The organism is Aquimarina ulvae (assembly GCF_053613295.3).
On record NZ_JBSIBP030000016.1, the window covers coordinates 57,672 to 112,587 of the forward strand.

The window sequence follows — 54,916 nt, forward strand, 5'->3', positions numbered from 1 at the left end:
TACGGCCTTTTTTAAAAGCAGCTCTGAACCTGTTGAACTTATCTGGGTAGAGTAACGTACCTATCATAATGACGGTATAGAGATATAAGCTCGTTTTTCCATTACCCAGAAGATAGTATTGCATTGAGATTTCGTGAGGTACCGTAATTCCTGTTTTGGTTAAGACATGGAATACGTCATGATTTTCGAGTTTGGGCTGTGGTGTAAAATTATGTTGTAATAAGAAACTACCCAGATGAAACCCTAGACTATCTTGGGGATACATCAATAGTTGTGATATAGATAAGTCCCAAGGAGTTTCTTTTTTAAACCATTTTTGATATGGAATCTTACTCCATTCATATAAAATTTCTAATAAAACAGATCTCATCTTGCTTATTTAAAAGTACTTTGAAATTCAAAGTTAATTAGTAAAAAAAATGTTACATAACATTCAGTCTTTCTACATGAATACGGAACATTTAGTTAATATGTTACTGTTTGAGTAACTTTTCAATAGCTTCTACGTGTTTTTTGAATGCTTCCCGACCTTTTTTTGTGGTACTATACCGTGTGTTAGGTTTTCTTCCAATAAAAGATTTTTCGACTAAAATATACGCTTCTTTTTCCAAAGCTTTGGTATGACTTGCCAAGTTGCCATCTGTAGCTCCAAGCAATTCTTTTAGCATTTTAAAATCGGCAAACTCATTAACCATTAGTACAGACATAATACCTAATCGTATCCGATGATCAAATGCTTTGTTTATGTTATCGATTATGTTTTTCATTATATTTCTGCTCCACAGAAATTAGTTAAATCTTTAAATGAATGCTCTTTATCTTCAATTTGATTTAATACAAACTTTTGTTAAACTTACTAATGATAGTGTCATTTTGAATTGTTAAAATTATACCATCATCAGAGGCTTTGCCATTCGAATAGTATCCATATTTTCTAGATTCTTTAACTCCATTGTTTCTAGTTAATTCTAAGGTATAAGATCCATCTTGATTGTTGCTTTTCATAGACAAAAAACCTGTAACACTCTTGTTTGCTTCGATTTTTTCAAACTCCTTTATGTATAAGTGTTCAGATGTGGATATTTTGATATTTTCGATAGTAAAGTCCGAGTTATTTTTTATTATAAATTGAATTCCTTTGGGTTTAAAAATAAAATATGCTATTACTACTAGTAAGACAATAAGCGTTGTTATTTTTAATTTACTCATGTCCTATCGTGTTTAAAATAAATCAAACTACCATATATAATATGCATTACTCCAAATCCCAGTACCCAAAACCAAAATCCAAACCCTGGATATATGGCACAGATCAAACCTAAGACAATTTCGACATATCCCAAATATTTTACATTACCAATCGTGTATTTTGAAGCATTGACCAATGCTAGGCCATAAAAAATAAGCATTAATGAGCCTGTTAACCCATAGTGGTTGCTAAAGATTTTGATTACAATATAAATTCCACCAGTAACAAGCGGAACCAGAAAAGCAGTGAGTAATCGTTTAGAGGCGCCATTCCACAAGGTTTCATTATTCTTTTTCGCTTTTCTACTGCTTAGTAAAGCTGCAGTGACGATGCTTAAAAATGCAATAGCAGCTAGATCAACTAAGATGTAATTAAAAATTTTTCCATCCAGTATTAAATATTCTCTGCCACTAATACTGACAAGGTAGTAAGCAACTGCTGCACCAATAATTGCGTAAATTCCTGCCAGTATTCCAGACAATCCACTGAGAGAAAAAAACCGCGATGATTTATTCATCATATCTTTGATCTCGGTGATATCTTTTAAATAATCTTCTGTGCTCATATTAAAAGTACTTTGAAACACAAAGTAAAATTAAAATATTGAATTGTGCAAATGATTTTTTAGATTTAATAAAAAACTATAGTAGCCTTAGCTCATGAAACCTGCAGAACAGTATATCCTAAGTCAATCAGAACCGTATAGATCCATGTTACTTCAGCTACAGGTAATTATCAAAGCTACATTGCCAGATGTGGAGTTGTTGTTTAAATGGAAAGTGCCTTTCTATTATGTTGGTAAAAGTCCAATCTGTTACCTAAACGTAACCAAAGGATATGTAGATGTTGGTTTTTGGTCTGCCCAATATTTTACAGATTATCTAGATAAGCTGGAGACGGATAATAGAAAGTATGTCAAGTCCTTACGCTACTATAAACAAGAAGAAATTGAAGAACAAGTACTTACGGTTCTTCTTCAACAAGCGTATACGCACAAAAATGAAAAATTTATAACGAATTAACCGTTTGTCTGATGGCTACCAAATTACTCAATAACTTTTCTAAATATTGAAGGTCTAGCATATTGGCTCCGTCACTTTTTGCATTTGCAGGATCAAAATGTGTCTCTATAAATAATCCATCTACTCCAGTAACCACACCTGCTCGTGCAATGGTTTCTATCATATCGGGCCTGCCGCCAGTTACGCCGCTGGATTGATTAGGCTGTTGCAAGGAATGAGTTACATCCAGCACCGTTGTCGCATACTGTTTCATTGTAGGTATTCCTCTAAAATCTACAATCATATCCTGATATCCAAACATAGTACCCCTGTCAGTAATCATAGCCAGATCACTACCACTATCTTTTACTTTTTGTACAGCATGCTGCATGGCTTCCGGACTCATAAATTGTCCTTTTTTAAGGTTTACCGTTTTTCCGGTTTTTGCAGCCGCCACAACCAAATCTGTCTGGCGGACTAAAAATGCAGGGATCTGTAAGACATCTACATATGCTGCAGCTATTGCTGCATCCTCATTTTCGTGGATATCGGTTACCGTTGGAATTTCAAAAGTCTCTCCAACTTTTCTTAAAATTCGTAAAGCTTTTTCATTGCCAATACCGGTAAAACTATCAATACGGCTACGATTCGCTTTCTTAAAAGAGCCTTTAAAAACATATGGAATTTTAAGTTTGGAAGTGATTTCAACCACTTTTTCAGCAATTCTCAAAGCCATTTCTTCTCCTTCAATAGCACAAGGTCCTGCAAGAAGGAAAAAGTTGTTGGTATCAAGGTTTTTTAGATTTTTGATCTTAGAAAGTTCCATATCGATATTTTAAGAAAGCAAAGATATGTGTTTTACTAATTGAATGAAAAGATTATTTATAAGATCGAGATCAGTTTTTTGAGTTGAATTATTAGCACACCATCTTTCAGATACTTCATTACTACGCTAAATATAAACTAGTTCAAAAAAAAGTTTTAAGTATCTGGTTTTGAGGCTTTTTTAATATTAGTGATTTAACATACAACATATTGAAATATAACGTACATTTGCAGCCTTAAATTCAGGCGTATATGACTGCTATAAAAAACATTGCTATAATTGCTCACGTTGATCACGGTAAAACTACCTTGGTAGACAAGATTATGTATCACTGTCAATTGTTTCGTGAAAATGAAAATACAGGAGACTTAATTTTGGACAACAACGACCTAGAGCGCGAAAGAGGGATTACAATTACTTCTAAGAATGTTTCTGTTACCTATAAGGGAACAAAAATAAACATTATTGATACACCAGGTCACGCCGATTTCGGTGGAGAAGTGGAGCGTGTATTAAATATGGCTGATGGAGTATTATTGTTGGTAGATGCTTTTGAAGGGCCAATGCCACAAACACGTTTTGTGTTACAAAAAGCGATTGACCTTGGATTAAAACCCTGTGTGGTTATTAATAAGGTTGACAAAGAAAATTGTACTCCTGATGAAGTACACGAAAAAGTATTCGATCTGATGTTCGAATTAGGGGCAGAAGAATGGCAGCTGGATTTCCCTACAGTGTATGGTTCTGCTAAGAATAATTGGATGAGTGAAGATTGGCAGAAAGAAACAGATAATATCGAACCATTATTAGATATGGTTATGGAACATATTCCTTCTCCTAAAGTTGAAGAGGGAACCGTACAAATGTTAATAACATCATTGGATTTTTCATCATTTACAGGGCGTATTGCTATTGGACGTCTGCAGAGAGGAACATTGACCGAAGGAATGCAGGTTTCTCTAGTAAAACGTGATGGAACTATAAAGAAATCTAAAATAAAAGAGCTTCATACTTTTGAAGGTTTAGGAAGAATGAAAGTTGATAAAGTAGCAGCTGGAGATATATGTGCATTAGTAGGTTTAGAAGGATTCGAAATTGGTGATACTGTTGCTGATATTGAAAACCCAGAAGGGTTAAAGACAATCGCCATTGATGAACCTACAATGAGTATGCTGTTTACAATAAATGATTCTCCGTTTTTTGGTAAAGATGGAAAGTTTGTTACTTCCAGACACATAAAAGAAAGATTAGAAAAAGAATTAGAGAAAAATCTGGCACTTAGAGTGAATGAGACGGATAGTGCGGATAAATTCTTAGTGTTTGGTAGAGGTGTACTCCATTTATCTGTATTGATAGAGACCATGCGTCGTGAAGGATACGAATTACAGATTGGACAACCACAGGTAATTATTAAAGAGATTGATGGTGTTAAGTGTGAACCGATTGAAGAATTAAAAATCGACTTGCCAGAAACTGTTTCGGGTAAAGCGGTAGAGATGGTAACGATGCGTAAAGGAGAAATGCTAAGCATGGAAGCCAAAGGCGAACGTATGGTGTGTGAATTTTTAATCCCATCAAGGGGGATTATTGGATTGCGTAACCAATTACTTACCGCAACTGCCGGTGAAGCTATTATGGCACACCGATTCAAGGAATACCAGCCTCTTAAAGGTGATATTCCGGGTCGTATTAACGGATCGTTGGTTTCTATGGAGAAAGGTTCTGCTATTCCTTACTCAATAGATAAATTACAGGATAGAGGAAAGTTTTTTGTAGATCCTGGAGAAGATATCTATGAAGGACAGGTAATTGGAGAGAATTCTCGAGGTGATGATATGTCTGTAAATATTACTAAAACCAAGAAATTAAGTAATGTACGTTCTTCTGGTGCAGATGACAAGGCTAAGATTGTTCCTGCAATTAAGTTTTCTTTAGAAGAAGCATTAGAATATATTCAGAAAGATGAATATGTAGAAGTAACACCTAATCATTTAAGATTAAGAAAAGTATTTCTAACAGAAGTAGAACGTAAAAGGAATAAGATCGTATAGGTACATTTTTTGATGTATATATAAATGAAAAATCCCGAGGAAACTCGGGATTTTTTGTCAAAATTTTGGGGTAATTATGGTTTTGGGGTCAATTCGTTTTTTGAGAGAAAAAAATCTCGTTTTATATCATTTTTACGTTGGTAAAGATAATTTATTCAACCAACCATTAACTTGTAAAAACTATTAAAATAAAGGTAAAATACATTTTTTATCGATAAAACACATATTTTTATGTTTTTAGACCAAAATCTCATCGTAGAATTAGTTGGATATTTCGCATCGTTTATGGTGCTCATATCCTTCCTAATGCGCGACATTAAAAAACTTCGTTTAATAAATATTGTGGGGTGTGTGGCTTTTGTAATTTATGGGGTACTACTCAATTGGTCGTTACCAATAATAATTACTAACACGGCAATTGCAGGTATAAATTTTTATTACCTTTTTTTCAGAAAACAAGAGTAACCTATAACTGAAAAATAAAAGTAAGATTTATATTCCGTATACTCAAACAAATTAACTATTTTCACTTCTATAAATAATTATTTTGTTGCAATATAGAATTAAGAAATATCAAAAAACAGATTGTCTTTTATGGAATAGTTTTATAGATAATTCTAAGAATGGTACGTTTCTTTTCCACAGAGATTTTATGGAATATCATTCAGATAGATTTCTTGATTTTTCGTTATTGATCTACGATCAGTCCAAATTAATTGCTGTTTTTCCTGCAAACATTAAAGATACGAAGGTATACTCTCATCAAGGATTAACCTATGGAGGTTTGATATTAAATAAGAGTATAGGTGGAGAGAAAATAAGAAATATACTTTCTGAGATGATAGTGTTTCTTCGTTCACATAGCATCAGCGATCTATATATTAAGTCTATACCTGCTTTTTATCATCAAAAGCCATCGAATGAACTTATGTTTTTCTTATTTGAATTTGGTGCAACACTTTATCGTAGGGATCTTAATTTGGCAATAGACTATAGTTTACCAGCTAGTATTCATAAAAATAAAGTAAAGCACTACAAAAAAAGAGAAAATATAGGTCTTGCAGTAGAAGAAGTAGATGATTTCTCTGAATTTTGGAATAAGGTATTACTTCCAAGATTAAGAGAAAAGCATCACACAAAACCAGTTCATACACTAGAAGAGATCCGTATGCTTAAAAAAAACTTTCCTGAAAACATAAAGCAATTCGTTATAAGGATTGATAGTGAAATCTTAGGAGGAGTTACTATTTTTAAGACCAAAGAGGTAGTAAAATCGCAGTATGGAGCCATTACCGATAGAGGAGAAAAATACAGAGCACTTGATTTTCTTTTTATCTTCTTAATCAACCAATATAGAAAAGAGGGGTATAAATTCTTTGATATGGGTACAGTAACGGACAACAATTTTGGATTGTTAAAGCAAAAAGAAGAATTGGGTTGTGAGATTTATACACAGGATTTTTATTCATTACATTTAACTTAAATACCCTTATGGAAGTTCCATTTTTAGACCTTAAAAGAGTTAATCAGTCATACCAAAAGGCTTTTAAGAAATCTTTCTCTGATGTTTTGAATTCTGGACAATACATATTAGGTAACAATTTAGAGATTTTCGAAAAACAATTTGCTGAATATTGTGGAGTTCAGTATGGTGTGGGTGTGGGTAATGGGCTAGATGCCTTGACTTTACTGTTGAGAGGATACATTAGCTTAGGTAAGTTGAATAAGGGCGATAATATAGTTGTGGCATCGAATACTTTTATTGCGACCATTTTGTCTATTATATATGCAGGATTAGAACCAATATTGGTAGAACCTGAAGAACATACTTATAACTTAAACCCAAAGAAGATTACAGCGGCAATAACCAAAGATACTAGAGCAATCGTGGTAACCCACCTTTACGGTAAAATTGCTGATATGGAAGCCATAAGTAGTATAGTTAATAAATATAATTTACTTTTTATTGACGATGCTGCTCAAGCGCACGGTGCTCAAGATGGTAATGGAAAGAGAACTGGAAATCTTTGTGACGCTACAGCATTTAGTTTTTATCCAACAAAAAATCTGGGTGCTCTAGGCGATGGAGGAGCTATTACGACTAACGATTTTGATTTAGCTTGTATTACTCAACGATTAAGAAATTATGGAAAAGTAAATAGCTATGAATTTGATGCACTAGGATATAATTCGAGATTAGATGAACTACAAGCAGGATTTTTAAGTCAAAAATTACCATTTTTAGATCAGGATAATGAATTACGCAGAAAAATAGCAAGAAGGTATATAGAAAGTATTAAAAACCCAGAAATTGTACTTCCCCATTGGGATGGTTCAAATTCTCATGTTTTTCACTTATTTGTAGTAAGAGTGAAGGAAAGAGATCAATTTTGTGAATATCTCCAGAAACATCATATTGGATATCATTTACATTATCCAATTCCGCCTCATTTACAAAAAGTTGATATTGTTAAGTACGATAAGCATTTTTTGCTTACAGAAATTATTCATAATGAAGTTGTCTCATTACCATTATTCCCAGGGATGACAGATAGAGAAATTGATTATGTAATTGAAAAAGTTAATCAATGGAAATATTAATTAAATCCTTTAATCGGCCATATTATTTAGATAGATGTATCTACAGTATTAAAAAATATAGTACTACAAAAAAATACACTATAAAAATTTTAGATGATGGTACACCCAAAAAATATCTGGATCTTATCCAAAAAAAATATCATGATATTAGTATTGCATACTCTCCAGGTTATAATGAAAAAGCGCTTTTTTGTGAACATAAAAATCCAATATCAGATTGGAAAATTCCAATAAATTTTTGGCAGACAGAAGCGGCAAAAACTTCTGACTATTTCTTGCTTTTAGAAGATGATAATTGGTTCGTTGAATCTTTTAATATTGAAGCTATAGAGACTACCATACGAACGGAGAACACAATTTTTTTAAAGCTTCTATGGCTTGGTAATCCAAAGTTAATTGCTGCCGATTATTATAAAAAAGATCCAAGTATGCATATTTACCAACCTAATTTACTAATTAAAAATCCTAAGCTCTACAAATTAATTTTTCAAAGATTCAATAGAAAGGTTTTTAAAATACTTTTTAACCTTATAGGTATCGATAGGTTTGCATATCACCTAAAATATTATACAATATACACTGTAGCTGGTGCTGTTTTTAACAGAGATTATTTTTGTGCTTTATGGGAAAATCATAACCAAATGGTAAATGAGAGGTTACAAATATATAATGCATTACAATATTTAAAGAAAGAAAAACAGGATCGTAAAATAACTTTTGGGAATACATCTGCGGAGATTCTTAAGACTGGTTTTGTTTCTTCAGCAACAAATGAATTTGAAAAACACACCAAATCTGACATGGACATGTTTTCTTTCAACAAAATTATTAATGAGGCTTGGTATCATGGAAGGTTAGATACAACTAATGATCTTTCAAAAGATATAAGCTCCTCTGAAATAAAACGTATTTTAGCATCCTCTGACGTTTCTTTTGAGACCTGGCAGCAATGGACTCAAGATTTTAAAAATCACTATGCCTCATTTGGGTGTCAAATAGCATAAATAAAGGTTATGTCTAAAAAAGGTATAGATACCTCTCATCAAACTATTTTAAAGGCTATCTCTATTTTTGGTAGTACACACGTAATTAGAATTTTGATCAATCTAGTTGCTAATAAATTTATTACCATTTTTTTGGGACCATCGGGATTAGGAATTTTAAGTTTGATAAAAAGTACCGTAGAGATTATAAAGTCTATATCCGATTTTGGACTAAACTTGGTCGCGGTCAGAGAAGTCTCCTTGATTGATCAGGATAAAGACATTGAAAAAGCAGAGACCTTTTTTATTTTAAAAAGAATAGCAATTTATACCGGTGTATTTGGAGGAGTTCTTATGATTTTGTTTAGTGGTATACTAAGTAATTGGACTTTTGGCACATCCGATAAATTTCATTGGTATATTGGTCTTTCAGGTTATTTTATCATTAGTAATTTGGTGACCTACAAGGAATCTATCTTGCAAGGGTTTAGACTTTTAAAAAAAATAGCTTTGGTAAGTTTATTTTCTGCTTTATTTACAGCCATTATCGCAGTTGTTCTTTATTATTTTTTTGGTAGTAATGGTATTGTTCCAGTACTATTATTAGGAAGCCTTGTGAAGTTATTAGTGATCACTTTTTATACAAAATCGTATCGATATCCTTCTTTTAAGCTTGATTTTAAAGCATTATTGAAAAAATTAAAGCCATTGTTATCTTTGGGATTTTTACTATCCATCAATGTTATCTTTGGTAAAGTCTGTGTATATTTAATAAAAATGTACTTGAATCATACGGATCCTAATTCTGAAAACCTAGGATATTATGAAGCCGCAATGATCATTCTTGTTTCATATTTAGGAATGATTTTTTCAGCAATGGTAATCGATTTTTATCCCAGATTAACTGCCATTCAAAATGATAACGTTGCAGTAAGGAAGTTCGTTAACAATCAAATTGAAATTGCTATACTGATTATTACTCCTTCTATATTAATTTTTTATTCGTTAGATGAATGGATTATAAAGATGTTGTATAATGAAGGCTTTATACCTACAGTCGAGATATTGACGATTGGGTTACTTTCATTGATGGTAAGAGCTGTGATCTGGCCACTTGGTTTTGTATTACTTGCAAAAGGAGATAAAAGACCTTATTTTTTTACAGAAATAGTAGGTGATTTTTTACAGGTCGTGCTAACTATCGTATTATATAATTATTTTGGTCTGATAGGGATCGGAGCAGGAATTTTAATAAGTTTTATAATCTATGGAATTATTGTAGGGGTTTTTATCAAAGTTAAATATAATTTTAATCTCGCTGCTTCATTAAAAACACTCATAGTTTGCTTTGTATTTGGTGTTTTAGGTTGTGTTTTTAAAACAGTTCTTGACTTTTCGTTTATAGGTTTGATAACTGTTTGTTTGCTTTCTGTTATGTATTCTTTATACCTATTAAATAAAAAAATTGGTTTTCTAAGTATATTTAAATAGTACAGCTATGGGATAACTGAATCCTAATTGAAATCAGTAATATTTGAAAACTCTTCGAGATGTAATTTTGAAAAATAGTGAGATATATTTCAAGGAGAGTATGAAGTCACCATTTTTCAGAGCAAGTTTTAATTCATAGGTACACCTTACCCATAATGCTTTGTCTTCTACATTACTTATGTTAAGCCTGTAGGCTTTATGGCATATTTTATAGGTAGAACTAGCCATACGTTTTTGTAGTTTCCCTCCTCTTTTAAAATAAGTACTTAATGATGTTTTTAAGACTCTTTTTTTGGCTAAGACATTATCCTGATATATATAATTGTAAAGTCTTGATGATCTTATCCAAAAATCAACATCTTCATAGGTGAGATTTTCATCATAGCCAGAAAGTTTTGTCAGCACCTCTCTCTTAATAAAAATTCCAATAGGATTTAGATAATAAGAATGTAGTAATTCCTTGTAGATATCACCCTCTTTTGGTTTATATAAAGTGTTACCATTTTTGTCAATATCAAAATGATTTTTGATAAATTTTCCATCTTCGTCAACCAACGCTACATTACAATAGGATACACCAGGATTAAATATTTCTGTAGTTTCAAAATTCTGTAAATGTTTTTCTATAAAATCGGGACACAGCATATCATCTGTAGCAAAATCAACTATATAAGCTCCCTTTGAGAGATTGAATCCTTTATTAAAAGATTTGGTATTTCCCAGATTAACCGGGTTAGAGATAAATTCACCTATATTGTTTCTCTTTACCCACTCTTTGATTATTTTTGACGAATTATCCGTGCTTTTATCATCAATGATAATAATCTCAATATTCTTATAACTTTGATTCAATAGAGAATCTAAGGATTCTTCTACATGTGATTCGTGATTATAACAAAGACAAATGATAGAGACTAATGGGTTGTTTTTCATCTTTACTAGGATAAAGATGCAAATTAAATAGATTAATTTTAATCCATATTAAAAAAGATAAAAAGTTATAAATCACTTTATGTATTCTTCAGCTATTAAAATTAATAACAGCAAAGTAGATTTAGAAATTCTCATTGCTACTACGTTTAAAAGTGATTTAGCTTTTTTAAACACTCTTTTTCATAAAGATGATGGATTTGAGAATTATCATTTATTGATAGTTAATCAAACGGATGATAAAAATTTATTGTCATCAGATAGTCCTAATGTTAGAATTATCAATTCTTTTGATAGCGGAACAACGCGCAGTAGAAACGTAGCGATTCAAAATGCTATAGGAAAAGTATGTTTAATATGCGATGATGATACGAAATATGTAAAAGGGTTAAAGGCAATAGTCTTAAGTGCTCATAATAAACATAGAGAAGCAGACCTTGTAACTTTCAGAGCAGTTGATGATAAGGATAATCTTTATACTACTTATCCAAAAGCAGGTAGGCATTCGCTACAGTCATTACGCTCTATTTACTCGTGGGTAATAAGTTTTAAAAGAGAAAGACTACAACAGAATGGGTTATATTTTGATGAAAATTTTGGGATTAATAGTCTCTTTCATCCAGGAGAAGAGTATGTTTTTCTGAGAGATTGTTTTAAAAAAAGAATTAAAATGTATCACCAACCTGAAGTTATTGTGATGCACCCATTTAAAACATCAGGTAAGGAACAAGATAAAGATCATGTTGTTTTTTCCAGAGCAGCGATACAATATAAGTACAACGGCTCATTTGCGTACCTTTGGCTTTTTAAGTACGTGGTGTTTTTATGGAAGAATGATTATATATCATATAATAAAATTATAAGTAAAATAAGCCATGGTTTAAGAGGTATTAAGGCGTATCAAAAAGTTGGTGTAGAGCATGATAAATAAGATTGAATTACTAGAAGTTTCTAAAATTAAAGACCCAAGAGGAAATTTGGGTATCATCGAAGAAGACAATATTCCATTTAACATTAGACGGGTTTATTACCTATATGATGTCCCTTCTGATTCTAAACGTGGAGGACATGCACATAAAAAATTATATCAGCTAATGATTGCACTAAGTGGTAGTTTTGATGTGATTTTACACGACGGGGAAGAACAACAAAAAGTGACATTGAATAAACCAGATAAAGGGCTTTTTATCAAGCCGGGAGTTTGGAGAGAATTAGAAAACTTTTCATCTGGAGCAGTTTGTCTAGTACTGGCTTCAGAAATTTATCAAGAAGATGATTATATAAGGGACTTTGATCAATTTGTCCTATTTAAAACTAGATAAATGGATTCCAAAAAATTTAATTATAGCTATTTGAATCTTTTTTAAGATCCGTAAAGTGATTTTTGATTGTTTAATAAGGAGCCGATGTTTCCAATGAAGGTTTTTGTAATTAATGGCGCTTGTGTATTTTTTAGCAGAGCGATAATTTCCGGAAGCTCTATATTGTAACGCAATTGAATATCGGTTAGAGTCAAGATATTTTTTTAAGGATGGATTGGTTAATTCTTCTTTCTCAAACTTAGAAAAGTTTAAAAATTTTTTTTTCGTAATATTTATTTGTTTTGATCTATTACTAGCATTAAGGTTATGTGTAGCGGTAATGTAGGTGGCAAAAGCAACTTTATATTGTAGCGCAATACGAATCCACAAATCAGTATCTTCTCCGTGTGTAATTGCAGGATCAAACCCGTTCAATATAGTAAGAATATCCTTGGGTACAGCTGCGACAGAAGAAGAGGCTATAGAATCAATACTACTAGATTCAAAAAAATCATCAAGATTCATAAACGTTTTATTGGTAACTTTAATTTCCTTAAAAGTAGCAGGAACAACAGAGCTAGAGTTGAATCTTTTTTCATAAGCAGTGCTGTACAATCCGGCATCCGGAAATTTAGTATACAGTCGAAATAGTATATCAAGATGATTAGGGTACCAATAATCATCTGCATCCAGAAAAGCTATTAACTTTCCATTTGCTTTTTCTATTCCCAGGTTTCGTGCATTAGAAACACCACGGTTCTCAGTATAAAAATGTTGTATCCTTTTATCAGTATACCGGTTTACAATTTCTTCACTGCCATCGGTTGATCCGTCATTGATTATTATTAATTCATAATCAATATAGTTCTGATCGAGTACGGACCGTATAGTGTTGCCGATATGCTTTTCTTTATTGTATAGTGGTATTACGATGGAAAAGAAGGGCATAAAACTACTTTTGAATTTTAATAAAATAGTATAACCGATATAAATCAAACAGAAATATTTTAGGTTTACCGGATTTTATATTTTTAACGATAGCGTTTTCAAATTTTTTTATTAATAAAAAAAACAGACCAGCGGTATGGGTTTTTTTAAGAATTAGGTAAGCTCTCTGTATTGGGCGATAGTTTTTAGGAATTTTCGATTGTTTTTCCAGATATAATGTGGTTTCTGTAGAAAGCATTGATTTTTTTAAAAAAGAAGAGTTTTTTTCAAGTCCAAGATGCACCGTGGGGTTATCAATGTGTAAAACCCGAGCTCTCTTTTGTTCTAGTTGATAAGAAAAATAAATATCTAAACCATATCTGTTTAAATCAATTGCTTCTAAGACTTCTAAGCAAATTCTTTTTTGAATAAGAAAGTTTTGAGAAATAATAGAAGTATATGTGTTTTTATTTCTTGTACGTACACTTTTCATTTCTTTTTTTCTACCATACAACCATCTAAGTATGATGTTAGTATTGGGCACATTGGTTTGATAATCCACACCTCCAAAAATAATATCAATATTGCGATGAATACTTTTAAGGATAGTGCTTATGAAGTCTTTTCGCTTTGGCATAATATCAGCATCTAAGAATAGTAACCAATTATAAGCAGCCATTTTTGCTAAATTCAGTCTGGTAGCTGTTCTCCCAAGGTTGTTTGATTGAATAATGTAGGAACAGTTAGAAATCTCATTTAGTATTTTACTATTAACCAATCCGGGTTTTGTAGAACAATCATCAAGAATAATGATTTCATAGATGCAATCTAGTGTATTTAGTTGATTGGTGAGTTCATCAACTAGTGGAACTACATCGTAATTATAAACCGGAATTAAAATTGATAACATTTATAGGTGCTTTACTAGAGGTTTATAATTATTTCTAAAACAATTTTATAAGTAGTTAGATACGCCATTTAGGCAGCTATAAAACCTCTTTTCTTTTTTTTTAAAACTCAAAGATAGCGAAGAAGTTTTAAAGGAACCCTTAACCATACATAAGTAACTATCAGTTTTGTGGAATGTCGCTATCTACATCAGTAGATAAACTTCTTCAAAAGTTTGATATTGGCAAAAATAAAATTGTGAGTATATACACCGCTACCCTAAAAAAAAAATAGTATTTCCGGGTTTTATTAAAATTCTTCAGATTTTCTTTCTTTATTAGGAATCAATCATAAATTAGGAAAAGCTTGATTATTTTGACCATTAAAAAATGATCTTAGTTGGTTTGATATAACTTAAGCCAGGTTTGGATACAATAAATTACAACCCACGTTGTCTAACCTTGGTAAACATTTCGATGATATCATCAAGAGTTATTAAACGCCATGGTATTATTTCTTTGAGAATTATCCTTTTCGTTGTACTACTTCAAAAACCTTATTTCCTTCGCATTTTAATGTTTTAGAAGGATATTTCAAGAGTAATGCATAATCGTGGGTAGCCATTAAAATGGTGTTACCATTCTTGTTAATATCCTGTAATACTTCCATCACTTCTACAGAAGTTTGCGGATCCAGATTTCCGGTAGGCTCGTCGGCAAGAATCAATTCTGGATCATTCAACAATGCTCTGGCAATGGCTATCCTTTGTTGCTCTCCACCTGATAATTGATACGGAAATTTAAAATCTTTAGTTTTCATACCAACTTTATCCAGTACATTTTCAATCTTACTGTCCATTGCTTTTTGATCTGTCCAACCAGTTGCTTTTAGAACAAATGATAGATTGTCTTTTACAGTTCTGTCATTTAACAATTTAAAATCCTGAAATACAATTCCTAATTTTCTTCTTAGAAAAGGAATTTGATTTTCTTTTAATATAGCCAGATCAAAATCCACAATACTACCTTCTCCTTCTATCAAAGGAATGTCGCCATAAAGTGTTTTCATAAAACTACTTTTTCCAGTTCCGGTTTTTCCTATGAGATATACAAAATCTCCTTTATTAACTTCTACATTAACATCCGACAGAATTAAATTTTCACGTTGGTAAATTGACGCATTTTTAAGACTTAGAACCGTTTCCGACATAGTATGATATTCTGAGTTTATTAATTTTAGTAAAAGTAAAAAGATTAAGGAACAATGTATTTATTAAAAATGTTTTTTTATCCACGTTGATTTTAAGTATTTTTCGACAGAATTCATAGTACCATACATCTTGCAATTTAATACTGTTGATTTTGCGTTATTTTTTCCAATCATCTTTGTGTTGTATTGGTTTGTATTTAATTATTCTATAAAAGTTCAAAATGTTTTTCTTCTCATCGTTAGTTATTTATTCTACTCTTTTTGGGATTGGCGTTTTTTATCATTAATTTTTTTGAGTTCATGTGTTGATTTTTTGGTAGCCAGACAATTAAAGTACTCTTTGGGTGTTACTAGAAAATTACTTTTAGGGGTAAGTTTGTTCTTTAATTTGGGGCTGCTATTTCTTTTTAAATATTTCAATTTTTTTATTGAAACGTTTACAGAGGTCTTTTTGTTATTTGGAAAGCCAATAACTTATAATTCAGTTCAACTCATCCTTCCTGTAGGTATAAGTTTTTACACCTTTCAGACATTAAGTTACACTATTGACGTTTATCGAAAAAGAATACATCCCACAAATGATATGATTTCATTTTTTGCATTTGTTTCGTTTTTTCCTCAATTGGTTGCAGGACCAATAGAAAGAGCTTCAAATCTTTTACCACAGTTTCAGAAAAGTAGAACTTTTAATTACACCAAAAGCGCAGATGGATTGCGATTGATTCTAGGAGGTTTATTTAAAAAAATGGTAATTGCAGATAATTGTGCTTTGATTGTCAATAATCTTTTTGAAAATTATACGGAGTATTCTGGTAGTACCCTATTTTGTGGAGCTATATTTTTTGGTTTTCAGATTTATGGTGATTTTTCTGGTTACTCTGATATTGCTATTGGTTCTGCAAGATTATTAGGTTTTGATCTGATGAAGAATTTTAATTTTCCTTACTTATCTGTAAATTTAATTGAATTTTGGAGGCGTTGGCATATCTCTCTTTCTACGTGGTTTAGAGATTATGTCTATATTCCTTTGGGTGGAAACCAAGTATCTAATCCCAGATGGCTTTTTAATATTTTGCTAGTTTTCTTACTAAGTGGTTTATGGCATGGAGCCAATTTAACGTTCTTATTTTGGGGGCTAATGCATGCTATGGGTTTGATATGTACAGTCTTTATTGGTAAATATACAAGGTGGGATTTAATTTTTGAAAATCGAAAATCAATCATTATTGATTTGCTAAGAATTGGATTTACATTTTTTATTGTCACCATCGCTTGGGTGTTTTTTAGGGCGGAGACAATTTCTAATGCTTTTGATTATTATAGTATTGTTTTCAGTGATTCTTTATTTACAATACCGTTAGGAAACAAAAAATTTTTATTGTTTCTGGTTTTATACATGTTTATCGAGTGGATTCAAATAGATAGAAATCATCTTTTGGATATATCATATATAAAATTCAAACCAATAAAATATTTTATTTATTATCTTACTGTATTTATCATTTTTAGTTTTGGAGCAGAGCTACAAACATTTATTTATTTTCAATTTTGATGCAAAAGTTTTTAAAAAAAATAGTATTGTTTTTGATGCCAGTACTGTTTGTTTGGGGTGCACTAGAATATTTTTATCGACACGTGGAGTCTAACTATACTTATAAGCATAGAATGGTTACCACGCATTATGATACAATAGAAACGCTGGTACTAGGGGACTCTCACGCTTTCTTTGGTATTAATCCAGAATTTATAACTTCAGAAACCTTTAATTTATCCCTCGTAAGTCAATCTTTACATTTTGATGAATTACTTTTTAATAAACATCAGGACAGCATAAAAAATCTCAAAAATGTGATTCTAACTGTTGGATATTACACATTGAGTCAACCAGAAAATGTGAAAGGTGATATTTGGCGGAAATATTTTTATTATAACCAAATGGATATACACACTCCCATTGTCTCTGACTTTGATGTCAGAAAATACAGCTTGGCGCTTTCCAAAAGATTTAGTTGGTCTACAAATCTAATACGAAAATATATCCAAGATGGGACTCTTGTTAGTTGTGATGAAAATGGATGGGGTACTTATTATATTGATAAGGGAAAGATTGTTTTACAAAAGCATGCTTTTCAAAGAGCAAAAAATCATGAGGACGGTTCTATGGACTTCAGCCAAAATATCATAAAACTTCAATCTATTATTGACCGATGTAAAGCAATAGGATGCAGAGTTTATTTGGTTGAAATGCCCGCGCATAAGGATTATGTTACCGCTTTGAATCCCGAAAAATGGAATAAAATCGAATCGGTCTGTAAGACCTTAAAATCTAATAACTGGAATACAACTTACATTAATTTAAGAGACGACGACAGATTAGAAGATTCAGATTTGTTTGATGCGGATCATCTGAACCATAAAGGAGCAAAAAAATACACTCAAATTATAAATAGAATTATATCTGATCCAAAAAATGGGTTCTAATGTAATTATCTTTAAAATATTTCGTTATTAAGATGAAGATTAGGGTATCTTTAACACAAAAATTATTCACGGGAAACGATATTTACTTAACGAAAAATTGGTCAAGGGCTCAATCCTTGAAATTTCTATTAAACAAGTGTCTGGTATGATCCAGATTCTAAACTTTGAAAGAAATATTTACATGAACAAATACATCACTTTGATGCTTTTTGTAGCGATCCTATCCTCAACGATTTCTGCGCAACAATCTGCAATTTATACCAATGAGCTAGTACTTTATAATCAGGCACTGGAACTTTATAACAATAAACAGTTTCTGGCAGCTCAGAACTTGTTTGATAAAGTAAGAGACGCAGTAGATGATGAAAATATAGATGCAGAATGTACATATTACATCGCCAATTGTGCGGTATGGCTTAATCAAAAAGGTGCAGACGCGCTCATGGAAGCGTTTGTAGTAGAATATCCTACTAGCATTAAACGAAACGCTGCGTACCTGGATGTAGCTAATTATTATTTCGATAACGGAAAATATGCATATGCCCGCAAGTGGTATGATAAAGTAGATGAAGTGAATATGAGCCGCTCTGAAAAGGAAAAATTTAATTTTAATAATGGGTATGCATATTTTAAAATTCAGCGATTTAATGAAGCTAAAAAATTCTTAACTAAGGTAGAAGAGACAGATGAGTATGGAGCTCAGGCAAAGTATTATCTAGGTTTTATAGCATACGAAGGCGATAATTATCAAGAAGCAGATAAGCTTTTTGATGAGGTAAAAGATCTGGATCAGTATAATAAGAACTTGTCTTATTTCCAGAGTGATATGAATTTTAAATCAGGAAAATTTCAGGAGGCTATTAATGATGGATTAGGGCAACTTCCTACTTCAAAACCTTCAGAAAAATCTGAGTTGAATAAAATTATAGGGGAGAGTTATTTTAACCTTGGGCAATATGATAAAGCAATTCCTCACCTGAAAGCATATAGAGGCCGAAAAGGGAAATGGAACAATACAGATTATTATCAATTAGGATATGCTTATTATAAAGGAGGAGATTACATTAGTGCTATTTCGGAATTTAATAAAATAGTAGGGGGTCGCAATGCCACAGCTCAGAATGCATATTATCACCTAGCAGAATCCTATCTAAAAACAGATCAAAAACAGCAAGCACTCAACGCATTTAAGAATGCTTCAGAAATGGATTTTGAAGCAAAGATCAAAGAAGATGCGTTGTATAATTATGCAAAGCTAAGCTACGAAATAGGGAATTCATATGAGAGCACGCCTAAAGTATTGTTATCGTATGCAGAAGCCTATCCTAATTCTGAATTTAAAGATGAAATACAAGAGTTATTGATCAGTTCATATATCACTTCTAAGAATTATAAAGAAGCTATGGACCTTCTAGAAGGAAGTCGTAATTTTAATGATAAGGTAGTATACCAAAAGGTAGCATATTTTCGGGGAGTAGAATTATATAATGAAGCAAATTATAAGGAGGCGGAAGCATATTTTGACAAATCTCTGGCGCAACAAACAGATCTAAAGTATGCGGCAAAAGCGATCTATTGGAAATCAGAATGTGATTATTTACAAAGTCATTTTGAAGAAGCATTAATTGGTTTTAAACAATTTAAAGGAAGCCAAGAAGCTTCGTCTACAGATGAATACGATGCAATTGATTACAACATAGGTTATGCATACTTTAAGCTAAAACAATATCCACAAGCAGCGGATTTCTTTGAAAAATATTCTAAGAAGGATGGTATAGATGAAACAAGGTTAACAGACACGTATCTTAGGTTAGGCGATAGTCATTTTATTTCTAGTAAGTACTGGCCTGCAATGGAAGCCTACAATAAGGCGATCAAAAAAGATGGAGCAGATGCTGACTATGCGCATTACCAAAAAGCGATTAGTTATGGTTTTGTTAAAAAGAATGATAAAAAAATCAGTGATCTGGAATTGTTCCTGAAAAAATATACGCGTTCAACCTATCGGGATGATGCGATGTTTGCTTTAGGAAATACATATGTAGCTGAAAATAAAACCCAAAGAGGAATCGAAGCATATGATCGTTTAGTCAGAGAAGTTCCAAGTAGTTCATATGTACCTAAAGCATTGCTAAAACAAGGATTGATTTATTATAATAGTGACCAGGGAAATAGTGCTTTGACTAAATTTAAAAGAGTAGTAGCTGATTACCCGGGGTCTGACGAAGCAGTACAAGCGGTGAATACCGCTAGATTAATATATGTCGATTTAGGCAGAACCGATGAATACTCTAGTTGGGTAAAAGGATTAAGTTTTGTAGATGTTACCGATGCAGATCTAGATAACACCTCGTATGAAGCAGCAGAAAAACAATATTTGGAAAATAATAATAATGCTGCTATTGCTGGTTTTCAGAAGTATCTGGATGAATTTCCAAACGGTCTTCATGCCCTAAAGAGTCATTTTTATTTGGCACAATTGTTTTATAAAAATGGCGATAAGCAAGCTACCATTCCGCATTATGAATATGTGCTAGAAAAAGATAGAACAGAGTTTACAGAACAGGCACTGGCACGATTGTCTCAGATCTATCTGGAGAATCGTAAGTATGATAAAGCTATTCCGGTATTAGAACGATTAGAAAAAGCTGCAGATTTTCCACAAAATATCATATTTGCACAGTCTAATTTGATGAAGTCGCATTATCAACTTGTACACTATCAAGAGACCATCTCATATGCAGAAAAAGTATTGAGTAATCCCAAAATTCAGAACGATGTAAAAAGTGATGCGCAGATTTTTATTGCGCGTGCAGCATTGCAAACCGCAGATGATGCCAGAGCCAAAAGAGCGTATGCAGAGGTGAAAAAAATTGCAACAGGAGAATTAGCGGCAGAAGCTTTGTATTATGATTCCTATTTCAAAAATAAAGAAGGTAATTATAAAGCATCTAATGAAACGGTACAGCAACTAGCTAAAAATTATTCGGGTTATAAGTTATATGGAGCCAAAGGGTTAGTATTGATGGCTAAAAATTTCTATGGATTAGAAGATGCGTATCAGGCTACCTATATTTTAGAAAGTGTGATTAAAAACTTTACCGATTATCCGGATGTAGTTGACGAAGCACAATCCGAACTCAAAAAGATCAAAGCCGAGGAGGCAAAAACAAATTCATCCATCCAAACCGAACAATAATAATCAGTTATAAACGTCTAGCGATTTATGTTAAGATATTGTAATAAATTAAGTAGACCTCATAGGTCTCCGAGACCTGTGAGGTCTAAAAAAATTCTGTTTTTCCTTAGTGTTTTAGTGGCGAGTAGCACACTTGCTCAGGAAAAAGAAGAAGGAGAAACCATAGAAACAGAACGTGTGGTTATTGTAAAGGCTTATACCCCAACGATTAGTGATGCGTTTAAGGTAAAATCGACTCCGATAATAAGTGACTCTGTTACCCAGAAAAAAAAACAATTACGATACAGTATTTTTTCAGTACCTGTAGCATCTACATTTACCCCTGCAAAAGGTAGAGCTGCAAATATTGACCGACCCAAAAAAATACCACTGTACGATAATTATGCGACGTTGGGGTTTGGTAATTTTACATCGGTTTTGGCAGAATTTTACAGTAATTTTCAGATCAACCGTACGGATAATATAGGGTTGTATTTACACCATAACTCATCTCAAGGAGGGATTGAAGATATAGCGCTGGATGATAAGTTTTATAATACATTTTTGGATCTTAACTACACCTCGAGAACTAGGGATTTTACATACGGCATAGAGATAGGAGCAGAACATCAATTGTATAATTGGTATGGATTACCAGAGACTCCTGTACTTACACCAGCAGAAATTGATGCAATTGACCCCCAACAGAATTATTTTGGGGCCAAATTAGGGGGCAAATTGCAATTTGATGATTTATATTTTAAGCGGGCCTCATTAAATTATCGTTATTTTGGAGATGCTTTTAGTACAACAGAGCACCACGCGGTTTTTACACCCACTTTCGAGTTTGAAATCGCTGATGAATTAATCACTACCGATTTTATCATTGATTATCTGGGAGGAAGTTTTGATAGGCCTTTAGATTTGGTATTACAAACTCCTAATGATTTTAACATTCTCAACCTTGGAATTCAACCGAGCTTGGTCATATTGAGGGATAATTTGACACTGAATCTGGGTGCTGCCGTTTATTACAGTATTGATAGTCAGAATAAGGACAATGACTTTTTTATTTATCCAAAAGTTACAGCCTCGTATCGGTTACTTGATGAAGCTGTTATTGCTTATGGTGGATTAGAAGGAGGACTAAAACAAAATTCGTATAGAGATGCTGTCCAGGCAAATCCGTATGTGTCACCAACCTTGTTCTTAAAAACTACGCATAATCAGTTTGATGCCTTTGTAGGTTTAAAAGGTAAAATTTCTGATGTTGTAAGTTATAATTTTAGAGGAGGTTATGCTTCAGAAAACGATAAGGCTTTATTTATAAACAACAGACCACAAACGTTACAATTAGAAGGTTATGATTTTGGTAACTCTTTTGCCTATCGATACGATGATATATTAACGCTGAGTGGTTATGGAGAATTAAATTTTAATATCAATAAAAAGTTTAAGCTAGGTGTTTCTGCAGAGTATTTTGAATATGATACTGAAGATGAACAAGAAGCCTGGAATCTACCAGATTTAAAAGCATCAGTATTGTTAGATTATCAAATTACAGATCGATGGTTTGCGGGAGCACAGCTCTTTTATGTAGGCGAACGAAAAGATATTGATACTACAATCGCTTTTTCACCACCAACACCAGAAGCAGCGGTGACATTAGACAGTTATTTTGATGCCAATGTAAATCTTGGTTATCGTTTCAATGATAAATTATCCGTTTTTGTAAAAGGAAATAATCTGGTTGGCGAAAACTACGAACGCTGGGTAAACTTCCCGGTACAGGGAATACAAGTGTTAGGTGGCGTAACGTATAAGTTTAATTATTGATCTGATTTTATGAAGAGATTTAGTTAAATATATTTCTATTAATAAAAAATACATTAAAAAACACTATTTTTCTTTGTAATTGGAAACAAGTTGAATATGAAGAGTTTTGTGTTTTGTGTTTTGGGTATGGTTTCCATATCTATGATTGCCCAAGAGGATTTTAAAGTATTTTATGAACAAACTGATGACGGATATAAAATCTATGCAGATAATGGTGAGTTTTGTCCTGTTTCTGTGGAAATTGATTTTAAAATAGAAAATCTTACCTCAAGTATCGGCGATATCAAAATTATAGAAGTTCCGGAGCAAACTACTAAATTTTATATTGCAGATCTAACCGTAGTTGATAGAAAAAAAGCCATTAGATTAGGGTTTAGCGTGCGCTACAACCACGGTAATCACTTGCAGACTTCTTATGATGCTAATTATGCCTATCATCTGCCTTTTAAAAAAGGAACAGCGTATATGGTAACACAAGGATATAAAGGTAAGATTTCACACCATAATGAATATGCATTAGATTTTAGAATGCCAATTGGGACACCTATTTATGCTGCCAGAGATGGTAAGGTAGTGCTGGTGGAACAGGGTTTTAATAAGACTTGTACAGATCCGGACTGTGCTAAATTTAATAATTATATTTTGGTATACCATTCCGATGGTACGTTTGCAGAATATACGCATATCAAAAAAAACGGATCCAAAGTACAACCAGGCGATATCATAAAGAAAGGGCAGCATATTGGTTTTAGTGGTAATATAGGATGGTCAACAGGACCGCATTTGCATTTTATCGTATTTCTGCAACGATTTAATGATAGAGAAACGTTACGAACAAAATTTCTGGTTGGTAATGGTAAGCAATTAACACAACTGGAAGAAAAGAAAGAGTATTCTAAAAGCTATTAACTAAAATTATAGGATTTAGCACTTTTATTACCATATGAAAATATTAACAGAAGGAACGTACTATGGCAAACAGAATTCAGAAGCCTCCTTTAATGGTATTTTATTATCTCAATATAAATACACAGTAGATAAAACAGCTTGGCACTACCACGAGAACCCCTATTTCATGTTTGTGCTACAAGGTAATATGATTGATTGTAATACTAAAGTAAAGACGTTATGTCCATCAGGAAGCATAATGTTCAATAATTGGCAAGAAGCGCATTACGGCGCTAAGCATTCTGATCAAGCAAGTGGTTTTCATCTGGAATTTAAGGAAAATTGGTTCAAACATAATGGGATTGATATGCAATTATTAGAAGGAAGCCAGCGTATCGAAAATCCTAAACTACATTTTCTCTTTGCAAAACTGTACCACGAGTTTTTGCTGTCCGACGAGTACAGCGAAATCTCTGTAGAATTATTATTGTTACAGATTTGTGAAACATTAGGAGAAATTAAGGTGAACAATACCAAGAATATTCCAGGTTGGGTGTTAGAATTACAAGAATTGTTGTATGAAGATCATACAGATCTTAGTCTGCAACATCTTTCTAACCAATTAGATGTACATCCGGTTCATATATCCAGAGCTGCACCACAATATTTCTCTGCAAGTCTTGGTGAATATATCAGACAACATAAAATCAAAAAAGCAATTCCGCTAATCTTCGATACTACAAAATCATTAACAGAAATAGCGTATCAAACCGGTTTTTCTGATCAGAGTCATTTTAATCGGGTGTTTAAATCTTATTTTGAAATGAATCCCAGTAGGTATAGAAAAAATCTACATAAAAATCTGTAATGTTAATCTGATACAATTTTTTGGAAGAGTAATAAAGTACTTTTGAATTTCATTAAAAAGTATAAACAATGATTAAAAATCTATTACTACCTGTATTTCTTTTTTCATTTCTTTTTATAGGTTGTGCACAACAAAGCGAGTATGAAGGAAACTGGGAAGGAATATTACCAAATGACAATAGCCTGCATTTTACTATTATTCTAAAGGAATCCGAATCTAATATATATCATCTCACAATTAGTAATACCGAAGCTTCGATACGCAAAAAAATGATCCTTTCAAGCAATACCCGTTTGCAAACTAATATCGATAATGATATCAAATTTGATTTTTCTTTTACCAAAGATAAAACAGCAGTTACAGGGTTTATACAATCCGGAATTTTAATGTATCACCTTTCGCTACTCAAATTAGATGATGGTTCATTTAAGGGGGTTTGGAATCCAATCATGGTTGATAGTTTACAATCACCAGAGATGTATCTGAGTGTAGAAAATAATCAAGATATTGGCTTAGCGATATATACCTTTTTTGGTGATCAACGATTTACAGGTACTTGGGTTGGTGATTTTAAAAAAGTAAGCAATATCGTAGGATTCAGGGATTATAAAACCGGATTGAGGTTTAGGGCTATACTTTTAAAAGATACCATTGCCTTAGTAATACTGTTAGGAAAAAAAAAGGTTACTACTGTAAATTTTAAACGCTCTGATATAGATTTATCATCTCTAAAATCAGAAAGTAAAACTAATCAGTATATAGCTAAACCATTAGAGTTAGTCGATGGATGGATAACAGCAACAACTTCAGAAGTTGGAATCACAAATACTTGGTTATCGAAGTTGATTACTGAGGTGAATAAAAAAGTATTACCCGATACCCATAGTATACTTATTGCTAAAGAAGGAAAGTTGGTTTTTGAGGCGTATTTTGAAGGATACAATATGCACATTCCTCATGATCAGCGATCCGCATCTAAAAGTATCTCTTCTGCAATGATTGGGATTGCAATTGATAATAAAATCCTTACAGGCGTAGATGATAAACTCTATGATTTTATCCCGGAAGAATTTCAGTACACCAAAGACTCTTTAAAATCTAAGATCAACTTCCAGGATTTATTAACGATGAGTGCTGGTTTAGATGTAGACGGTACCGCATCAGAAAATAATTATCAGCGTTCGGACTATTGGTTAAAAACGGTGTTAGAGTCAAAAATGACTCACGAACCTGGTACACACGCTAATTATGGTTCTGCAAATCCATTTTTATTGGGAGTAAGCCTTGATCAAAAGTTAGCATCTCCTTTAGAATTATATATGGAAGAAAAACTATTTACTCCACTTGGAATAACTAACTACATTATTCAAACAGAAAATACAGCATCAAGACCATATTTTGGAGGTGGGATGTATCTAACACCAAGAGATATGCTAAAGTTTGGACAATTATATTTGGATAAAGGCAAGTGGAAAGGAGCACAGGTCATATCAGAAAATTGGGTAGATGCCTCCTTTAAAAAATACAGACGATTACAAGATGTAAAAGATAAAAATGAATATGGATACCTGTGGTGGCATCAAACTTATGAAGTAGGAAATAAAAAGGTAGCAGCTATAGAAGCCAGAGGTGCTGGTGGACAATATATTTGTATCATGCCGGAGCTGGAATCTGTCGTTGTAATTACTTCTGGTAATTATAGAAACCGTAAGCGATTGCAACAACCCGAACGTATACTAGAACGCTATATCCTTCCTGCTATGATCAACTAAATTTTGTCTTGATTGTATAGCTAAATTTTTTATAAAAGGACAGGTATCCAAGCACAGTTCTCACACAAACAGGACCCTAAGCATTATAAGACAAAATCAACAAGATACATTTTGCTAATTTTATCGTTTAGGGAAATCTCCGAAAAAAGTGATCTCGAAGTTGGCAAATAGAACAACAGTCCTTGATTTATTATTAATTTTGGTCTGAAATGAAAAATTAAAATAAAAACAGCACATAGCACTGTGTGATGGGTAATACTGCGCTACTAGTAGCACTACCTATGCGTAAGCTGAAAAATCATCTAAATTGATAAAAAGAATTGTTATAGGAATTGTTGCCATAGTTGTCGGAATTGGAATTGCTCTTTTTGCTGATTCTTTTTTTAGAGAACAAATTCAAAACATATTCCGTTGGTCAACTTCTAATAGAATTAGATTTACAGGAAAGAATTTTCATTTATTCAGCACTAATTTTTATTATTTTAGTTTTGGATGTGCATTTCTTGTTTTTGCACTCGGGAATTCTGATAAAAAACGTGTCGAAATAATAAAAAAAGGACTGATAAGTATTTTAATATTTATCATAAGTGTTATTGGAATTTCATCAATTGACGCTAATCTGAGAGTTATAGAATGTACAGCCTGTAATGATGGAATTAGAAATATAAGTTGGAACGGAATAAAATACAGCCTGATTTTAGGAATTAGCATTTTAACTTCTACCATACCAAGCTTGATATCACTAATTAGAAAAAAAAATGGAGTTCCAAATAAATAAAGAGGACATTAAAAATAATGGAAGTGCTAAAAAAGAACCTGAGGGTTTAAGGTAAAATTATACATCCAATATTGGAAAGGTATGAACTTGAAAAAAAAGAGATTTGAGAAGTCTGTCAAATTAGGAAATTTGTTCAGAAAATAGATACAGAAATCTAGATATCTGACAAAACCAAACCACCAAATCCCGATTATATCATTGACTATATTGAACGATTAATCGGACTTGAGCATACTCAAATTTTAACAGAGGACGCTAGTAGATATTTCAAAATAAAAACATTATTGGATTACGCGTAGAAAATACTTGAGATAAAATATCCAAACACAAATGTTCACGCCACTATTTCAATCCAAAATGACGAACTGAACTACAAACAGAGTGAAAAATCAAAATTAGCCGAAAAAATAGCTGATATGGTTTAAAGGACAAGATATGAAATGGAAGTTGAATTACCAGAATACATAACTCGAACAAAAACTACAAGGCATTCTCAAGTTTCATTGAGTTATCAAGAGAAAAACTGGCAAGCTGAATATTTAACCAAAGAAAGATTACTAGAAGAAGTTCAGAAAAAAGAAAACAAAATTTCAGGCTAAGAAAAAAGTGAAAGGGAATTAAGTGAATATTGGCTTGTGCTATTAATTGGATTGCTTTGTTCAGTCTCTTATGAATTAAACGAAAATATAGATTATTCCGAGAAATCTGAATTTGAAAGAGTGTATTTAATGGCGGATTTTGATACAAAAATAATAAGAGTTCCGTAAAAAAGCCAGTGCACAACAATGTATCCTATGAAAACCCCTAGTCTAATTTTTTAACATTACTATTTTAACTTTAATTATCTCATAATGTTGTTTTTCAGGTGTTTACATGTTAGTAAATCTTGTCTTTTATATTGATTGTTTATCAATATTTAAATACCGTATAACTTGCTCAGCATCCTATATGTGATCAACTCTAAAAGACCGTCACCAGCATTTCTTTGATTATGATTGATCTCAAGAGTCAATCTAGAAGTTGTCTAATCATATCGAGTAAAAAAAATCAAAGAACAATAATGAGTTTATTATATTAGATAATTAAATGCAATTATATGAGACCCGAAAGAGAATTTGCCGTGGATGCCTGTAAAGAATTAGAAAGTTCTTTGTCTAAATATGGATTTACCACCTTATCAAAAGGATTGCGATTTAAAAGAAGAATGAACAGTGATATCACTCAAGAAATATTATTTCAAATAACAAGTAATCTAGATATTATTGCCAATATTAACGTACGTTCAAAACAGGTAAATCAATGGAACAAGAAAAAATATAATAGAAACTCGGATTTAATTTTTGGATGTCAACTAGGATATTTAACACCGCTACAGGATTATAAAACTTGGTGTATTATGAAATCAAATACTACAAAAAAACAATTTCAAGATGAAGTGCTTTTTCAAATTGAAGAATATATAATCCCACTGTTTGATAAATTCAACAATACAGACGCATTAATTGATGAATTAACAGTCAATCATGGAGATTGGAGTATTTACAGGAAAAATGAAGGAGAAAGATTACCTATAAAGTTTGTTTTAGTCTATGGAACTAAACTAAAGGCACAAGAATTGTTGGACAGCTATTTAAACAAATATCGATATTACATTTCAAATATAAAAGAAAGCAGATTAACTGAAATGAAAAACTTCGAATACACGGTTTCAGAGTTCTATGGAGCTATTCAATTTAAAATAGCATTGAACAATAGTTTAAATATATCGTAGCTAAAAAGCTGAAAAAAGGTATGTCGTACTGACATTTGCCCAACCCCAGTTGTTTATTTAGAAAAATTTGTAATAACAAATCTCTCCAATCTGCAATTGATCGAATGATGCGTGTCAATGTTTTACCAAACCCTGTTCATAAATATTCTATTTTAAATGGTTTTTGATGTTTAAACGTTTCTTTTAATCAGACCATTTTCTGTTAGAGCTTTTAATTGTAGACTTCTTGTATTTTTGGTTACACTCGACATTGATTTTCTTTAATTCCTTGTGTCTCATTTTTTTATTTGATTAAGTACAAGAAAGCAATATTGATAACGAGAAGCACAAACGACATAGGTAAAATGACAGCGACTAAACCAGCGCAAAACGAACATCAAATACTACGACACGAAAGGAACAGTGATACGTTTCAAAAAACCTTAGGAAACAATAGAATTAATGGTTTTGTTACAGATTTTTCAGACTTCTGTGGGATGCATAAAATGATTTCTAAAGTATTCAACTTTGCAATTATTGTAAGTATATGGGATAAATCAAGTCATCATTAATTTAAAACATATGGCTCCGGACTTGCAGAAGAAATACTAAAAGAAATTAAAGAAGAGATAATCCGAGGTTTTCTCGTCTTAATCAGAAAGAAACAGCTGTGTCAATGTGTATGAATAAAAGCAATTTTAGATACGGTGTATAGATAATTGATTTTTATTTAGGGAAATTTGTGTTTTTTTAGAATTCGGTTATCAAAAGAACCTGTGGACAATAACAGTTATCACATATGTGTAGATACTTGTAAATACTGGTGCCTAGTTACACGGAAAATAAATTACAATAGAAATATGCATATTGTTTTATATATTAATAGGTTGGCAATAAGCTTAACATGCACCCTAATAAATAATTCTGGTTGTATCATTTGAAATTGAATTTTAACAAGCGAGTATGAATGAGGGAAAGAAGGAATCTCTTAAATTTAAATCATCACTTCAGCTCGAGGATTATCGTATCAATTCTAAATAACAACTATCTTCCAGTAGGGTAGGGCGTTCGATAGAATTTCGAATATCGATCCATATGTAAGACTATTAAAAAACCATCCGTCTGTGCTACCCAAAAGTTAAGAATATGATAAAAACGCGATATCATAATTTTTATCTCTATTTTTAACTTTTGTATCATATCTCATCTGGAGTTTACTGAAAATAAATACAATTTCATCCCAGTAAATTTAGATGATTTATAATATGTACACATTTCAAAATCAACAACTCATGAAAAAAGTACTTTTAGGAGCACTAAGTACCCTCCTTTTTATTGCTTGCCAAGAACCTAAAGCAACCGTAGATCTTCTTGTTTTTAATGCGAATGTATATACGGTAGATGAAACACAATCCAGAGCAGAAGCTTTTGTGGTTAACGATGATAAATTTATTGCTGTAGGTAGCTTAGCAGAATTAAGTAAGACATATGCATTTTCAGACTCTTTGGACGCAGAAGGAAAAACCATTATACCTGGTTTGATCGATGCGCATTGTCATTTTTACGGATTGGGATTACAACAGCAAAAGGTAGACTTAACGGGTACTACCAGTTATGATGAGGTATTAGCGCGTATTGTAGATTTTCAGAAAAAGAAAAAGGTGTCTTTTGTCACAGGTCGCGGATGGGATCAAAATGATTGGGAGGTTAAAGAATTTCCAACTAAAGAAAAACTGGATAGCTTGTTTCCCAAGACTCCGGTAGCAGTAACTAGGGTTGATGGTCATGCGATGTTGGCGAATCAGGTAGCGTTAGATCTTGCCAAAATAACAGTAGAAACCAAAGTTTCTGGAGGAGAGATTTTGCAACAAGATGGAAAACTTACCGGAGTGCTGATTGACAATCCGATGGAGTTGGTAGAAGCAATCTTTCCGCAGCCTACTGTTGCAGAACAAGTAGCTGCATTAAAAGATGCGGAAAAAATTAACTTCAGCTATGGATTAACAACTGTAGATGATGCAGGATTAAGTCCGGATGTGATTACAGTAATTGATAGCTTACAAAAAGCAGCAGAACTAAAAATACGTATGTACGCTATGGTAAGTAACGTACCAGCGTATGTAGATCAGTATTTAAAACAAGGTGTCCATAAAACAGATAAGCTTAATGTCTCTTCTTTTAAGGTATACGCAGATGGCGCTTTGGGATCTAGAGGAGCGGTTTTAAAGAAACCATATTCGGATAAAGAAAATCATCACGGAGCGATGGTTATGGGTATAGATGAATTTAAGGAATTGGCAAAAAGATTAGCAGGTTCTTCGTTTCAAATGAATACGCATGCGATTGGTGATTCTGCCAACGCTGTGGTAATGAATACCTATTATAATGTTTTAGAGGATCAGTCAGACAGAAGATGGCGTGTAGAACATGCACAGGTAGTTGCCCCAGAGGAATTTGAAATTTTAAATGATAACCTCATGATGAGTGTACAACCTACACACGCCACCAGCGATATGTACTGGGCTGGTGATCGGTTAGGAGAGGAACGTATCAAAGGAGCCTATGCATATAAACAACTCCTCGAAAAAACAGGTAAAATCGCTCTAGGAACCGATTATCCAGTTGAAAATGTAAGTCCCTTTTATACATTTTATGCTGCCGTAGCCCGCAAAGATCTAAAACAGTATCCTGAAGGAGGTTTTCAAATAGGAGATGCCTTGACCAGAGAAGAAACCTTAAAGGGAATGACATTATGGGCAGCTTACAGCAATTTTGAAGAGTCTGAAAAAGGAAGTATTACGGCTGGTAAATTTGCGGATTTTGTAATCCTGGAAGAAAATATCATGGAAATCGAAGAGGATAAAATTCCTAATATCAAAGTGAATGCTACGTACCTTGGTGGTGAAAAAGTATATTAGTTGAGAGTTTTTGAGTTGTTAAGGGCACTAACTTTAATGAGGTAAGAGTCGGAGGTTTGATAGTTGATACCTTAAGTATTCAGTAACTAATTAATTTTTTTTTTAGATGTATGAAAAGCGCGGTATAAAAAAACGTCAATTCTAGTGATCCACTTGGAATTAGATTGTATCGAGAATAGTTTTTTTTGAAAATTTACTTGTCTCAAGTTTAGCAACACTTAGTTTTAGTAAAATAGGAAGTGTTGATTGCAGGGTAAAGAGTATAATGAATAAAGTACTGAAAAGTGAATGTTGATTCAGGTTTTCTAGTTCACTTTATTAACTTTTGATCTTCATTTCTTAAGACTGACTGATTACTTCCCAATCCTTTTTATCTACCTCCATTCGCTTGTAGATCAGCAATGCATAACGGATCCAATTCTGGTACTCCACTACCAAGTATATCCATCATTCCGTTTCCAAATTCTATCGCAGCTTCCATCAGGCAGTTTTCCACAATACAATGTCCTCTGGAAAGAGTGTTTTCATGTTTAGACTGTAGCGTTGTATCAATGTTTACTAAACCGAGTAAATGAGCAAACTCATGTTGCAATGTAGCCGCTTCTATAGTAGATAACATCGGTGCATTCGGATTATTACTAAGATTACGAAGTGTGCTTTCATAAACAACGATTGAGGTGTTTAAATAAGCCGAACCTAATGTGACCTTGGAACCATCATCTGTGTCGCTCGTTCCATCTGCAAAATAAATATATACGGTTATCTCATCACCTTCAGTAAATGCTGTTCTCGTAGTAGTTTCAATTTGTTTTATTTTTTCAATATTAAATGGAGATAAACCAGAAGAAGAAACGGTACGCTGATTAATGGTAATTCCATCTGGCTTAAAAAGACGTTCTTCCAGGAAAGTCCTAAAGGTATTGATGGCAGTAGCAGTAGGGGAAAACCCCTGTACAGAGACAATTTCTAAAGTTAACCCCCTAAAATTGGTGTCACTTAATAAGTCGTTTGCAGAACTTCCCAACGCTTGCGTATTAGGAGATTGATTTTCTTGTATAAAAGTGTTTTCATCATCATCAGAACATCCAACTAGTAGTAAAGATGTAAATAACAGGATACTCAACAGCTTTGTAAATTGCATACATTTATTTTTTTAGAAGCGTTAGTCGGTCCCTGATCTATCCAAAAAGGAACTTTTTTTATGTATCAAAGATTATACCAACCAAGGTTTATATTAAAACTACTACACTACTGTTTTACTACAGTTGTTAGTTTTGCCAGATAATCATTATTATCTCCCTGATTCACTAATTCACAAATAAAACCGTTCGCATTTGCTGCATATTGTAATGTATTGTAATCGATATATAACCAATCGAACCAATCAGATGCTACTTTTTTATATCTCAGTTTATATTGCATTTCTCCATAATATCCTGCAGAAGCATCTACCCAAAAACTTCCATCTTCCTCTGAAAACAGATAGGAGATATCAGAAGAATCGATCAGAATCTGTCCGTTTGGTTTTAATAGTTTTTTAATTTTAGAAAAAAATCTATCAATTTTGTCCAGTTTTCCTATGATTCCGCTTCCATTCATCAGAAAAAGAAGTGTGTCATACTGTACTTCTTTTAGATAAAAAATATCCTGAACGGTTGCGTTGCTAACACCTCTTTTTTTGCAAATCTCAATTGCTCCTGTAGAAATATCAATAGCATGTACATTCAGTCTTTTTTCTTCCTGAAGAAATAAGCTATGGCTTCCGGCACCACAACCTACATCCAGTACATTTCCATAACATAGATCCAAAGCATTTTGTTCAATTTTTGGCATTTCTTTATACCTTCTAAATAAATAAGGAATTGGTATGATGTCGTCATCAAAATCAGGAGCTTGAACGATAATATCTTCGCTATATTCTTTATTGTAAAAATCTTTAATAGCCTGCCCAAAAATATCTTTGTCGATCATTCTAGTTATCAATTCGAAATTCATACTTCATAATTCGTAATTTTGTGCTATGCAAGAATTCATAGATCAATTACCGAAACTAGCCAAAGATAAGCAGAACGAGAATAAAAAGTATTTTGCGAAGCTCAAAAAGAAACCACCCAAAAATTTGGATACGTTTATGCAGGAGTTGCATACCAAAGAGTTTCAGAACACTGATTGTTTGGAGTGTGCAAATTGTTGTAAAACGACGGGTCCGTTGTTTACAGATATTGATGTAGATCGTATTGCAAAGCACTTAAAAATGAAATCCCACGAGTTCGAAGAACAATATCTAAAAAAGGATACGGATGGTGATTTTGTTTTGCAGGAAACGCCTTGTGCATTTTTAGCTTCGGATAATTATTGCTTGATTTATGACGTACGCCCAAAGGCCTGTAAAGAGTTTCCACATACAAATAGAAAGAAGTTTCAACAAATTTCTAACCTCACTATTCAGAATGTTGCTATCTGTCCGGCGGCTTTTAATATTGTAGAAAAGATGAAGGAGTTGATGCCATTAGCGCATAAAAGCAATAGACGGGCTTAATCGTTTATTTGATCCATAAAGCTTACTCGGTTTTTTGAGTAACTAAAATTTTGATAAATTCATCGTATTCAAATTCTTTAAGTTGGATTTGATAGTTTTTCCAGAATATAAATCTACTATGATTTCTGGTGGTTGTTGTATATTCAAAACCATCATCTCCTTTAACAGTCTTGGTATACTCAAATGAATTTAGTTCTTCTTCTGATTTTTTGTCATCATTACTATATATGGATAAGAACTTCTCGGTTTGTTCATTATCAATAGATAGCAACATATAAACAGATGCTTTTGTTATCCGATCTGTCGAATTCTTATGTGAAAACGATAGTAGTGAGATAGACAATCCGTCTTTAAAAACGACCTTTGATCCGCGTTTAATTTCAATAATAGACCCGTATTTCATGGTTGTAGTTTTAGTGTTAATAGGTGCTTTCTGGCCGTATAGAGCGCTATGGAAGAGAATGATGTTTATCAGTATAGTTTTTGTGTATACCGCGAAAATAGCTTTTGTCATACATTTTTCAATTGTGCAATAATTTCATCTTCTGTGATAGGAGTGTTTAAAATCTCGAAAGCCGGGATCAGAAAGTATTGTGAAAGTTCTGCTAACTTTACCTCCTCTGGTTGAGGGCTTTTGAGATAGAATTTTATCAATTTTGCTTCTTTGAATAATAACTGAATAAAAGCTTGTTTCTTTTCTGAATTGGATAAAAGCTCTGGTATATAGTCTTCTTCTATTAGATATTCAAATTGCTCTGATCCATGCTGTCCGCAAATTGATGTGCATCTGGCAGCTAATAATGATAAAAACTCTGTTGTGTCACCCCATTTTTGAGCCAGAACAGAAATTTGATCTGCTTGATACACCTCGTGATCCATATCGAGATGCATCAACAATTGCTGATATAATTCAAGATATGCTTTATCTACAAAAGCTAGCGAAAAAGTGGCTTGTAAACCAACCGGGTTTTCGTCATTTGACCATAAATAATGTGCATTCCCTTTCTGAATAATCTTTTGGATATATTTTTCTACTATTGGAATTAAATGAGGATGTTTTGTAGTTGCAAGGAAAAACGGCAGTTCACTAGAATGTATTTCCTCCATAGTTTTGTATTCTTCTAGTTCTTTCAGGTTTTCAAAACGTATAAATTGTCCCTCAACCTCCGCTCCAAATTCATAATCAAAAGAATGAAATTTTTTTTCTGAACTAACATTTTCAATATCAGAAATAAGTTTTACTAATGCTTTTTGCAAAGAGGATTCATTCTCCAGATCTATAATTAATATGTTTTTTTTATTTTCCATCATATTTAATATTACTTTCTTATAAATACTGTTAAGTTTTGTAGGTGTTAATCTTGCTAATTATAGGTCTCAGAAAAACAATCAACATCTAGTATATATTCTGCAATGACCCGAAGCAGTACTTGTTCAATACTAAGATTCTGTGCTTCTTCGATTAATACTGCTTCACAATCACCGTGAGATACAAAATATAATGTAGGTTCTCCTAATTGATTCAACTTTCCAGGATGAGCGATTATCCAGTTCTGACCGTAATCGATGATTTCTTCTGTATCGTTAATTGAAAAACCAGCTTCTTTTAAAGAGTTTATAAATTCTTCGTTTTCTTCTTCAGCTTTTTCTAAATAAGAACAATCCCAATTTTGTACTATAGTAGAACCATTTTCCTGTATTCCGGTAAATCCAAAATATCCTCCACCAAGAGATTCCCATGATATTCCGTTGTATACTTTTGCCAGGTTTACCCAGGATGCCGTACCGCTTTCTGCTTTAAAAGGTGGTTGACATTCTAATACCACTTTTTCATCATCAAATTCTGCATGCTGAAAAGTGAGTAGTAGTTGATTATTGTATACCTCAGCATTTAGGAATTGCGCTAAAATAGCATCTATAATTGTACTATCTTCTTCATTTTTAGTAAGAAAACTGAGATGCTTTCTAATTATGTTTTTATTTTCTTTTTCTGAGATAAGGTGTTTCCACATAATTATTAAGTTTTTGTTTTGTGTGTTTTATTAAATATAGAACACAGGGCTAATGATAAAAATTCCAAATTCCATTTTTACGACCTATTATACTTCTAAACCCTATTGGATGCTCGTTTTTATCAGATGAACGAAATAAGGAACTTCCGTCTTCTCGCTGTACTTCAAACAATTTTCCATTTGCAATTGGAACCAACTTGATAGCAATCGAATCAATATCATCAAAAATATAAGGATCCTTAAGCACCATTTTCAAACCTTGTCTCCATTGTTCAACTAGTTTTTCTTTTGTGGTTTCAGATTTGATCTTGAGTTCATCGTTAAGTATCGGATCTGCAGCCGCAATCATTTCTTCGATATTGCTCTGTTCCATAATTTTATAGAACGATTTTGAGAAAGCAATTGCTTCTTCCTTACTTTTTTGATCATTTATGAAATCGGTGTCCATCCAGGACCATCTTTTTTTCTTTGAAAGTTCTATCGTTTTATGAATTGGAGTATCATCATTTTCAATTTCAATTTTTATTAATGTTTCGCCATTATCTTCTCCAGTAAATTCACCTTTTGTGTATTGCGCCAGTCGGATAGTTGCTTTTCCTGTTTTTGATGACGGATTTACGGATAGGGTATTGGTGCCCGGAATAATATGGTACGTGGCGAGTGCGAATGCATTACCATAGCCTTCTTTATTGTTAATTGAGACTTCGCAGACAGGAATATCATTTAGCCGAACTTCCAGATCAATTCCTTCTTTTACATATACTTCTACATATAAAAACTTTTTGGTTTCTTCTTGATGCATCTGTCTGTACTTTTGAATATCATTTTTAGAGAATACTAAGTTGCTAACACAACTTAGTAGTAGGCATAAAAACTGCAAGGTGTTTTTTTTCGGGATCAAGTTTTTGGTTTTCATCTCTTGTAAATCTATAAGCTATTTCTGATAAACGTTATCTCTTGTTTTTGGAAAGGAATCGTTATGAAGGAAGTTTTGTCATGATGTCTAATACTTCGGGATGATCAGGATCTAATTGTAATGCTTTCTGCCCTGTGATTTTGGCATTTTTATAGTTGCCAGCGTCAAAATAAAACCTTGTTAAAATACCATAATTTTGTGCAGAAGGCTCTATGTCTGCACATTCTTTCATCAGTTTAATTGCCTTCTTATAATTACCCTGGCTAGCAGGATAACCGCTATACCCTCTCATTCCATTAGTATATGTTGGATCTACTAGATATGAGAGTTGCGTAAAAAATTCTCCTCGCTCGGGCATTATCTTGGCTACCTGAGTAATCATTCCCAGATTGTTATAGGGATTAGGATTTGTGGGGTCTATACGCATAGCTTCATAGAATTTAGCCGCAGCCGCATCAAAGTTTCCTTGGCCAAATAAACCATTTCCTTCTTGCTTACTATGCTCAGACTGATCTCGATCCCGACTTGTTTTGATGATGTTCAAATCGTGAAAGTTATTGGCAATACGGGTTAACGCGTGCTCTTTTTTTGTGCTCAAAAAGAGGACCTCCATATTCTCATATTGTTTTCCGGTAGTTGTATTAAGAAACAAGACGCCGTCAATTGGATTAAAAGGACCCTGATGTGCTTCCTTACCAATAAAAGCAAACGGTACTAAACCGTTTTGATCCCAAAACCAAAAGGATAACAAATCATCTTTTAAAAACTCATCTTGTCCATCTACCCATGCAATATCGGCAGAAGATATATTGATTTTACATAATTCAGAAATATATGATGTAATATGATACCGAAGAGATTTACTTATAGCGAAAAAATCAAAAATAAATATGGGTTGATGACCAGATAAACCTTGCCAGTTTTCATTACTTGAAATTTCGATAGTATGGGGTCCGATTTGTGATCGGAATGTTTTAGAAATTTTCTTTAGTTTTTTCATTATTATTTACTGTTTTTTTTAGTGCAATATATGCTGTTGTGATTGATGTTTGAAGATGTAATTTGATGTCTACTCTGTATGTTTAATTATTTATTTCTATGAATTTTTCTTGATCTTCTAAATCCTCAGGAAAAATGGGAGCGCGCGCGTAATGACCACTCATGCTCGATAAGACTTCTCCGGTCTCTTTATCGATTTCTACTTTAGAAAACCCACCACCCAAGTATGGATCTCTTGCAGAAAAATCTACTAAATAATGCGCATCTTTTTCATAAATAATTGTTGGAGCATATCGTTTTCCAAGATTAAAAACATCTGGATTCGTACCATTTGGATTTTTAATAAAATGAATGATTTTCAGATGTTCTGACGTTGGTTCATAAAAAGTGGTGCTTTTACTATCGTTACTTACTATACTTTTAGAAACAATATTGGACGGGAACTCTACAACAATACCGGAATAATAGCTGCTGTTTTTTGGTAGATACATAACATTATATCCAAATTCTACCAATAACCTTTTATGACTAGCGTTTACCGTAACAAAATGGAAATCATCTTTATTGATTTTTGAAGTTTCTTGCTCATTTAATTTATCTAAAGCCAGAGCTATAATGCGGTCTCTGCCAAGCTCAATTAACTTTTTAACTGGTTCATTCGGTTTCGTGTTTTGAGAATATGTCATTTGTATACAGACTATAATGAGTAGAAGGCTAGTTTTCATTTTCTGGATCTATTTCGTTTATAATCCCCTCGTTTTGTATAATCTCATCAATCATTTCTGAAGAATGACCTTGTTGTTTTGCTTTATTTACGTAGTTCATTGCTTCTTTTGGGTTCTTTATTTTGTAGTATATTTCAGCAATGTTTGCCAAATACATAGGTTCATTGGTAGCGGTCAATGCAGCATTTTTGAAATAGGAGAGCGCTTCTTCATATTGTTTTTCTTCATCCAATGCGCAACCCGTGAGGTTATAGAGTCTTGCTAAGGCGGCTGCATCGTGTGAAGCTTTTTTAATGAATTCCTCTTTTCGTTCTAAATATGTTGGAATCCCTTCTTTTAACCAAACTAGACGAGCTTGTAGAAAATAAACCTGACCCAGTTGTGGATCGATGTGTATAATCGCATCGCATTTTTGTGAGGCCAGATCCCAATCTTTGTTTTTTAGGTCATTCCATGCAGCTTGAAGCAAAGCATATTTACTTTTTTCCTTGATCTTATATAGATCAATTTCTTCAGCGAATTTTTCTTTGTTTTGTTCTATAGCGACCACTAATTCTTCTGCCAGACTTGCCAGTTCTGGTCTTTTCTGAATATGTTTAAAGGTATAATGGATAAAGTTAAAAGCTAACAACCTATCGTTATCGTACTGTTTGTCTTTGCTTATGTTATCAGATAATTTTTGGATAAAAATACTTCTGAAATCACTGCCATACACCTCTTCTCCTTTTGCCAATAAAAGATCTAATATGTTGTACCACGATTTTTTATAAGGTTCTGGAGCAAGGTTGATATCCCAAATAGGTTTTTCTTCTTCAGATTGAAAGTCTGACAGTATATTTTTTACTTGTATCCTTCTGTATATATTAAGTAGAAAGGATTCTTCGTCGATATAGTCTTCATCTCCAAATAAGCTATCATCGTATTGTTCCTTATTTCTTTTAATAATATGAACTTTATCCAATAGTTTGTCAGGAAATTTTTCGTGCCCTAATTTATATAACATATCATAAATTGGGATGATCATTTCTTTGACCTTTCGATCTATAGCATCATCATCATTCGTTTCAAATTTGTCTAAAATTTCAAAGAATTTGGCTTCAAAAGGCCGGATTGCCTGTACAGGCAATTTAGAAATAATGATATCACCTTCTATATACCGATAGTAATCGAGTACTGCGTAATCGTCTTCAAAAAACTCTTGAATATGGTTATAAATAGATGGATGTGTAAAAAGACGATACTTGTAGGCTAGAGTAGCCTGTAGATTTTCATCTTTTATTTCATTGATGATGTCCAATAAAAAAGGCTTGATTTTAGCATCTTCAGAAAACTCATCCCATAACCCAAACCAGTTTTTGACTAGTACTGCGATATAGCTTTGATTGATTGTTGGCTGATTTGGTGTTTCTTTTAAAACTGGTTTTGGAATTCCATATTTGGCACCGTTAAAAATAATCTCGCGTATAATTTCTCTATCCGGATGTGAAGCTAAAACCTTAAAGGCTTCTTTTTTTAAAGTTTGTATATTTATTTCTTCCTCTTCTTCTTTCTCTTTCTCTTTTTTATTTAAAACGGGGTATTCTATATAAGAAACTTTATTTTCTTGAATAGTTAGAGCGCTAGAAATTGTTTTATTATTAGGTGTTGTGCTATTTTTAATGTGTTTTTGTTTTTCCGGATTCAGATTTAAGATTCGTATCAACTCTTCAGTAATTTCTTTATCAATAATCATTTCCTCAGACATTTTTTTGATAAGGTTATCATTTCCACTCAATAAAATGGCTTCTACAGTTTCTGGATCTTCCGAAGCTGAAGATTCTCTATAGGGAGTCCAAGGACGATCAGGAAAATATAGATATTGTGACTCGTTATTTATTTGAATCGCAACATGTTTAGAAGCGGTTTTACCAAAATTTTGATTTTTAATAAGTTCATCCACAATAGTTTTCAGGTCATATTGCATTTCTATTGTGCGGTTGTCGAAATCAACATCAAATACGTCTTCAAAATAACGATAGATATTAAAAGTACTGTGTATTATCGGCAAGTTGGGTTGATCTAAAACTTGTATATTCAATGCAATACTTGAACATTCCTGAAAAGAAATAGAAATAATACCATACTCTTCTCTGGCTTCTAACACTACCTTTCCGATCCTGAAATCAGGATGTTCTTGTATAAGGTGCTTAAAGCATTCGAAAACCATATTTTTTATAATTGTATGAATATCAAATTGCTTTTTACTATGCTTTGGATTTTTACCTTTTTCCAGGATACAGATATCATATGGCGTAAAACCAATAACAATTTTGTCATTGTACATGGTAGCCAGATTGCTGGTTAATCTTTCATGATGCAGATTTTCTTTATTTATATTTTCTAACCAATTAACTGCTTTAAGATTGTTATTTTTGCTTTTCACAAAGGTTCTAAATAGAAATTCATCCCCTGTACTGTATAATGGAATTTTTGGCTTTTCTGAAAAGTAATATGTTGGTGCAATTTCATCCCAGATTGGACCTGCAAATGTAGGGTGCTTAGGATTGGTGATATCAATAATAGATTGACTAACCATATAGTTATCTATAAACGCTACGTGCATATTACCTGATGTTTTGTATTCTTTAACACAGGATAGATATGTTGGATTTTTCTTATCCTTGCAATCGATCAATAATACCAACCCGCCACCAGCGCCTACTACGAGTAAATCATTATGCGGGTGTAAGCTGTACCCACTGTCAATATAAAGTTCTGAAGAAATCGGATCTGCATCTGGGGTGTTAAGATCAAATATTTCCAGGGACTCATTATTACAAGCAAATAAGTAGTGTTCTGCGATTGCAATACTTACATATTTTGCTATGGTAGCATCATTTTTAATTACTCCTTCCAACGGATGGATAATGTTTTCTTGAACACCATATCGATGAACACCCTCATCATAAGTGGCGATGTAGATGGTGCTATCGTAGTATGAGAATGCGTATTCTTTATCTTTATTCAAATGAATTGTTGAATGCTTTATGATTTCACAGGTATGAGTTATTTCACCTAGAAATAATTCCTTCTCTTTATTTACAGCAATAAATGTATTCTTGGTTATCGGCACAGCCCATTTTAGATCAACATCTTTAATTTTATGAGTTAGAAAATAACAATCTTTATAGAGTACAGTGTCTGTTTCTTTTTTATCTATCTCAGGAATAAAGAGCGTAGGTTTCTCAATCCATAATTTGAAATCCTTTTTTTCTTGTTCTTTTGAAAGGTGTGTCTCATAAACTTCCAGCATAAATGGAACATATTCAAACTCTTTTAAGAATAATGATATTAAATTGTCTGAAGGATGATCAAGCTGAGCAAATAGCAAGGTTGCTTTTTTATGCTCGTTTAGGATACTATAAATCTTCATGAGCGCTAACCGGGCTCTATTGGCAGAGTCATAATTTATTTTACCCTGAAGATATAGTCTTATTTCTTCCTTAAGCTCTAAAATTTTCTGAGAATCATCACTGTGTAGTTTTATACTGAATAGCCAGTTTATTAATAGGGCATCGTTCTTAGCGTTTTTATTTTCTAGTTCATTATAAATATTTTCAAATTCATCCCTTTGATTAAGAAAATATAATAATTCGAGTATGTGGGTTTTTTCGTGATCCGATGGATTTTTTATGGATTTTAGGAGTTCCAGCGATTCTTTATACCTGTTTTGATCATACAGTTTTGATGAAAGATATTTCTTAAAACCTTCAAAACTTTGATGCGTTTCGGGGAGTAATTGGAGCGCCGTTTTATAAGCTTGTTCTCCGTAACTGTAGATTAATTTTTTATGTTCATTATTGATTACCAGGTTGTTATTGATAATGATTTCTAACCATTTCTTAAACTCTAATATATTATTAGTTGGATCAGGGATTGTCTCGGTGTCCAACCTTTTATCTGGGAATTTTTTGAGAAATAGTTCGTATGCATTAAAAAAGGATTCTTCTGATAAGTCGCCTTCTTCTTCTTCAATATGACCACCGCTTAGTTCCCAATCTTCGAATTCATCCTTTAATCTAAAAGCAGCTTTTTCTCTTCTTTTGGATCGTATAAAACCATAATTAAAATCAGTGATATCATAGGCGTATATATTACTTTCATCTTCTGAACCTTCATAAATATTACTTTCTGGGTAAAACAAATGAAAACCGGTCTCATAAAACTTTAAATACGGGTAGGTAAGCTTAAATTTAGGTAAGCTAAGCATCACTTTGTAAAAAGGGCCTCCTCCATTAGGGTGATTAAATGCAATAATTTGATTATCCGCTTCTCCTCCTTGATCAAATATCATATTATGTACTATAAACCCAACTACATGATGAAAGGTATCAGAATCATAAGAAGTTGCTACATAACAGATGGCTTTATTGATCTGTTCTAAGAGTTCTTCTCTAAGACAAATTAAAAAGTTTTTGTACGTTTCTTCCTGTATGTGGTCAAATGATAATACAGGTTTTAATGTGTGGTATTTACCACTATAACTTTTAGCTTTCTCGATATATTCAGAATCTATTTCTTTCCTGTTTTCGAAGGCCTCATCCGCAATATCTAACCAAGAATGGATAGAGATACTGCCTATTTCACTGGCATCATTATATTCAGATTCATAATAGTATTCATCCCATTCATTATTATAAGTAACATTAAGTAGATCGAAGGTTTTATTAGGTGAAATAATGATCATACGTAAACGGTCTGTTTGTATTTTACCAGACGTGATGGCATTATTTATAATAGTTTTAAGTTGTTTTTCTATGGATGATGTTAAGCTTAGTTGCATAATGATGAGGTATTGAATTAAAAAAATAGTAATATACTATTTCTAAAAAGAAGGAATGACCCGATGTAGTCAAGTAGTATCTAATATTATGGGATTTATTGATTACCTTCGGGTCATATTCATATAGAGATCGATAACCCTAGAAATCTATATCATCCCCTGCTGTTGCTGATGCAAATTCAGTATTATACTTTTCCATCAGCTCTCCCATCTTCAACGCCATACGGGTGTCAGTAGCCATTTTTGTGGCCCACTGAGCACCCACAGTACTCCAGTCCGTTACGCTAAGTCCATATTCGTTAAGTATTGAAGCGGCGTCTTTTCCTTGTGTAGCCCCCATATTCTGGTGGCACATAATTTTTATATATAATTCAAAATCCTCAGAAACTTTGTCCAATGCACTTTCACCTTCTGTGGTATTTGGTTCCGTTTTTTGATCTGTTCCTGATGTTGCGAACTTACCAATATCAGAATTCATAAAAGCATCACCATATACTTTTGAAATGGCAAATGTTGTATCCTGAGACATTCTGGCTGTCCAATCTGCAGATACTTTATCCCAAATCGGTTTTTCTGTACCTACTACTTTTAAAACTTCTTCCAGATCCATACCGCCCGCAATTTTTGCATTGGCTGCAGCCCAAGTTTCCATGTCAATTCCGTTTATTGGATCTAATAGGCCTCCTTCTGAAGCAGCTTGGATGTGAGCATCCATTTGTGCATCAAGCGTTGCTTTTTGCTCTTTCAAAAAATCATCTGCAGCGTCAAAAGCTTTTCCCTCTGCTTTTTCTATACGTATGAGAACAGATGCTACATGATCTTCTAATGAAAAGTGCTGATTATTTTTAAATCCGTATTGCTGTGCAACTGTTTCAAAATTTTCACTATTTTTAATTTCATCAAGTAGACTTCTTGCACTATCTGAATTAGTGTTTAAAGCTTTTGGAAATCCTAGTGTTAGTAAACAAGCGTTAAGTTTTCTTTCTTGCCCATTAGCAAACTGATTAAGATCTACCCATCCACCTGTAGTACCGTCGTTTTTTTTGTCATAACATAACCAAGGTTCAACATGTCCAATAAGATCGGGATTGATATCAGGCCAGCTAAAATCTGCAGCCTCTTGTAAGGTATAATCATATTCAACCTCTGATGATGATTGCTTATTTTTTATTCCTAATGCTATAGCTTTTTGACCTTGTTCTGTTTTATCGTGATCTGTGAATTTGTGTACGTTACTCATCTTGTTAAATTTTTATGATTGTTTTTTATTAGAATTGAGATAGGATTTCTTGTTTTTTTTGCTTGTATTCTTGTTCATCTATAAACCCGGCGTCAAACATTTTCTTTAGTTTTTCTAGCTTTTGCATGGGATCATTAGGGTCTGGCTGCGCCGGTGGAGGAGTATTTTGTTGCTGTTTTGGCGTTTGTTGATTATTCTGACCATTCATCATATTACCCATCATTTGCCCCATTCCTAGACCCGCACCCATCTGCATTCCTAGATTGCCGCCACCTTCATTTTTTGCCATGTTTTTAAGGGCTTCTAATTGTTGATAATCCTGATAACTGACACCAAGCTCTTTCATTGCTTGAGCTTCTGCACTCATATCTGTAATTCTTCCGATTCTTGTTTTTGTTTCTTCATCAAAACTGGTTCCTTCTATCCTAAAATCCAGGAGTTCGAATCCTAATTCATGAAAAATATTTTCACAAGATGTTTTGGAAAATTCTGCAATCTCATTACGATGCTTATCGATATCGACATAGCTAAAGGATGCTTTAGCCAGAAAGTCACTGATAGGTTGTGTAATTCTGGATAAAATTACTTTTTGTATTGCTCGTACAGGATAATGATCCTCACCAGCAATTACATTAGTAAAAAAGTCAACTGCTTTAGTAATCCGAAAAGAAAAATTACCAAAAGCTCCCAGACCTACGGGAAAATTGTATACTGGATCTTTATATGTAATAGGAGATGGAGTTCCCCAACGGATATTTTGCATTTCTGCTTTTCGGTAGAAATAGATGCCTACTTTATGAGCAGACTCAAACTTATACATGATATTTTTGATAGTTGTCCAGAAAGGGATGTTACCCGTCTTTAGATCATACATACCTTGTTCTTCAAAAAAGCCTTCTACTTTACCTTCATACACAAAAAGGCATCCTTGTCCTGGTCCTACAATAAGCTTTGATGCATTTTTTATTTCATCGCCATTTTGCGTCCATTTTTCAAATAGGGTATCGGATTTTGGATTTTGCCACTCAATTACGGAACGGAGTTGATTACTAAATGAATTTGACATGTTTTTTCTTTTTGGGTTATGAATAATTAATAATCAATGACATCTTGGATTCAAGATCTTTTTCATATCGATCTTTATAATCAGGAATGATTTCGATCCTTTTTTTGAGAAAAGTCTCTATATACTTTTGGTAATGAGCAATTATTTCTGTTTTGTCAAAAACCTCTCGATCTTGCAGGTAGTTTTGAAATTTGAGTTGCTCATAATGTAAATAATGTTCCAGAGCTGCTTCTTCTCCCAAGGCGTTCATAGCAAAATGCTCTATATTTCGAGCTTTTGTTCCTGGCTCGAACGTATTGACAGTTTGACAATAATCACATGTGCTGTAATAAGACCTAAAAAAATTATCTTTTATAGGAAGTTGTGCTTGGCATTGTGTACAGCAAAACCCTTTTTTTAAAGTATCTTTTGCAGTATGGAGTAATTTTTTTGCAGCCTTTGCAGATATCCGAACTTCATATGATTTTAGTTCCTGACCCAACTCATGTTGAAGCTGGAATCCTTTGTTTCGTTCTCTAATGAATTGAGCAGAATCATTATCTAGGTTCGTGTCTAAAAATGTATTTTCTACCTTGTCGAACCAGGTTGATTCTATCTTGGAAATGAGATCTGATGCCTGCAAGTTTATTCCTTGCCACGCATTCGTAAAAGTTATAATTTCGAGATCGGTAGCTTCGAATAATAGTGGTAATGCTTCTTCTGCTTTATTTAAGACTTCATAAAATCGATCTTTTATTTTGGTAAGAAAAGCCTCCCATCTATATTGGGTTTCAGTAAAAGACATCGCGTTAATTGGTTAGTTTTAATAAAATTGATTTTCGCAGAAATCACAGTATTTAAGATCTGTATCGCTAGGTCTTGCAGCTCCGCAGCTCTTACATTTTTTGGTTTCAAGTCCCGCATTTATCTCTTCATATTTCTTGGTAGAAGCAGCAGCATTACCTAATATATCATCCAGAAGATTCTTCTTTTCTTTCTTACTATTTGGATCGTTATCTTTCATTTGTGGACGGGTGGTTTACTAAAAAAGATTGATTTGGAAAAGAAGGTTATTCCTATATCTTTAAGAACATAGGAATAACCGTTCAAGTTTTGTTTGTTAGGATTGCATTACTTTGCAAGACCAGTTTTTAAATCTTTAATAGTTTTAGCCATTACTACTCCTGGTAATTTTACTGGAGCAGCTACTTCTGCTAAGAACGTACCTTTTACTTCACCTGTTTTATAAGTGGTAAAACCAATACGATATAACCCCACAGTTAAAGCTTTTAAAGGGTCATTAATATCACTCTTATATCTTAGTAACGAGTTATATGAATTACCACTTGGTTGTTTTGACATTTCTCCACTATCATCATTCCTTTCTAAGATAGTCCAGTTTGCACCATCTACAGCATCCTGACTAATATTATCAGTACTCACAATATCCGATCTTTCTAACGTGATATAGGTATCAAAATAGTCAGCAGATTTAGCATTTTTTTTGTATGCTTCTGATTGTATTGCCTTTTTCACCTTAGCTTTACCCACTGGAGACATCATTCTTACACCTAGTTCTGGGGCAACGGCAGGTACCCATACGTATATGTAATAGAATTTTTTTCCATCTTTTACTTCGTCTTCGTTCCCTGGAGAAGCATATCCTAGATAGGATACTACATCTGTATAAGGTACTTTGATTGTTTTTGGACCTATTTTTTTCTCAATTGAACTCCCGAATTTCTTTAGTTTTTGAGCCTGTAGTGTTGTTATAGTTCCAATAAAAATAACGCTTAAAAGAAATAAAATTTTTGTTTTCATAATGATTTGTCTAATTTAAAATTGTTTAATTAGTAAATAATGGTAACACTGCGATCAGTGTAATTAGTAATAATAAAATAATGATACCCGTAAAATGAAACCACGGAATTTTGATTTGATTTTTTTCAAAATATTCGAAACTAGAAATTAGTTTCTCGTTGTTGAATTCTTGTTTTTCAAAAGCGCCCTTACAGTGACTACAAACAGAGTAGACTTTTTTCCACAATGGAAAGAACGGAATCCAGAATACGTGAAAATATTTTCGATATCCCTGAATCCACATCTGATTTTCAGTCTTACAAAAAGGACAACAACCTCCATCAAGTTTTGCAGGATGGATGGTAGAAGAACTTGTTCCGAAGATTATCATGGCACGCGTATAACTTTGATATTTGGTTTTTGAAGTTTAAGTAGGTCAGAATTGAGGAGAGAATGATATCTCTAAACACGATGTTCTCTCCTCATTCTTCAACTAACTAACATTTTATGTAAAGAAAAGGAATGATGCTACGATCATCCATCCACCAACGATTAATCCAAATACTCCTAGTTTCCCTTGCTTAGGAGCCAATTTTGCTCTTAATTCGTTTGCCTTTTCTTTAGCAGCTTCATTTTTGGATAAGAAAAATTTATTGATAAGACCAAATCCTAACATAAATCCTAATACTGCAGAAATGATGTTTCCAGCCAATAAGGTTACCCACCAAATAGGGTATGTAGTAAGCCATCCTAGATTAAGGATCGCTGAAATAATTCCCCAAACACCCCAGAAACAGAAAACAAGTCCTATCCATCCTTGATAAGGTTCGATTTTTTCTAAAAGTTCTTTTGCGTTAGGTTTTTTTGAAAGCAATAATGATGGTACTGCTAAAATACTTAATAAAATTAATGAGATTCCCCAGATCATATCTTTATGGTTTTATAGGGTTAGTAATTAGTTTAATGCTGTGTTTTGATATAATGTTGATCAAAAACTACGGTACAAAGATGAAGGATATATCAACTGAAAGGAACACCTTTTATGGTGAAAATCAGTACCCTGAAAACAGTGAGTGTTAAGAAAAAGAAATTATTAGAGAAGGTTTTTTTGCAGTTTAATTGACTAATTATCAATTTTTTATAAAAAATAATAAAGTGCTTAAAAATTTTTAAGGTTAGTGGTTTTTTGTTGGTTTTCAGCGTTATTTAATCAGAAGAAGTACAATATTAGATGACAGTTACGATGATTTCTTGTTCCTCCATCATGATATGAAGTAAAACCAATATGACAAGGCGACTTTTTCGGAAGTCCTTGAAATTCTTCTTTCTCCACGACAGTTTCAATAATTTCTTTTATAATGAAATAATATACAAAAATAACTTCTTGATAATCATCAATAATCGTTTCTCAAGGATTTTCACCATCTACATCAAAGTAAGTTCTAAAAAACGTGTCGTTATTTATTGCCAAGTCATTCTTTATGCAATCTTGATCAAAAGCTGTTTCAAAATCATTGTCAGGCATAAAGTCAACTTCAATATTGCTTCCATACTTATTCCAACATAGGTATATCACACCAATTTCATCAATGTCTTTGTTTTTGAGTCTTTCTAAGCTCACTTTACTAAAAAACGTTGTCAAGCTAGTTAAACAATTATGAGCTTGTTCTTCCCAATTTATTTTCGCTAGCGTTAATTTATTTGATTCATTTCTCTAACTTTAGATTGGATGAGATTCTTAACAGTATCGAAATCTTCAGAATTTTTTTTAAACTTCTAACTTTTTCAGATATGACTGTTCAGAATTTTTGCTGTGAGAAGTTATCTTCATTTTTTAGTTTTTAAAATTGTTATTTCAATCTTTTTCTGTAGGTAAAGTTGTGATGATCCAATGATTACTGCCTTTGATACTTTCAACGGCTACTTTCTTAAGTTGATAATCCTCCCCAAAGAATAATTTACCATCAAGTTCAGTAAGCATATTGTAATTACCTTTGAAGTTATTTTTTTTTGCATAGGTTTCTAAAAGTGTTTCTAAGCTTTCTAAACTCAATCGTCTATCCTTTTCTGCAATCCATTTTAAAGGAAAACGACCGCTAGTTTTGTATTTTATAATTACACTATTACTCTGCAAAGATTTGTCTTCGTAAGGAAGAGAATTTGTTTTTCTAAAAATACAGGATGCCCCACCTCCATTGAAAATCTCTTGAGTGGTGAATACCGTATCCCTAGTTGCTCCCTTTAAAACCTCCTTTATTCTAAAAGTAAATGTATGAGAATCGTGCCTTTTTCCCGTTGAATGAATATCTATCAGCTCGGCAACTGCGATGACATATTCATCGGATTGCAATTCTTGTCCTAACATAGGGTAATAAAAATTTAATAAAATTATAAATGTTATTTTCTTCATAGACACTTTAAGCTTATCACAGATTACTTATTGGTATATCTCTTATAGTGCACCTTATTTCAATTCTAACAAATTAAATCGAGCACTTTATTTCTTAGCTTCAAAAAAGGAAAAAACTTGATGTTCTTCCTAAAATTCACTGGTAATTATCTATTAATCCAAAACCAACAACGCCTTCCCACTCCCTTGATTTGTATGTTATTCTGGTATTATGAATTAACATTGCTTAATTTCATTAATGCCTTTTTTCAATTAATAAAAGTTGTTGTGTGATGTGTTTTTCTTAACTGTTAGTGGAGTAAACTTGGAATCTGCTTATTCAACCAAACTGTGAATTTCTCTAAAAATCAGATAAGGATATCCTGAGTTTTATGGACATCCTTATCTGGAGTTTACACTAAAGACCGTTTTCTAGTGTTTCAATTAGACCTTCCGTTCTTTCTTCTACTTCTCTTATATTATATGTTGCAGAATGATCTAAGGTTAAGGTTTTATTTTCTGAGTTTGACCAAGAATTACCGTTAGCAATATCAGCTTCATTTTTGATAACAATCTTATTAAGACTTTCATTGATTGCTTCTTTACTCATATCATCTTCACAGATTGTTGTAAGTGCTTCCATCAGTGGAGTAAAATAAATTTTTGTCTACCCGTCCAAATAAAATTGGCTGTAGCCATCTTTAGTAAGGCTATTCCAATCTACTTCATAATCAAAAGATTTACCAGCTATTTCATTAATCTCTTTTGTAAGTTCTGGATAATTCGTCTCTTGAAATTGTTTTGCTATTCTTTTTTCTGCTAGTCCCATTTTCTGGATTTTTTATAATTATCAAATTAAAATTTTGATTCTATTTGTTTTTGAAGCTCGTCTGCTAAATTAGATTTGAACTTTTTGTTTAAATTCATTTGTATTATGAGTTTATTCTCATTTTCTAAAGAAACCATAAGTTCCTTTTCACCATCTTCTATGATTACTTTATCCAAAAGTTGTAATGTTTCAAGACCTATATCATCTTTAGATATTGATGCAAATGTTTGTTTTAAAACGAGTATCAACTGTTGCATTTGATGTTTTATCAAATCGGTAAGCTCTGCTGCTTTTAAAATATTTTGATGAAGTATGAAATCATATGATTTCTTACAACATTCTTCTAATTCTGCCCAGTTTTTCTTTAGCTGAAATGAAGTAGGCATATCTTCTTTTGGTATGGTGAAATAAGCACCATTTGTTAGGATGTCCCATACAAGTTCAGGTTTAGTAACTTGAAGACTTGTTATATGGTGTAATTGACAATATAAAATAGAATTCGAATTAGAAATTAAAACAGAATTCCCATTTTCATCTAATTTTATGGGTTTACCAATAATTTGAAATCCATTAGATTGACTTACGCTCACACTGATCAGCTCAGTATTATCTTGTTCTATAGCTAATTTATTAGATGTAACTATTTTTTTTAAAATTGCAATAGGTTCGGCTACTTCTATCTTTTGTAAAATCGAGTTGAGTTCCATGTTCTTGTGAGTTTTATAATGATAGTATTGAAAAATACCGATATAAAGGTCCTAGTTACAAACCCTTTTGAAAACACCTTTTGTAGTGAAAATAGATACCCTGAAAATGGTGACGTACGAGTTGTTTTAAAAACTTAATTTTGTACAATCGAAAACTACTGTAAAAATATAAATCACACTATGGATATTCGTGAGCAGATTAAAACTGAACTTATAGAAAGCTTTGCGTTATTTTCCGATTCAAAATACACGGGTCATACTCCTTTGCGACCGGTTGCAAAAATAGTTTATGCAGCACAAGGAGAAATCACTTCTCCTCCTGATTTAGATTTTATGGGGTATGGAGGAGGTTCTCAGGGATCATCCTTTAGCGCTTGCGGAGTTTTGGATTTAGCATCATTTTTTCCACTTAATGAAGAAGGGGATTATTACGCAAGTGAAGATGAAGATTATATTGAGAAATGTTTTCTAGATGCTTACACTGCAGTTTTAAGCGGCTTGAAAGTTATTGCTACTAGTGATGCGTTTCAGAAAATACCAAAAGAAGGCTCAGTAGTATTTGGTTTACAGTTAATAGATCAGTTTTCTAAAATTATTTGCCGGATTCATCCGGATGGTGAAGTAGAACTACCTCCTAAAAAAGAGTAAACGTTGAAGTGCATTATTACTGCTTAATTGATACTTGTTGTACAACGAAGAATGATGTTAATCACCCGAATTAAACTCTTATTTGAAAAATCATACCCTGAAAACAGGGGATGTTTGCTATTGAAAAACACTGTTTTTGGTGAAGTCAAATTCACAAAATGCTGTTAATTTTGTCTGGGAAATAAGGAATTTAAAGTCAGTTAAATTATGATGAAAAAGGGGAAGCTTTCGATTATAATAAGTTTTGTGCTCGCTAATTTGTTTTTTATTCCAGTCCATGCACAGCAGTACTATCCGGCGAGTTTTGATATAGCCACTCTTAATGGTACAAACGGATTCAGAATTCCAGGTATTGATCCGGGATCTCAATTTGGTGCTGAGACTAAATTTATTGGTGATATTAACAACGATGGTTTTGAAGATATCGCTTTAGGTGTTAATAATGCTGATATTAACGGACTCGATCTGGCCGGAGCTGCATACATTATATTTGGGTCTAATACTGGATTTCCTGATGTCTTCGATATAACGACTCTAGATGGAACTAATGGTTTTGCTGTTGAAGGTCTTGAAGGGAGCACACGGATGGGAGATTCTGTGGAAGGATTAGGGGATATAAACGGGGATGATATTGATGACTTAGCTATTGGTAGTTCAGGTGATATTATGGTAATTTATGGGAAGATAACTCCATTTAACCCTACCTTCAATATTGATTATGCTGATGGAGTTGACGGTTTCTTAATACAAGGAGCAAATACAGCCAATGAGATAGCCAATCTCGGCGACATTAATGGTGATGATATTGATGACTTTGCAATTGGTAGAGCTTCTTTTTCTGCAGCAGTATGGGTGATTTTTGGAAGATCCCAGAGTTTCCCATCAACTATTAATGCATCTTGGCTAGATGGTAATAATGGTTTTGCGATTGAAAGATATTCTTCTTCTTTAATTCCTGGGTTTCTGGTTGGTGGAGCTGGAGATATTAATTCAGACGGTTATCAGGATATTATTGTTGGTGATTGGTCCATAAACTCTGGAAGTTTCCTTGAAAGAACACATTTATTATATGGAAGAGAGAATTATAGTCCTAGAATAAACCTAGAAACATCTCCGACCAATGAAGTTTTTACAATTGATCATACAGGAGGTAACTTTTTAGCATTTACAGGTGGTTTAGGAGATGTCAACAATGATGGTATCGATGATTTCTTTGCCGAGACTGCCGCTATTTTTGGTAGAGCCTCTACGAATCCCTTTCCATCTAATATACCCTTAGCTAGTGTTTCTGATGGAACTTATGGATTTATTTTGCCCGGACAATTGACTTCGGCTTCTATTGGCGATGTTAATCAAGATGGGATAGATGATTTTATTTCGTGTTATAGAGGAGGTTCAGGTAATGATAGAGATATGTATGTGGTGTTTGGTAGTACTACCGGTTTTCCTAATCCTATTGATGATACTACACTTAATGGATTAAATGGTTTTATAGTTCCTGGTTTTAGAACCTCAAACATAGGAAGACCTGTTAGTGGAGGAGGAGATTTCAATGGAGACGGAATAGCAGATTTTATCATGGGTAGCCCTAGTGAAATACCTGAAGGAAGTAGCGATAGAACGGGTGAAGCATATGTTGTTTTTGGAGGAGATCATTATACAATGCCATTGAATAATAGTTATCCTCAAGCTATAAATGAAACTACTTCTGGGTTTACCCTAGTAGTCAATGGACCCGAAGCCGGAACGATTCATTTTGCTGTTTATCCTGGTAATTTTTCAGGCCTTGTCGATCACAATGATGTGCTCAATGGTACAGGATCAACATTGAATGGAGATTTTTTAATGAATTTAGAAAATACAGATGTTACAGAGGTTATTTCGTCTCTAGCTCCCGGTACAACGTATGATGTGTATTTATTCTTAGAAGATGCTTCAGGAAATCGGGGAGAAATTTATCATATAAATGATGTAACAACATTATCGAATTCTGATACTGAAGCTCCAACAGCAAGTAATCCTTCACCAATTGATGTACAATGCTCAGCTGATGTGCCTGATCCAGATATTGAAGTGGTAACCGATGAAGCAGATAATAGTGGGGAACCGCCAGTAGTAGCTTTTGTGAGTGATAATAGTGATGGCAATAGCAATCCGGAAATTATTACAAGAACCTATAGCGTGACCGATGAAGCCGGTAATAGTATCAATGTTACACAAACAATTACAATAAACGATACGGCCAATCCAACGGCCAGTGACCCAGCATCTATTTCGGCACAATGTAGTTCTGATATTCCATCACCGGATCCCACCGTG

At 33.0% G+C, this 54,916-nt stretch carries 53 protein-coding genes (1 of these 53 running past the window's edge); 23 read left to right on the forward strand and 30 right to left on the reverse strand.

Annotated elements, in window-relative coordinates; all coding sequences use genetic code 11:
* From ACWGOQ_RS22360 to ACWGOQ_RS22375, 4 genes are all read right to left on the reverse strand, one after another.
* A protein-coding gene (locus ACWGOQ_RS22360; protein WP_452059967.1) for a hypothetical protein crosses the window boundary here: on the reverse strand, nt 1–370 show its 5' portion. It extends 98 nt beyond the left edge of the window; only the first 370 of its 468 coding nucleotides appear in the window; it begins with the start codon at nt 368–370; its stop codon lies off the left edge, out of view.
* Between the two features lie 103 nt (nt 371–473).
* Nucleotides 474–767 (reverse strand): winged helix-turn-helix domain-containing protein, encoded by a 294-nt coding sequence (locus ACWGOQ_RS22365; RefSeq protein WP_452059968.1) that lies wholly within the window; start codon nt 765–767, stop codon nt 474–476.
* A gap of 64 nt (nt 768–831) precedes the next feature.
* Nucleotides 832–1,209, reverse strand: coding sequence for a hypothetical protein (locus ACWGOQ_RS22370; protein ID WP_452059969.1), 378 nt, complete (start codon nt 1,207–1,209; stop codon nt 832–834).
* A complete protein-coding gene (locus tag ACWGOQ_RS22375; protein WP_452059970.1) occupies nt 1,206–1,814 on the reverse strand; it encodes a hypothetical protein in 609 nt (202 codons plus the stop codon). Before ACWGOQ_RS22375 ends, ACWGOQ_RS22370 begins: the two co-directional genes overlap by 4 nt.
* Nucleotides 1,815–1,908: 94 nt before the next feature.
* Here ACWGOQ_RS22375 and ACWGOQ_RS22380 point away from each other — a divergent pair, with 94 nt between their 5' ends.
* On the forward strand, nt 1,909–2,271 hold the full coding sequence (locus tag ACWGOQ_RS22380) for a DUF1801 domain-containing protein (RefSeq protein WP_452059971.1): 363 nt from the start codon (nt 1,909–1,911) through the stop codon (nt 2,269–2,271).
* Here the strand turns inward: ACWGOQ_RS22380 and kdsA are convergent.
* Complete coding sequence (gene kdsA / locus ACWGOQ_RS22385) at nt 2,258–3,076, reverse strand: 3-deoxy-8-phosphooctulonate synthase (RefSeq protein WP_452059972.1); 819 nt, start codon at nt 3,074–3,076, stop codon at nt 2,258–2,260. The two genes, ACWGOQ_RS22380 and kdsA, sit on opposite strands and share 14 nt — an antisense overlap.
* Before the next feature lie 251 nt (nt 3,077–3,327).
* Here kdsA and typA point away from each other — a divergent pair, with 251 nt between their 5' ends.
* From typA to ACWGOQ_RS22410, 5 genes are all read left to right on the forward strand, one after another.
* Nucleotides 3,328–5,127, forward strand: coding sequence for a translational GTPase TypA (gene typA, locus ACWGOQ_RS22390; RefSeq protein ID WP_452059973.1), 1,800 nt, complete (start codon nt 3,328–3,330; stop codon nt 5,125–5,127).
* Between the two features lie 550 nt (nt 5,128–5,677).
* The gene (locus ACWGOQ_RS22395) at nt 5,678–6,610 is read left to right on the forward strand and encodes a GNAT family N-acetyltransferase (RefSeq protein ID WP_452059974.1); all 933 of its coding nucleotides are present in this window, start codon (nt 5,678–5,680) and stop codon (nt 6,608–6,610) included.
* Nucleotides 6,611–6,618: 8 nt separating this feature from the next.
* A complete protein-coding gene (locus ACWGOQ_RS22400) occupies nt 6,619–7,728 on the forward strand; it encodes a DegT/DnrJ/EryC1/StrS family aminotransferase (protein WP_452059975.1) in 1,110 nt (369 codons plus the stop codon).
* Nucleotides 7,716–8,732, forward strand: coding sequence for a hypothetical protein (locus ACWGOQ_RS22405; RefSeq protein WP_452059976.1), 1,017 nt, complete (start codon nt 7,716–7,718; stop codon nt 8,730–8,732). Before ACWGOQ_RS22400 ends, ACWGOQ_RS22405 begins: the two co-directional genes overlap by 13 nt.
* Nucleotides 8,733–8,741: 9 nt before the next feature.
* Nucleotides 8,742–10,202, forward strand: a complete 1,461-nt coding sequence (locus tag ACWGOQ_RS22410) for an oligosaccharide flippase family protein (RefSeq protein ID WP_452059977.1) — start codon at nt 8,742–8,744, stop codon at nt 10,200–10,202.
* A 33-nt stretch (nt 10,203–10,235) separates the two neighbouring features.
* On the opposite strand, the gene ACWGOQ_RS22415 is transcribed toward ACWGOQ_RS22410, so the two are convergent.
* Nucleotides 10,236–11,135 (reverse strand): glycosyltransferase family 2 protein, encoded by a 900-nt coding sequence (locus tag ACWGOQ_RS22415; protein WP_452059978.1) that lies wholly within the window; start codon nt 11,133–11,135, stop codon nt 10,236–10,238.
* 79 nt (nt 11,136–11,214) lie between these two features.
* On the opposite strand from ACWGOQ_RS22415, the gene ACWGOQ_RS22420 reads away from it, so the two are divergent.
* Nucleotides 11,215–12,063: a glycosyltransferase family A protein gene (locus ACWGOQ_RS22420; protein WP_452059979.1), complete on the forward strand. Its 849-nt coding sequence runs from the start codon at nt 11,215–11,217 to the stop codon at nt 12,061–12,063.
* The gene (locus ACWGOQ_RS22425) at nt 12,053–12,454 is read left to right on the forward strand and encodes a sugar 3,4-ketoisomerase (RefSeq protein ID WP_452059980.1); all 402 of its coding nucleotides are present in this window, start codon (nt 12,053–12,055) and stop codon (nt 12,452–12,454) included. The genes ACWGOQ_RS22420 and ACWGOQ_RS22425 overlap by 11 nt, the downstream gene beginning before the upstream one ends.
* Here the strand turns inward: ACWGOQ_RS22425 and ACWGOQ_RS22430 are convergent.
* From ACWGOQ_RS22430 to ACWGOQ_RS22440, 3 genes are all read right to left on the reverse strand, one after another.
* Nucleotides 12,437–13,381, reverse strand: a complete 945-nt coding sequence (locus tag ACWGOQ_RS22430; RefSeq protein WP_452059981.1) for a glycosyltransferase family 2 protein — start codon at nt 13,379–13,381, stop codon at nt 12,437–12,439. The two genes, ACWGOQ_RS22425 and ACWGOQ_RS22430, sit on opposite strands and share 18 nt — an antisense overlap.
* A 4-nt stretch (nt 13,382–13,385) precedes the next feature.
* Nucleotides 13,386–14,270 carry a glycosyltransferase family 2 protein gene (locus ACWGOQ_RS22435; RefSeq protein ID WP_452059982.1) on the reverse strand — a complete coding sequence of 295 codons (885 nt, stop codon included), beginning with the start codon at nt 14,268–14,270 and terminating at the stop codon, nt 13,386–13,388.
* A 503-nt stretch (nt 14,271–14,773) separates the two neighbouring features.
* A complete protein-coding gene (locus ACWGOQ_RS22440; protein ID WP_452059983.1) occupies nt 14,774–15,457 on the reverse strand; it encodes a cell division ATP-binding protein FtsE in 684 nt (227 codons plus the stop codon).
* Between the two features lie 292 nt (nt 15,458–15,749).
* Here ACWGOQ_RS22440 and ACWGOQ_RS22445 point away from each other — a divergent pair, with 292 nt between their 5' ends.
* From ACWGOQ_RS22445 to ACWGOQ_RS22500, 12 genes are all read left to right on the forward strand, one after another.
* Nucleotides 15,750–17,009: an MBOAT family O-acyltransferase gene (locus ACWGOQ_RS22445; RefSeq protein ID WP_452059984.1), complete on the forward strand. Its 1,260-nt coding sequence runs from the start codon at nt 15,750–15,752 to the stop codon at nt 17,007–17,009.
* A 35-nt stretch (nt 17,010–17,044) separates the two neighbouring features.
* Nucleotides 17,045–17,938, forward strand: coding sequence for an SGNH/GDSL hydrolase family protein (locus tag ACWGOQ_RS22450; protein WP_452059985.1), 894 nt, complete (start codon nt 17,045–17,047; stop codon nt 17,936–17,938).
* 181 nt (nt 17,939–18,119) lie between these two features.
* The gene (locus ACWGOQ_RS22455; protein WP_452059986.1) at nt 18,120–21,137 is read left to right on the forward strand and encodes a tetratricopeptide repeat protein; all 3,018 of its coding nucleotides are present in this window, start codon (nt 18,120–18,122) and stop codon (nt 21,135–21,137) included.
* A 27-nt stretch (nt 21,138–21,164) separates the two neighbouring features.
* The gene (locus tag ACWGOQ_RS22460; protein WP_452059987.1) at nt 21,165–22,952 is read left to right on the forward strand and encodes a TonB-dependent receptor; all 1,788 of its coding nucleotides are present in this window, start codon (nt 21,165–21,167) and stop codon (nt 22,950–22,952) included.
* Nucleotides 22,953–23,048: 96 nt separating this feature from the next.
* Entirely contained in the window at nt 23,049–23,861 is an 813-nt protein-coding gene (locus ACWGOQ_RS22465) for a M23 family metallopeptidase (RefSeq protein WP_452059988.1), read from the forward strand.
* A 34-nt stretch (nt 23,862–23,895) separates the two neighbouring features.
* Nucleotides 23,896–24,708 (forward strand): helix-turn-helix domain-containing protein, encoded by an 813-nt coding sequence (locus tag ACWGOQ_RS22470; RefSeq protein WP_452059989.1) that lies wholly within the window; start codon nt 23,896–23,898, stop codon nt 24,706–24,708.
* 68 nt (nt 24,709–24,776) lie between these two features.
* Nucleotides 24,777–26,480, forward strand: coding sequence for a serine hydrolase domain-containing protein (locus tag ACWGOQ_RS22475; RefSeq protein WP_452059990.1), 1,704 nt, complete (start codon nt 24,777–24,779; stop codon nt 26,478–26,480).
* A gap of 307 nt (nt 26,481–26,787) precedes the next feature.
* Complete coding sequence (locus ACWGOQ_RS22480) at nt 26,788–27,258, forward strand: hypothetical protein (RefSeq protein ID WP_452059991.1); 471 nt, start codon at nt 26,788–26,790, stop codon at nt 27,256–27,258.
* Between the two features lie 440 nt (nt 27,259–27,698).
* Entirely contained in the window at nt 27,699–27,857 is a 159-nt protein-coding gene (locus ACWGOQ_RS22485) for a hypothetical protein (RefSeq protein ID WP_452059992.1), read from the forward strand.
* A 497-nt stretch (nt 27,858–28,354) separates the two neighbouring features.
* Nucleotides 28,355–29,029: a DUF4304 domain-containing protein gene (locus tag ACWGOQ_RS22490; protein WP_452059993.1), complete on the forward strand. Its 675-nt coding sequence runs from the start codon at nt 28,355–28,357 to the stop codon at nt 29,027–29,029.
* A gap of 344 nt (nt 29,030–29,373) precedes the next feature.
* Nucleotides 29,374–29,580, forward strand: coding sequence for a hypothetical protein (locus ACWGOQ_RS22495; RefSeq protein WP_452059994.1), 207 nt, complete (start codon nt 29,374–29,376; stop codon nt 29,578–29,580).
* A gap of 720 nt (nt 29,581–30,300) precedes the next feature.
* Nucleotides 30,301–31,926, forward strand: a complete 1,626-nt coding sequence (locus ACWGOQ_RS22500; RefSeq protein ID WP_452059995.1) for an amidohydrolase — start codon at nt 30,301–30,303, stop codon at nt 31,924–31,926.
* Nucleotides 31,927–32,296: 370 nt separating this feature from the next.
* Here the strand turns inward: ACWGOQ_RS22500 and ACWGOQ_RS22505 are convergent, their stop codons facing one another.
* Together ACWGOQ_RS22505 and ACWGOQ_RS22510 are read right to left on the reverse strand one after the other, a co-directional pair.
* Entirely contained in the window at nt 32,297–33,067 is a 771-nt protein-coding gene (locus ACWGOQ_RS22505) for a hypothetical protein (RefSeq protein WP_452059996.1), read from the reverse strand.
* A gap of 107 nt (nt 33,068–33,174) precedes the next feature.
* Nucleotides 33,175–33,921 (reverse strand): class I SAM-dependent methyltransferase, encoded by a 747-nt coding sequence (locus ACWGOQ_RS22510; protein ID WP_452059997.1) that lies wholly within the window; start codon nt 33,919–33,921, stop codon nt 33,175–33,177.
* 25 nt (nt 33,922–33,946) lie between these two features.
* Between ACWGOQ_RS22510 and ACWGOQ_RS22515 the strand changes: the two genes are divergently transcribed.
* The gene (locus ACWGOQ_RS22515) at nt 33,947–34,465 is read left to right on the forward strand and encodes a YkgJ family cysteine cluster protein (protein WP_452059998.1); all 519 of its coding nucleotides are present in this window, start codon (nt 33,947–33,949) and stop codon (nt 34,463–34,465) included.
* Nucleotides 34,466–34,487: 22 nt separating this feature from the next.
* Here ACWGOQ_RS22515 and ACWGOQ_RS22520 read toward each other — a convergent pair whose 3' ends face one another.
* From ACWGOQ_RS22520 to ACWGOQ_RS22610, 19 genes are all read right to left on the reverse strand, one after another.
* Complete coding sequence (locus tag ACWGOQ_RS22520) at nt 34,488–34,979, reverse strand: hypothetical protein (RefSeq protein WP_452059999.1); 492 nt, start codon at nt 34,977–34,979, stop codon at nt 34,488–34,490.
* Complete coding sequence (locus ACWGOQ_RS22525; RefSeq protein WP_452060000.1) at nt 34,976–35,773, reverse strand: hypothetical protein; 798 nt, start codon at nt 35,771–35,773, stop codon at nt 34,976–34,978. Before ACWGOQ_RS22525 ends, ACWGOQ_RS22520 begins: the two co-directional genes overlap by 4 nt.
* A 56-nt stretch (nt 35,774–35,829) precedes the next feature.
* Nucleotides 35,830–36,477 (reverse strand): hypothetical protein, encoded by a 648-nt coding sequence (locus ACWGOQ_RS22530; RefSeq protein WP_452060001.1) that lies wholly within the window; start codon nt 36,475–36,477, stop codon nt 35,830–35,832.
* 49 nt (nt 36,478–36,526) lie between these two features.
* Nucleotides 36,527–37,393: a hypothetical protein gene (locus ACWGOQ_RS22535; RefSeq protein ID WP_452060002.1), complete on the reverse strand. Its 867-nt coding sequence runs from the start codon at nt 37,391–37,393 to the stop codon at nt 36,527–36,529.
* Nucleotides 37,394–37,454: 61 nt separating this feature from the next.
* Complete coding sequence (locus ACWGOQ_RS22540) at nt 37,455–38,393, reverse strand: tetratricopeptide repeat protein (protein ID WP_452060003.1); 939 nt, start codon at nt 38,391–38,393, stop codon at nt 37,455–37,457.
* Nucleotides 38,394–38,475: 82 nt separating this feature from the next.
* A complete protein-coding gene (locus ACWGOQ_RS22545; protein WP_452060004.1) occupies nt 38,476–39,117 on the reverse strand; it encodes a hypothetical protein in 642 nt (213 codons plus the stop codon).
* A complete protein-coding gene (locus ACWGOQ_RS22550) occupies nt 39,107–43,939 on the reverse strand; it encodes a tetratricopeptide repeat protein (protein WP_452060005.1) in 4,833 nt (1,610 codons plus the stop codon). Before ACWGOQ_RS22550 ends, ACWGOQ_RS22545 begins: the two co-directional genes overlap by 11 nt.
* Nucleotides 43,940–44,078: 139 nt before the next feature.
* Nucleotides 44,079–45,179 (reverse strand): DUF6620 family protein, encoded by a 1,101-nt coding sequence (locus ACWGOQ_RS22555; protein ID WP_452060006.1) that lies wholly within the window; start codon nt 45,177–45,179, stop codon nt 44,079–44,081.
* Nucleotides 45,180–45,207: 28 nt separating this feature from the next.
* Entirely contained in the window at nt 45,208–46,245 is a 1,038-nt protein-coding gene (locus ACWGOQ_RS22560) for an SPFH domain-containing protein (RefSeq protein ID WP_452060007.1), read from the reverse strand.
* Nucleotides 46,246–46,261: 16 nt separating this feature from the next.
* The gene (locus tag ACWGOQ_RS22565) at nt 46,262–47,029 is read right to left on the reverse strand and encodes a hypothetical protein (protein ID WP_452060008.1); all 768 of its coding nucleotides are present in this window, start codon (nt 47,027–47,029) and stop codon (nt 46,262–46,264) included.
* Nucleotides 47,030–47,047: 18 nt separating this feature from the next.
* Nucleotides 47,048–47,248, reverse strand: coding sequence for a hypothetical protein (locus ACWGOQ_RS22570; protein ID WP_452060009.1), 201 nt, complete (start codon nt 47,246–47,248; stop codon nt 47,048–47,050).
* 107 nt (nt 47,249–47,355) lie between these two features.
* Entirely contained in the window at nt 47,356–48,045 is a 690-nt protein-coding gene (locus tag ACWGOQ_RS22575; protein ID WP_452060010.1) for a Lipl32 family lipoprotein, read from the reverse strand.
* Between the two features lie 25 nt (nt 48,046–48,070).
* Nucleotides 48,071–48,415 (reverse strand): zinc-ribbon domain-containing protein, encoded by a 345-nt coding sequence (locus tag ACWGOQ_RS22580; protein ID WP_452060011.1) that lies wholly within the window; start codon nt 48,413–48,415, stop codon nt 48,071–48,073.
* 114 nt (nt 48,416–48,529) lie between these two features.
* Nucleotides 48,530–48,952 carry a hypothetical protein gene (locus tag ACWGOQ_RS22585; protein ID WP_027393777.1) on the reverse strand — a complete coding sequence of 141 codons (423 nt, stop codon included), beginning with the start codon at nt 48,950–48,952 and terminating at the stop codon, nt 48,530–48,532.
* Nucleotides 48,953–49,432: 480 nt separating this feature from the next.
* Nucleotides 49,433–49,645 (reverse strand): hypothetical protein, encoded by a 213-nt coding sequence (locus ACWGOQ_RS22590; protein WP_452060012.1) that lies wholly within the window; start codon nt 49,643–49,645, stop codon nt 49,433–49,435.
* A 234-nt stretch (nt 49,646–49,879) separates the two neighbouring features.
* On the reverse strand, nt 49,880–50,434 hold the full coding sequence (locus tag ACWGOQ_RS22595) for a hypothetical protein (protein ID WP_452060013.1): 555 nt from the start codon (nt 50,432–50,434) through the stop codon (nt 49,880–49,882).
* A gap of 397 nt (nt 50,435–50,831) precedes the next feature.
* Entirely contained in the window at nt 50,832–51,056 is a 225-nt protein-coding gene (locus ACWGOQ_RS22600) for a hypothetical protein (RefSeq protein ID WP_452060014.1), read from the reverse strand.
* A 24-nt stretch (nt 51,057–51,080) separates the two neighbouring features.
* Nucleotides 51,081–51,242: a hypothetical protein gene (locus ACWGOQ_RS22605; protein WP_452060015.1), complete on the reverse strand. Its 162-nt coding sequence runs from the start codon at nt 51,240–51,242 to the stop codon at nt 51,081–51,083.
* Between the two features lie 26 nt (nt 51,243–51,268).
* Nucleotides 51,269–51,949, reverse strand: coding sequence for a hypothetical protein (locus ACWGOQ_RS22610; RefSeq protein ID WP_452060016.1), 681 nt, complete (start codon nt 51,947–51,949; stop codon nt 51,269–51,271).
* A gap of 180 nt (nt 51,950–52,129) precedes the next feature.
* On the opposite strand from ACWGOQ_RS22610, the gene ACWGOQ_RS22615 reads away from it, so the two are divergent.
* Together ACWGOQ_RS22615 and ACWGOQ_RS22620 are read left to right on the forward strand one after the other, a co-directional pair.
* Nucleotides 52,130–52,597: a hypothetical protein gene (locus ACWGOQ_RS22615; RefSeq protein WP_452060017.1), complete on the forward strand. Its 468-nt coding sequence runs from the start codon at nt 52,130–52,132 to the stop codon at nt 52,595–52,597.
* Nucleotides 52,598–52,804: 207 nt separating this feature from the next.
* Nucleotides 52,805–54,916, forward strand: a 2,112-nt coding sequence (locus ACWGOQ_RS22620) for an HYR-like domain-containing protein (RefSeq protein ID WP_458202872.1), incomplete at its 3' end; no start/stop codon positions are given.

Coding starts and splice junctions, on each gene's coding strand:
- ACWGOQ_RS22365 (WP_452059968.1), bottom strand. CDS start 767: ATGAAAAACATAATCGATAACATAAACAAAGCATTTGATCATCGGATA.
- ACWGOQ_RS22370 (WP_452059969.1), bottom strand. CDS start 1,209: ATGAGTAAATTAAAAATAACAACGCTTATTGTCTTACTAGTAGTAATA.
- ACWGOQ_RS22375 (WP_452059970.1), bottom strand. CDS start 1,814: ATGAGCACAGAAGATTATTTAAAAGATATCACCGAGATCAAAGATATG.
- ACWGOQ_RS22380 (WP_452059971.1), top strand. CDS start 1,909: ATGAAACCTGCAGAACAGTATATCCTAAGTCAATCAGAACCGTATAGA.
- kdsA (WP_452059972.1), bottom strand. CDS start 3,076: ATGGAACTTTCTAAGATCAAAAATCTAAAAAACCTTGATACCAACAAC.
- typA (WP_452059973.1), top strand. CDS start 3,328: ATGACTGCTATAAAAAACATTGCTATAATTGCTCACGTTGATCACGGT.
- ACWGOQ_RS22400 (WP_452059975.1), top strand. CDS start 6,619: ATGGAAGTTCCATTTTTAGACCTTAAAAGAGTTAATCAGTCATACCAA.
- ACWGOQ_RS22405 (WP_452059976.1), top strand. CDS start 7,716: ATGGAAATATTAATTAAATCCTTTAATCGGCCATATTATTTAGATAGA.
- ACWGOQ_RS22410 (WP_452059977.1), top strand. CDS start 8,742: ATGTCTAAAAAAGGTATAGATACCTCTCATCAAACTATTTTAAAGGCT.
- ACWGOQ_RS22415 (WP_452059978.1), bottom strand. CDS start 11,135: ATGAAAAACAACCCATTAGTCTCTATCATTTGTCTTTGTTATAATCAC.
- ACWGOQ_RS22420 (WP_452059979.1), top strand. CDS start 11,215: ATGTATTCTTCAGCTATTAAAATTAATAACAGCAAAGTAGATTTAGAA.
- ACWGOQ_RS22425 (WP_452059980.1), top strand. CDS start 12,053: ATGATAAATAAGATTGAATTACTAGAAGTTTCTAAAATTAAAGACCCA.
- ACWGOQ_RS22430 (WP_452059981.1), bottom strand. CDS start 13,381: ATGCCCTTCTTTTCCATCGTAATACCACTATACAATAAAGAAAAGCAT.
- ACWGOQ_RS22435 (WP_452059982.1), bottom strand. CDS start 14,270: ATGTTATCAATTTTAATTCCGGTTTATAATTACGATGTAGTTCCACTA.
- ACWGOQ_RS22440 (WP_452059983.1), bottom strand. CDS start 15,457: ATGTCGGAAACGGTTCTAAGTCTTAAAAATGCGTCAATTTACCAACGT.
- ACWGOQ_RS22450 (WP_452059985.1), top strand. CDS start 17,045: ATGCCAGTACTGTTTGTTTGGGGTGCACTAGAATATTTTTATCGACAC.
- ACWGOQ_RS22455 (WP_452059986.1), top strand. CDS start 18,120: ATGAACAAATACATCACTTTGATGCTTTTTGTAGCGATCCTATCCTCA.
- ACWGOQ_RS22460 (WP_452059987.1), top strand. CDS start 21,165: ATGTTAAGATATTGTAATAAATTAAGTAGACCTCATAGGTCTCCGAGA.
- ACWGOQ_RS22465 (WP_452059988.1), top strand. CDS start 23,049: ATGAAGAGTTTTGTGTTTTGTGTTTTGGGTATGGTTTCCATATCTATG.
- ACWGOQ_RS22470 (WP_452059989.1), top strand. CDS start 23,896: ATGAAAATATTAACAGAAGGAACGTACTATGGCAAACAGAATTCAGAA.
- ACWGOQ_RS22475 (WP_452059990.1), top strand. CDS start 24,777: ATGATTAAAAATCTATTACTACCTGTATTTCTTTTTTCATTTCTTTTT.
- ACWGOQ_RS22485 (WP_452059992.1), top strand. CDS start 27,699: ATGGAAGTTGAATTACCAGAATACATAACTCGAACAAAAACTACAAGG.
- ACWGOQ_RS22490 (WP_452059993.1), top strand. CDS start 28,355: ATGAGACCCGAAAGAGAATTTGCCGTGGATGCCTGTAAAGAATTAGAA.
- ACWGOQ_RS22495 (WP_452059994.1), top strand. CDS start 29,374: ATGACAGCGACTAAACCAGCGCAAAACGAACATCAAATACTACGACAC.
- ACWGOQ_RS22500 (WP_452059995.1), top strand. CDS start 30,301: ATGAAAAAAGTACTTTTAGGAGCACTAAGTACCCTCCTTTTTATTGCT.
- ACWGOQ_RS22505 (WP_452059996.1), bottom strand. CDS start 33,067: ATGCAATTTACAAAGCTGTTGAGTATCCTGTTATTTACATCTTTACTA.
- ACWGOQ_RS22510 (WP_452059997.1), bottom strand. CDS start 33,921: ATGAATTTCGAATTGATAACTAGAATGATCGACAAAGATATTTTTGGG.
- ACWGOQ_RS22515 (WP_452059998.1), top strand. CDS start 33,947: ATGCAAGAATTCATAGATCAATTACCGAAACTAGCCAAAGATAAGCAG.
- ACWGOQ_RS22520 (WP_452059999.1), bottom strand. CDS start 34,979: ATGACAAAAGCTATTTTCGCGGTATACACAAAAACTATACTGATAAAC.
- ACWGOQ_RS22525 (WP_452060000.1), bottom strand. CDS start 35,773: ATGGAAAATAAAAAAAACATATTAATTATAGATCTGGAGAATGAATCC.
- ACWGOQ_RS22530 (WP_452060001.1), bottom strand. CDS start 36,477: ATGTGGAAACACCTTATCTCAGAAAAAGAAAATAAAAACATAATTAGA.
- ACWGOQ_RS22535 (WP_452060002.1), bottom strand. CDS start 37,393: ATGAAAACCAAAAACTTGATCCCGAAAAAAAACACCTTGCAGTTTTTA.
- ACWGOQ_RS22540 (WP_452060003.1), bottom strand. CDS start 38,393: ATGAAAAAACTAAAGAAAATTTCTAAAACATTCCGATCACAAATCGGA.
- ACWGOQ_RS22545 (WP_452060004.1), bottom strand. CDS start 39,117: ATGAAAACTAGCCTTCTACTCATTATAGTCTGTATACAAATGACATAT.
- ACWGOQ_RS22550 (WP_452060005.1), bottom strand. CDS start 43,939: ATGCAACTAAGCTTAACATCATCCATAGAAAAACAACTTAAAACTATT.
- ACWGOQ_RS22555 (WP_452060006.1), bottom strand. CDS start 45,179: ATGAGTAACGTACACAAATTCACAGATCACGATAAAACAGAACAAGGT.
- ACWGOQ_RS22560 (WP_452060007.1), bottom strand. CDS start 46,245: ATGTCAAATTCATTTAGTAATCAACTCCGTTCCGTAATTGAGTGGCAA.
- ACWGOQ_RS22565 (WP_452060008.1), bottom strand. CDS start 47,029: ATGTCTTTTACTGAAACCCAATATAGATGGGAGGCTTTTCTTACCAAA.
- ACWGOQ_RS22570 (WP_452060009.1), bottom strand. CDS start 47,248: ATGAAAGATAACGATCCAAATAGTAAGAAAGAAAAGAAGAATCTTCTG.
- ACWGOQ_RS22575 (WP_452060010.1), bottom strand. CDS start 48,045: ATGAAAACAAAAATTTTATTTCTTTTAAGCGTTATTTTTATTGGAACT.
- ACWGOQ_RS22580 (WP_452060011.1), bottom strand. CDS start 48,415: ATGATAATCTTCGGAACAAGTTCTTCTACCATCCATCCTGCAAAACTT.
- ACWGOQ_RS22585 (WP_027393777.1), bottom strand. CDS start 48,952: ATGATCTGGGGAATCTCATTAATTTTATTAAGTATTTTAGCAGTACCA.
- ACWGOQ_RS22595 (WP_452060013.1), bottom strand. CDS start 50,434: ATGAAGAAAATAACATTTATAATTTTATTAAATTTTTATTACCCTATG.
- ACWGOQ_RS22600 (WP_452060014.1), bottom strand. CDS start 51,056: ATGGAAGCACTTACAACAATCTGTGAAGATGATATGAGTAAAGAAGCA.
- ACWGOQ_RS22605 (WP_452060015.1), bottom strand. CDS start 51,242: ATGGGACTAGCAGAAAAAAGAATAGCAAAACAATTTCAAGAGACGAAT.
- ACWGOQ_RS22610 (WP_452060016.1), bottom strand. CDS start 51,949: ATGGAACTCAACTCGATTTTACAAAAGATAGAAGTAGCCGAACCTATT.
- ACWGOQ_RS22615 (WP_452060017.1), top strand. CDS start 52,130: ATGGATATTCGTGAGCAGATTAAAACTGAACTTATAGAAAGCTTTGCG.